Origin of the sequence: Streptosporangium sp. NPDC023615 (assembly GCF_040640155.1) — a bacterium.
Classification (GTDB): domain Bacteria; phylum Actinomycetota; class Actinomycetes; order Streptosporangiales; family Streptosporangiaceae; genus Streptosporangium.
Genome location: NZ_JBFABE010000057.1, coordinates 1 through 52,806 on the forward strand (window position 1 = coordinate 1; position 52,806 = coordinate 52,806).

At 73.0% G+C, this 52,806-nt stretch carries 52 protein-coding genes; 26 read left to right on the top strand and 26 right to left on the bottom strand.

What is annotated here, in order from left to right:
- The coding region (locus tag AB0G16_RS29465; RefSeq protein WP_362812007.1) for a ricin-type beta-trefoil lectin domain protein at positions 1-849 on the top strand (849 nt) is incomplete at its 5' end.
- 160 nt (positions 850-1,009) lie between these two features.
- Here AB0G16_RS29465 and AB0G16_RS29470 read toward each other — a convergent pair.
- Entirely contained in the window at positions 1,010-1,867 is an 858-nt protein-coding gene (locus AB0G16_RS29470) for an SAM-dependent methyltransferase (RefSeq protein WP_362812010.1), read from the bottom strand.
- A 347-nt stretch (positions 1,868-2,214) separates the two neighbouring features.
- Between AB0G16_RS29470 and AB0G16_RS29475 the strand changes: the two genes are divergently transcribed.
- Together AB0G16_RS29475 and AB0G16_RS29480 are read left to right on the top strand one after the other, a co-directional pair.
- The gene (locus tag AB0G16_RS29475; RefSeq protein WP_362812013.1) at positions 2,215-2,928 is read left to right on the top strand and encodes an HAD hydrolase-like protein; all 714 of its coding nucleotides are present in this window, start codon (positions 2,215-2,217) and stop codon (positions 2,926-2,928) included.
- A 288-nt stretch (positions 2,929-3,216) separates the two neighbouring features.
- Entirely contained in the window at positions 3,217-4,596 is a 1,380-nt protein-coding gene (locus tag AB0G16_RS29480; RefSeq protein ID WP_362812016.1) for a xylan 1,4-beta-xylosidase, read from the top strand.
- A 78-nt stretch (positions 4,597-4,674) separates the two neighbouring features.
- Here the strand turns inward: AB0G16_RS29480 and AB0G16_RS29485 are convergent, their stop codons facing one another.
- Positions 4,675-5,490, bottom strand: a complete 816-nt coding sequence (locus AB0G16_RS29485) for an NAD-dependent protein deacetylase (protein WP_362812161.1) — start codon at positions 5,488-5,490, stop codon at positions 4,675-4,677.
- Positions 5,491-5,658: 168 nt separating this feature from the next.
- Positions 5,659-5,943 (bottom strand): hypothetical protein, encoded by a 285-nt coding sequence (locus AB0G16_RS29490; protein WP_362812019.1) that lies wholly within the window; start codon positions 5,941-5,943, stop codon positions 5,659-5,661.
- A gap of 240 nt (positions 5,944-6,183) precedes the next feature.
- On the opposite strand from AB0G16_RS29490, the gene AB0G16_RS29495 reads away from it, so the two are divergent.
- Both AB0G16_RS29495 and AB0G16_RS29500 read left to right on the top strand, forming a co-directional pair.
- On the top strand, positions 6,184-6,588 hold the full coding sequence (locus AB0G16_RS29495; protein ID WP_362812022.1) for a DUF4259 domain-containing protein: 405 nt from the start codon (positions 6,184-6,186) through the stop codon (positions 6,586-6,588).
- A gap of 82 nt (positions 6,589-6,670) precedes the next feature.
- Complete coding sequence (locus AB0G16_RS29500) at positions 6,671-8,065, top strand: alpha/beta fold hydrolase (RefSeq protein ID WP_362812025.1); 1,395 nt, start codon at positions 6,671-6,673, stop codon at positions 8,063-8,065.
- A 197-nt stretch (positions 8,066-8,262) separates the two neighbouring features.
- Here the strand turns inward: AB0G16_RS29500 and AB0G16_RS29505 are convergent, their stop codons facing one another.
- From AB0G16_RS29505 to AB0G16_RS29530, 6 genes are all read right to left on the bottom strand, one after another.
- Positions 8,263-8,970, bottom strand: coding sequence for a hypothetical protein (locus AB0G16_RS29505; protein ID WP_362812028.1), 708 nt, complete (start codon positions 8,968-8,970; stop codon positions 8,263-8,265).
- Between the two features lie 78 nt (positions 8,971-9,048).
- Positions 9,049-9,357: a transcriptional regulator gene (locus tag AB0G16_RS29510; RefSeq protein ID WP_362812031.1), complete on the bottom strand. Its 309-nt coding sequence runs from the start codon at positions 9,355-9,357 to the stop codon at positions 9,049-9,051.
- Positions 9,338-9,826, bottom strand: a complete 489-nt coding sequence (locus AB0G16_RS29515; RefSeq protein ID WP_362812034.1) for a hypothetical protein — start codon at positions 9,824-9,826, stop codon at positions 9,338-9,340. The genes AB0G16_RS29510 and AB0G16_RS29515 overlap by 20 nt, the downstream gene beginning before the upstream one ends.
- Positions 9,827-9,897: 71 nt before the next feature.
- A complete protein-coding gene (locus AB0G16_RS29520; RefSeq protein ID WP_362812037.1) occupies positions 9,898-11,811 on the bottom strand; it encodes an ABC transporter ATP-binding protein in 1,914 nt (637 codons plus the stop codon).
- A gap of 179 nt (positions 11,812-11,990) precedes the next feature.
- Positions 11,991-13,724, bottom strand: a complete 1,734-nt coding sequence (locus tag AB0G16_RS29525; protein WP_362812040.1) for an ABC transporter ATP-binding protein — start codon at positions 13,722-13,724, stop codon at positions 11,991-11,993.
- 155 nt (positions 13,725-13,879) lie between these two features.
- Positions 13,880-14,488: a helix-turn-helix domain-containing protein gene (locus AB0G16_RS29530; protein ID WP_362812042.1), complete on the bottom strand. Its 609-nt coding sequence runs from the start codon at positions 14,486-14,488 to the stop codon at positions 13,880-13,882.
- Positions 14,489-14,760: 272 nt separating this feature from the next.
- Between AB0G16_RS29530 and AB0G16_RS29535 the strand changes: the two genes are divergently transcribed.
- The gene (locus AB0G16_RS29535) at positions 14,761-16,095 is read left to right on the top strand and encodes an aminotransferase class I/II-fold pyridoxal phosphate-dependent enzyme (RefSeq protein ID WP_362812045.1); all 1,335 of its coding nucleotides are present in this window, start codon (positions 14,761-14,763) and stop codon (positions 16,093-16,095) included.
- Positions 16,096-16,108: 13 nt separating this feature from the next.
- Here AB0G16_RS29535 and AB0G16_RS29540 read toward each other — a convergent pair whose 3' ends face one another.
- Positions 16,109-17,083 (bottom strand): NAD-dependent epimerase/dehydratase family protein, encoded by a 975-nt coding sequence (locus AB0G16_RS29540; RefSeq protein WP_362812048.1) that lies wholly within the window; start codon positions 17,081-17,083, stop codon positions 16,109-16,111.
- 147 nt (positions 17,084-17,230) lie between these two features.
- On the opposite strand from AB0G16_RS29540, the gene AB0G16_RS29545 reads away from it, so the two are divergent.
- From AB0G16_RS29545 to AB0G16_RS29560, 4 genes are all read left to right on the top strand, one after another.
- Positions 17,231-17,605: an STAS domain-containing protein gene (locus tag AB0G16_RS29545; protein WP_362812051.1), complete on the top strand. Its 375-nt coding sequence runs from the start codon at positions 17,231-17,233 to the stop codon at positions 17,603-17,605.
- The gene (locus tag AB0G16_RS29550; protein WP_362812054.1) at positions 17,602-18,537 is read left to right on the top strand and encodes a sensor histidine kinase; all 936 of its coding nucleotides are present in this window, start codon (positions 17,602-17,604) and stop codon (positions 18,535-18,537) included. Before AB0G16_RS29545 ends, AB0G16_RS29550 begins: the two co-directional genes overlap by 4 nt.
- 216 nt (positions 18,538-18,753) lie before the next feature.
- Positions 18,754-20,400 (top strand): SpoIIE family protein phosphatase, encoded by a 1,647-nt coding sequence (locus tag AB0G16_RS29555; RefSeq protein ID WP_362812057.1) that lies wholly within the window; start codon positions 18,754-18,756, stop codon positions 20,398-20,400.
- Positions 20,400-20,786, top strand: coding sequence for an STAS domain-containing protein (locus AB0G16_RS29560; RefSeq protein ID WP_362812060.1), 387 nt, complete (start codon positions 20,400-20,402; stop codon positions 20,784-20,786). Before AB0G16_RS29555 ends, AB0G16_RS29560 begins: the two co-directional genes overlap by 1 nt.
- Before the next feature lie 125 nt (positions 20,787-20,911).
- Here the strand turns inward: AB0G16_RS29560 and AB0G16_RS29565 are convergent, their stop codons facing one another.
- Positions 20,912-21,418 (bottom strand): MarR family winged helix-turn-helix transcriptional regulator, encoded by a 507-nt coding sequence (locus AB0G16_RS29565; RefSeq protein ID WP_362812063.1) that lies wholly within the window; start codon positions 21,416-21,418, stop codon positions 20,912-20,914.
- A 178-nt stretch (positions 21,419-21,596) separates the two neighbouring features.
- Positions 21,597-22,052 (bottom strand): hypothetical protein, encoded by a 456-nt coding sequence (locus AB0G16_RS29570; RefSeq protein ID WP_362812066.1) that lies wholly within the window; start codon positions 22,050-22,052, stop codon positions 21,597-21,599.
- A gap of 844 nt (positions 22,053-22,896) precedes the next feature.
- On the opposite strand from AB0G16_RS29570, the gene AB0G16_RS29575 reads away from it, so the two are divergent.
- Positions 22,897-23,865, top strand: coding sequence for an iron-containing redox enzyme family protein (locus tag AB0G16_RS29575; RefSeq protein ID WP_362812069.1), 969 nt, complete (start codon positions 22,897-22,899; stop codon positions 23,863-23,865).
- A 105-nt stretch (positions 23,866-23,970) separates the two neighbouring features.
- Here AB0G16_RS29575 and AB0G16_RS29580 read toward each other — a convergent pair whose 3' ends face one another.
- Complete coding sequence (locus AB0G16_RS29580; protein ID WP_362812072.1) at positions 23,971-24,300, bottom strand: CDGSH iron-sulfur domain-containing protein; 330 nt, start codon at positions 24,298-24,300, stop codon at positions 23,971-23,973.
- 177 nt (positions 24,301-24,477) lie between these two features.
- Positions 24,478-25,062, bottom strand: a complete 585-nt coding sequence (locus AB0G16_RS29585) for a hemerythrin domain-containing protein (protein ID WP_362812075.1) — start codon at positions 25,060-25,062, stop codon at positions 24,478-24,480.
- A gap of 395 nt (positions 25,063-25,457) precedes the next feature.
- Between AB0G16_RS29585 and AB0G16_RS29590 the strand changes: the two genes are divergently transcribed.
- The 4 genes from AB0G16_RS29590 to AB0G16_RS29605 all read left to right on the top strand — a co-directional run bounded on the left by AB0G16_RS29590 (position 25,458) and on the right by AB0G16_RS29605 (position 28,464).
- The gene (locus AB0G16_RS29590) at positions 25,458-26,210 is read left to right on the top strand and encodes a hypothetical protein (protein WP_362812078.1); all 753 of its coding nucleotides are present in this window, start codon (positions 25,458-25,460) and stop codon (positions 26,208-26,210) included.
- The gene (locus AB0G16_RS29595) at positions 26,207-26,608 is read left to right on the top strand and encodes a phage holin family protein (RefSeq protein WP_362812081.1); all 402 of its coding nucleotides are present in this window, start codon (positions 26,207-26,209) and stop codon (positions 26,606-26,608) included. The genes AB0G16_RS29590 and AB0G16_RS29595 overlap by 4 nt, the downstream gene beginning before the upstream one ends.
- Positions 26,584-27,261: a DUF3618 domain-containing protein gene (locus tag AB0G16_RS29600; protein WP_362812084.1), complete on the top strand. Its 678-nt coding sequence runs from the start codon at positions 26,584-26,586 to the stop codon at positions 27,259-27,261. The genes AB0G16_RS29595 and AB0G16_RS29600 overlap by 25 nt, the downstream gene beginning before the upstream one ends.
- Before the next feature lie 291 nt (positions 27,262-27,552).
- The gene (locus tag AB0G16_RS29605; protein ID WP_362812087.1) at positions 27,553-28,464 is read left to right on the top strand and encodes a YihY/virulence factor BrkB family protein; all 912 of its coding nucleotides are present in this window, start codon (positions 27,553-27,555) and stop codon (positions 28,462-28,464) included.
- A 164-nt stretch (positions 28,465-28,628) separates the two neighbouring features.
- Here the strand turns inward: AB0G16_RS29605 and AB0G16_RS29610 are convergent, their stop codons facing one another.
- The 5 genes from AB0G16_RS29610 to AB0G16_RS29630 all read right to left on the bottom strand — a co-directional run bounded on the left by AB0G16_RS29610 (position 28,629) and on the right by AB0G16_RS29630 (position 34,339).
- Positions 28,629-30,113 (bottom strand): glycoside hydrolase family 130 protein, encoded by a 1,485-nt coding sequence (locus AB0G16_RS29610; RefSeq protein ID WP_362812091.1) that lies wholly within the window; start codon positions 30,111-30,113, stop codon positions 28,629-28,631.
- On the bottom strand, positions 30,110-31,558 hold the full coding sequence (locus AB0G16_RS29615; protein WP_362812094.1) for a hypothetical protein: 1,449 nt from the start codon (positions 31,556-31,558) through the stop codon (positions 30,110-30,112). Before AB0G16_RS29615 ends, AB0G16_RS29610 begins: the two co-directional genes overlap by 4 nt.
- On the bottom strand, positions 31,555-32,694 hold the full coding sequence (locus tag AB0G16_RS29620; RefSeq protein WP_362812097.1) for a glycosyltransferase: 1,140 nt from the start codon (positions 32,692-32,694) through the stop codon (positions 31,555-31,557). The genes AB0G16_RS29615 and AB0G16_RS29620 overlap by 4 nt, the downstream gene beginning before the upstream one ends.
- Before the next feature lie 118 nt (positions 32,695-32,812).
- Positions 32,813-33,889 (bottom strand): glycosyltransferase family 4 protein, encoded by a 1,077-nt coding sequence (locus AB0G16_RS29625; protein WP_362812100.1) that lies wholly within the window; start codon positions 33,887-33,889, stop codon positions 32,813-32,815.
- A 198-nt stretch (positions 33,890-34,087) separates the two neighbouring features.
- Positions 34,088-34,339, bottom strand: coding sequence for a hypothetical protein (locus AB0G16_RS29630; protein WP_362812103.1), 252 nt, complete (start codon positions 34,337-34,339; stop codon positions 34,088-34,090).
- 409 nt (positions 34,340-34,748) lie between these two features.
- On the opposite strand from AB0G16_RS29630, the gene AB0G16_RS29635 reads away from it, so the two are divergent.
- Positions 34,749-35,933: an esterase-like activity of phytase family protein gene (locus AB0G16_RS29635; protein WP_362812106.1), complete on the top strand. Its 1,185-nt coding sequence runs from the start codon at positions 34,749-34,751 to the stop codon at positions 35,931-35,933.
- A gap of 222 nt (positions 35,934-36,155) precedes the next feature.
- Positions 36,156-36,929, top strand: a complete 774-nt coding sequence (locus AB0G16_RS29640) for a MerR family transcriptional regulator (RefSeq protein WP_362812109.1) — start codon at positions 36,156-36,158, stop codon at positions 36,927-36,929.
- A 75-nt stretch (positions 36,930-37,004) separates the two neighbouring features.
- Here the strand turns inward: AB0G16_RS29640 and AB0G16_RS29645 are convergent, their stop codons facing one another.
- Positions 37,005-38,159: a hypothetical protein gene (locus AB0G16_RS29645; RefSeq protein ID WP_362812112.1), complete on the bottom strand. Its 1,155-nt coding sequence runs from the start codon at positions 38,157-38,159 to the stop codon at positions 37,005-37,007.
- Positions 38,160-38,416: 257 nt separating this feature from the next.
- On the opposite strand from AB0G16_RS29645, the gene AB0G16_RS29650 reads away from it, so the two are divergent.
- Both AB0G16_RS29650 and AB0G16_RS29655 read left to right on the top strand, forming a co-directional pair.
- The gene (locus tag AB0G16_RS29650; protein WP_362812115.1) at positions 38,417-38,554 is read left to right on the top strand and encodes a hypothetical protein; all 138 of its coding nucleotides are present in this window, start codon (positions 38,417-38,419) and stop codon (positions 38,552-38,554) included.
- Positions 38,541-39,503, top strand: a complete 963-nt coding sequence (locus AB0G16_RS29655) for a tetratricopeptide repeat protein (RefSeq protein WP_362812118.1) — start codon at positions 38,541-38,543, stop codon at positions 39,501-39,503. Before AB0G16_RS29650 ends, AB0G16_RS29655 begins: the two co-directional genes overlap by 14 nt.
- A 45-nt stretch (positions 39,504-39,548) precedes the next feature.
- Here AB0G16_RS29655 and AB0G16_RS29660 read toward each other — a convergent pair whose 3' ends face one another.
- Both AB0G16_RS29660 and AB0G16_RS29665 read right to left on the bottom strand, forming a co-directional pair.
- Entirely contained in the window at positions 39,549-40,166 is a 618-nt protein-coding gene (locus AB0G16_RS29660) for a hypothetical protein (RefSeq protein WP_362812121.1), read from the bottom strand.
- Positions 40,167-40,295: 129 nt separating this feature from the next.
- Complete coding sequence (locus AB0G16_RS29665) at positions 40,296-41,489, bottom strand: transglycosylase SLT domain-containing protein (RefSeq protein WP_362812124.1); 1,194 nt, start codon at positions 41,487-41,489, stop codon at positions 40,296-40,298.
- A gap of 107 nt (positions 41,490-41,596) precedes the next feature.
- On the opposite strand from AB0G16_RS29665, the gene AB0G16_RS29670 reads away from it, so the two are divergent.
- On the top strand, positions 41,597-42,229 hold the full coding sequence (locus AB0G16_RS29670; RefSeq protein WP_362812127.1) for an AAA family ATPase: 633 nt from the start codon (positions 41,597-41,599) through the stop codon (positions 42,227-42,229).
- 100 nt (positions 42,230-42,329) lie between these two features.
- Positions 42,330-42,677 (top strand): VOC family protein, encoded by a 348-nt coding sequence (locus AB0G16_RS29675; RefSeq protein ID WP_362812130.1) that lies wholly within the window; start codon positions 42,330-42,332, stop codon positions 42,675-42,677.
- A 125-nt stretch (positions 42,678-42,802) separates the two neighbouring features.
- On the opposite strand, the gene AB0G16_RS29680 is transcribed toward AB0G16_RS29675, so the two are convergent.
- Together AB0G16_RS29680 and AB0G16_RS29685 are read right to left on the bottom strand one after the other, a co-directional pair.
- Entirely contained in the window at positions 42,803-43,474 is a 672-nt protein-coding gene (locus AB0G16_RS29680) for a response regulator transcription factor (RefSeq protein WP_362812133.1), read from the bottom strand.
- A 31-nt stretch (positions 43,475-43,505) separates the two neighbouring features.
- The gene (locus AB0G16_RS29685) at positions 43,506-44,963 is read right to left on the bottom strand and encodes a histidine kinase (protein WP_362812136.1); all 1,458 of its coding nucleotides are present in this window, start codon (positions 44,961-44,963) and stop codon (positions 43,506-43,508) included.
- A gap of 128 nt (positions 44,964-45,091) precedes the next feature.
- On the opposite strand from AB0G16_RS29685, the gene AB0G16_RS29690 reads away from it, so the two are divergent.
- The 3 genes from AB0G16_RS29690 to AB0G16_RS29700 all read left to right on the top strand — a co-directional run bounded on the left by AB0G16_RS29690 (position 45,092) and on the right by AB0G16_RS29700 (position 48,801).
- Positions 45,092-46,210, top strand: a complete 1,119-nt coding sequence (locus tag AB0G16_RS29690) for a hypothetical protein (RefSeq protein ID WP_362812139.1) — start codon at positions 45,092-45,094, stop codon at positions 46,208-46,210.
- A gap of 4 nt (positions 46,211-46,214) precedes the next feature.
- Positions 46,215-46,961 (top strand): DUF429 domain-containing protein, encoded by a 747-nt coding sequence (locus AB0G16_RS29695; RefSeq protein ID WP_362812142.1) that lies wholly within the window; start codon positions 46,215-46,217, stop codon positions 46,959-46,961.
- Positions 46,962-47,022: 61 nt separating this feature from the next.
- Positions 47,023-48,801 carry a hypothetical protein gene (locus AB0G16_RS29700; RefSeq protein ID WP_362812145.1) on the top strand — a complete coding sequence of 593 codons (1,779 nt, stop codon included), beginning with the start codon at positions 47,023-47,025 and terminating at the stop codon, positions 48,799-48,801.
- Positions 48,802-48,843: 42 nt separating this feature from the next.
- Here the strand turns inward: AB0G16_RS29700 and AB0G16_RS29705 are convergent, their stop codons facing one another.
- Both AB0G16_RS29705 and AB0G16_RS29710 read right to left on the bottom strand, forming a co-directional pair.
- Complete coding sequence (locus AB0G16_RS29705) at positions 48,844-49,953, bottom strand: winged helix DNA-binding domain-containing protein (protein WP_362812149.1); 1,110 nt, start codon at positions 49,951-49,953, stop codon at positions 48,844-48,846.
- 47 nt (positions 49,954-50,000) lie between these two features.
- Positions 50,001-50,429 (bottom strand): nitroreductase family deazaflavin-dependent oxidoreductase, encoded by a 429-nt coding sequence (locus AB0G16_RS29710; protein ID WP_362812152.1) that lies wholly within the window; start codon positions 50,427-50,429, stop codon positions 50,001-50,003.
- Positions 50,430-50,636: 207 nt separating this feature from the next.
- Here AB0G16_RS29710 and AB0G16_RS29715 point away from each other — a divergent pair, with 207 nt between their 5' ends.
- On the top strand, positions 50,637-51,536 hold the full coding sequence (locus AB0G16_RS29715; RefSeq protein WP_362812155.1) for a helix-turn-helix transcriptional regulator: 900 nt from the start codon (positions 50,637-50,639) through the stop codon (positions 51,534-51,536).
- 190 nt (positions 51,537-51,726) lie between these two features.
- Complete coding sequence (locus tag AB0G16_RS29720; protein ID WP_362812158.1) at positions 51,727-52,719, top strand: hypothetical protein; 993 nt, start codon at positions 51,727-51,729, stop codon at positions 52,717-52,719.
- Positions 52,720-52,806 lie beyond the last annotated feature (87 nt).

Below are 52,806 nucleotides of genomic sequence, written 5' to 3' on the forward strand. Positions count from 1 at the left end.
TACAACGACTACAACATCGACAACTGGAACTGGGCCAAGACCCAGGCCGTCTACAACATGGTCCGCGACTTCAAGGCCCGCGGCGTGCCCATCGACTGCGTGGGCCTGCAGTCGCACTTCAACAACAACAGCCCCTACAACAGCAACTACCGCACCACCATCCAGAGCTTCGCCGCCCTGGGCGTGGACGTGCAGATCACCGAACTCGACATCGTGGGCGGCTCGGCCACCACCTACGCCAACGTGGTCAACGACTGCCTGGCCGTCCCCCGCTGCAACGGCATCACCGTCTGGGGGGTGCGCGACAGCGACTCCTGGCTGGGAGCCAACACCACCGCGCTGCTGTTCGACGGCAACGGCAACAAGAAGCCCGCCTACACCGCGGTCCTCAACGCCCTCAACGCCGCGGGCCCCGGCCCCAGCCCCACCCCCACCGTCACCCCCACCGTGACGCCCACCCCGGGTGGTGGCGGACAGATCAGGGGCGTCGCCTCCGGCCGCTGCCTGGACGTGCCCAACGCCGCCACCGCCGACGGCACCCAGCTACAGCTGTGGGACTGCCACACCAACGCCAACCAGCAGTGGGCCTCCACCTCCGCGCAGGAGCTGCGGGTCTACGGCAACAAGTGTCTCGACGCCGCCGGCACCGCCAACGGTGCCAGGATTCAGATCTACTCCTGCTCGGGCGGCAACAACCAGAAGTGGCGCCTGAACTCCGACGGCAGCATCGTCGGCGTGCAGTCGGGCCTGTGCCTGGATGCCGTGGGCACCGGAACCGCCAACGGCACCCGGCTCCAGCTCTACTCCTGCTCGGGCGGCAACAACCAGAAGTGGAACGTCACCCGATAGTCCCACCGCCGCATCGTCCGTGACGGCCTGACGGCCGGGGTGGTCAGGCCGTCATGCGCCCGCACCGTCGCCGCGATCCGCCCGGATCGCGGCGACGGTCCTTTCGACGTCGTGGACGCGGGCGGCCGTTCGACACGGCCGCCCGCGGGACCGTGCGGTCCTACGGCTTCACGGCCAGGCCGCCGTAGGCCCACGCGTGGCCACCGCCGGGAATCGGCTCCTGGTATTCGTCCATGTCCGGCCGCCACGTCACCACCTCGACGAGCCCGGGAGGGACCATCGTCCAGCCCTGGAAGAATTTCTCCACCTGCGCGTGACTTCGCGGGACCATCGGTGCCGAACCCTTTTCGTAGGGCTTGGTGAATTCCTTTTCCCGCACCTGCGGCGCGAAGTCGAGCGTGATGTGCGACAGCAATATCCGGCTGCCCGAGGGAACGGCCGCCTTGTACCGCTCGACCAGCTCGTAGGGGTTTTCCTCGTCGGTGATGAAATGCAGGACGCCGACCAGGACGAGCGCCACCGGCCGGGTGAAGTCGATGACCCCGGTGACCTCCGGATGCGACAGGATCCGGTCCGGATCCCGCAGGTCGGCCTCGATGACCGTGGTCATGCCCTCCTCGCTGCTCGCGAGAAGGGCGCGCCCGTGCGCCAGGACGATGGGGTCGTTGTCCACGTACGCCACGCGAGCGGCTGGATTGACCCGCTGGGCGATCTCGTGGGTGTTCCCCTGCGTGGGGATGCCGGTGCCGATGTCCAGGAACTGGGTCATCTCGGCGTCGTCGGCGAGGTGGCGTACGGCCCGGCCGAGGAACGCCCGATGGGCGCGCACCCCCTCCCGCGTGCCGGGGGAGAGCCTGACGAGGTGTTCCGCCGCCTCGCGGTCGGCGGCGAAGTGGTCCTTGCCACCTAAAAGGTAGTCGTATATGCGTGCCGGGCTGGGAATCGTCGGGTCGATTCGTGTGCCGAACGCGTCGGCGCCGGCCGCCCGCGTGTTCAATCGGTTGACGGGATCGACCACCGGTGCTCCTCGAAGAGATGTCCGTATCGACGTGACGTCCGTACGGAATTGAACGTCATCCCACTGTAGCCTGCCGCCGATCGGTCGATCGCTCACGGACGTCGCTCGAATACCGCCGTTCTCGAAAGGGCATTCCGATCGGGAAGGGAAGGGCCGGTCGTCTTTTGTGGCTCCATCGCGTCGCGCGTCCACGGGGTGCGGGATCCTGCCGATATTATTTTCGTTGTCCGGCGTCCGCCGGAGAAGCTTTTCCGGTTCGTCGCCGGAGACGCGAGAGAGCCGTGGCCGTCCCGGGAGTGATCGCCGGGCACCGCCCGGCCGGCGGCCCGGCTCGTTATGCTCGGGCGGTGAGCGCTCCCGGCACCCTCGTCCTGTGGGACATCGACCACACGCTGATCGACGCCGGCGGGGTCACCGCCGACACCTACGACCACGCGCTGCGCGCCGTCACCGGACGGCGGATGGAGCACGCCGTGGACGTGGCCGGGCGGACCGAGCGGGCGATCGTCACCGAGATCCTGCGAAGGCACGACGCCGAGGTGTCGGACGGGCTCCTCGACTCCTTCTACGCCGCCCTCGCCGAGGCGTTCGTCGTACGCGAGGCCGTCATGCGGGAGCGCGGCCGTGCTCTGGCGGGCGCGCGCGAGGTGCTCGCGGCCCTGGGGCGGCGTCCGGACGTGGTGCAGTCGGTGCTGACCGGCAACACGCGGCCGGTCTCGGTCGGCAAGCTCACGGTCTTCGGGCTGGAGGGTTTCGTGGACTTCGAGGTGGGCGCGTACGGCACCGACCACGAGGACCGGGCCGCGCTGGTGGCACTCGCGCAGGAGCGCGCCGCGAGCAGGTACGGCCGGCCCTTCGGCGCGCGCGACACCGTGCTGGTGGGGGACACGCCCAACGACGTGCGCGCCGGTCACGAGGGCGGGGCGCGGGTGATCGCGGTCGCGACCGGCTTCGTCGACGCCGCCGTCCTCGGCGCGGCCGGCCCGGAACTGGTGCTGGAGGACCTCTCCGACACCGAGGCGGTCGTACGGGCCGTCCTCGGCGCGGAGACGCCGGCGTGACACCCGCGCGGGCGGGACCGGTGCGAACTTCCTCGACACCTCCGGCTTCCCCAAGGTGTGACACCCGCGCGGGCGGGACCGGTGCCGCCACCGCGGGCCGGCCTGACCGGCTGCGGCGGGGACGCCGGAAAGGCGGGGCCCCGCCGCCCCGCGCCCGGGGCGGGGTGTCCAGGAGCAGGTGACGAGCCCGCATAACGCTTGCCTGTGAACCGTGCTCCTGTACGCCTTCCTTACACGGCTCATGGAACCCTCAGGGCACGACGACGGCGAGGATCGGGTGAGGTTCAGGTGGCATCGGGTGGTTGGGGATCGATGTGGCGGCGTCCCGGCCGGAGGATCGTCTCCGGCGCGGGGACGATCGCCGTGGCATTGGTCATGGCGGGCTGCTCGTCGGGGGAGAACGCGGACCGGGCGGCCCCGGCCGAGCGCAAGCCCGCCGACGTGGCGCCGGCCGTGCCCACCGCGAACATCCAGGAGCCCCCGGAGGTCGACCCGGCGTGGCCCCGCTGGGGGCTCACCCACACGGGGGTCAGCGCCAACAACGTCACCCCGGAGTTCGAGCAGACCGTGGCCCAGAGGCTGGCCCAGACCCCGATGGTGCAGAACCAGCACATCATGGGGTTCGGCGCGCTCAACCCCCAGCCCCGCCCGCGGGAGTTCTACTGGGAGGACCTCGACAGCCGGACGAACCTCATGAAGCGCTCCGGCGGGACGCAGGTCATCACGCTGTGCTGCGCCCCCGACTGGATGAAGGGCGGGCCCGAGGGGCCGACCTCGGACGCGGGCTGGGCCGAGCACCTGGAGGACGCCCCCTACCCGAAGCACTTCGGCGACTTCGCCAGGCTGTCGGCGGCCGTCGCCACCAGGTACCGCGACGTCAAGTACTTCATGGTCTGGAACGAGTTCAAGGGCTTCTGGAAGGACCACTCCAAGCCGGCGGACTACAAGGGCTACACCGAGATGTACAACAAGGTCTACGACGCGGTGAAGGCGGCCAGGCCCGACGCGCAGGTCGGCGGCCCCTACCTCGGCTTCGACAGCAACAGGACCGGGAACTCCGAGCTGCGGGGCCCGTGGGGGGTCGTCAACCAGAACGCCCTGGACGCCTTCGAGTACTGGTTCAAGAACAAGAGGGGCGCCGACTTCGTCGTGGTGGACGGCGCCTCGGTGACCGACGCCCACGAGCTGCTGCCCGACGCGTTCGGCGCGCTGGGCAAGTTCAGCGCGGTCACCACCTGGCTGCGCGAGAAGACCGACCTGCCCGTCTGGTGGTCGGAGTGGTACTTCGTCCCCGAGGACAAGACCGTGTGGCCCGAGCCCATGCGGCTCGCCGTCCAGGCCGCCTCGATGATCGAGTTCGCCGAGAGCGGCGCCGCCACGGCGCTGTACTGGAACCCGCAGGTCAAGCAGGGCGCCTGCCCGCCCTGCATGTGGGACCCGCGGACCGGGGCCGAGCAGCCGACCGGCCGGTTGATGGCCGACTTCACCAGGTGGTTCCCGGCCGGAGCCGAGCTGGAGGAGGTCACCTCCTCCGCCCCCGGGGTGCGGGTGCTGGCCCAGCCCCAGCAGATGGTGATGGTCAACACCACCACGGCGCAGGTCACCACGACCGTGGACGGCAAGGACTTCACCCTCCAGCCGTACGAGATCAAGTGGAGCGGTCGCTGATCGGCGCGTGACCGGGCGGGGTGATCGGCGATCCTCCCGGGGGCCGGGGGCCGGGGGCCGGGGGCCGGGGGCCGCGGGTCAGCGGGTGGCCGCGGTCCGGGCGTCGACGAGGGCGGCCACCTCGGAAAGGATCTCGCCCAGGGGGGCGTCGACGGTGAGCGTCGCGTGATCGTCCCCCCGGGTCGGTCCCTGGTTGACGATCGCCACGGGGATGCCGAGCTTCGCGGCACGCAGGACGAACCGGCGGCCGGACATGACCGTCAGCGACGACCCCAGGACCAGCAGCAGGCGCGCCCCCTCCACCAGGGCGAAGCAGTCGCTCACCCGGCCGGCCGGGACGCTCTCCCCGAAGAAGACGACGTCGGGCTTGAGGACGCCCCCCTCACAGGCGCGGCATCCGACCACCTCGAACCCGTCGATCTCCTCGTCGCGCAGCTCGGCGTCGCCGTCGGGGTTGACCGCGACGGCCCGGGCGGCGAACGCGGGATTCGCCCGGGTCAGCCGGGCGTCGAGCTCCTCCCGGGAGCTCAGGGCGCCGCAGTCCAGGCAGATCACGCGGTGCAGGCTGCCGTGCAGCTCGACGACGTCCCGGGCGCCGCCCGCCTGGTGCAGGCCGTCGACGTTCTGGGTCACGACGCCGGTCACCAGGCCCCGCCGCTGGAGGTGGGCGACGGCCCGGTGGCCGCTGTTCGGCCGCGCCTCGGCCATGGCCCGCCACCCGACGTGGCTGCGGGCCCAGTAGCGCCGCCTGGCCGTCACGCCCGAGGTGAACGCCTGGTACGTCATCGGGGTGTGCCGCCTCAGGGCGCCGCTCGGCCCGCGGTAGTCCGGAATCCCCGACTCCGTCGACAACCCGGCGCCGCTCAGCACCACGACGCCGCCCGCGGCCGCCATTCTCGCCAGTATGTTCGTACCGTCGCTCACCCTTCCATGCTGCCTCACCGTACGGACCGGTCGGCACCGGCGTCCCGGAACCCGGTGAGGATCAGGCCCGGACGACGGCGCGTGGGCGGCGCGGCCTCACGGGTGACGCCTCATCGGGGGCACCTCACGGGTAGAGCCTCATCGGGTGGCGCCGGCGATGACGGCCTCGGCCTTGGCGACCCGCGCCCTGAGGATCGGCCTGGCGGCCTCCAGCTTCTCCCTGTTCGCCGCCAGCAGGCGTTCCTCGTAGGCGAAGCGCACGGTCTTGTAGACGCCGACGAGGTTGACCTCCTTGCGGCAGGCCGCGTCGGTGCCGGCCACGCGCCTGGCCTCGTCGCTGACCGGGGTGCCCGCCCTGGGGTTCAACGCGGGATCCGCCTGGAGGATGACCGGATCGGGGTGGCGCAGCCCGCTTCTCTCCATGCAGGATCGCCAGACGGCCAGGGCCGCCCGTACCCGGCTGTCGCGTACGGCGGAGATCCGTGACTGCGCGGCCAGGGCGCGCGCGTCGGCCAGGTGCGCGATGGATCCGCCCCGGGTCCCGGAGGAGGAGTCCGGGGGTGCGCGCGGCCGTGACGGGTCGGAGGGCGGAGCCGGTGCCCGGTCTGTCGGTACGTCCTGCCACGATGTCCGAATATCACGCCACGACGACCTGGAGACATCATGGGCACCTGGGACCTCGGCCCCTTCGACAACGACACGGCGGCCGACTTCTCCGGCAGGCTGGACAAGGCCGCCGACGAGGAGCGGGAGGGGATCATCCGCGAGGCGCTCGCGCGCGCGGCCGGCACCGATGACTTCCTCGACTCCGACGACGCCGCCGAGGCCCTCGCCGCGGCCGCGCTGGTCGCCGCGCAGCGTCCCGGCGGCGAGGCCGTGCTGTCGCCGTACGGCCCCAAGAAACCCCTGCCGGCGCTCCCCGCCGAGCTGGGAGGTCTCGCCGTCCAGGCGCTCGACCGGGTCGTCGCGGAGCCCTCGGAGATGATGAACCTGTGGGCGGCGGAGGGGGCCGGCGACCTGTGGAGGACGGGCGTCCTGCGCCTGCGGAACATCCTCGTCTCGGGATGACATACCCCGGGATGATCCGCCGTCCGGGGAACCAGACCACGGGCCGACGCGGGCGACGGGGCCGTTCGGAGATCGTGGCCCCATGATGACGTCGATCGCGGTCGCCCTGAGCCTGCTGGGTCCCCTGAGCCTGCCGGGGCCGGGCGCGCAGGCACGGCAGGCCGAACCCCTGGACTGGAGCCCCTGCCCGAAGGACACGATCGGGATGGAATGCGCCGACCTGCGCGTCCCGGTCGACTGGAGCAAGCCCGACGGCCGCCGGATCACGCTGAAGCTGGGCCGGCTGAAGGCCACCGGCGTCTCCGAGGGCTCCGCCCTGGTCGCCTACGGAGGGCCGGGCGGGCCGGGGATCGCGATCACCCGTTCCGTGGACCAGTGGTCCGGGCTGCGCAGGCGCATGGACGTCGTCACCTGGGACACCCGGGGCTACGGCGAGCAGTTCGGCGGCCTGAGCACCGGCCTGCCGTGCACCTGGACCCGCGTCCCGCTGCCGGAGTTCCCCCGGGACGACGCCGGCTTCGGGCGGCTCTCCGACACCAACCGCGGCTACGCCGAGGCCTGCCGGAACAAGGACCCGGAGTTCTTCGCGAACATGAGCTCCGCCGACAACGCCAGGGACATGGAGGCGATCAGGAAGGCGCTCGGGAGCGCCGGCCTCAACTACTACGGGGCCTCCTACGCCGGCTTCTACGGGCAGGACTACGCCAGGCTCTTCCCCGGCAAGGTGCGCACGATGGTCCTCGACGGCACCTGGAACCACAGCACCGCCGACTGGGGCGCCGAGATGGAGAAGATGGCCAGGAGCAACGACAGGGCCCTTCGCCGCTTCTTCGACTGGTGCGCGACCAAGGGCGGATGCCGTGACCTGCGCGCCCGGTGGCGCGGGCTGGTCGCCGGGGCCGACCGCCGGCCGATCCCCGTCAAGCGGGCCGGCATCGCCTACGACGGCCGCGACCTGCGGGCCTTCGCGATCAGCGCGGCCCGGGACGGCGACGCGGCGTGGCCGGAGCTGGCCAGGGACATCCGCGGGGCGCTCGCCGGCGACGCCTCCGGCTTCCTCCCCGAGCGCGGCGGCCGCTACCCCGACCTGTCGACCGGCGTCACCGAGTGCCTGGACTGGCCCCGTCCCGCGAACCGGGCCGAGCTCGACGCCACGATCGCCCGGCTGCGCCGTGCCGCACCCGACGCGGGCACGGCCAACACGCTGGCGACCGGGACCCTCGGCTGCATCGGCTGGCCGGTCCCGGTCACCAATCCGCCGGCCCCGCTGCCCAAGGGGCTGCCGCCGCTCCTCGGCGCGGGCGCCTGGGACGAGTCGGACGCCGTCCAGCGGGTGGTGGCCCAGGTGCCGGGGAGCACCGTCGTCCGGCACGAGGGACCGGGACACACGCTCTACATGAACAACGTCTGCGCGCGCGGCCACATCGACCGCTACCTGACCGACCGCGTGCTGCCCGCCGCGGGGACGACGTGCTGACCGCGTGCCGCCACCGCGGGGACGACGCGCCGATCGGGTGAGGGGCGCCGCAGGGAGGACGTGCCGACCGGCGGAGGAACATCGCGGGGAGGATGTGCCGATCGGCGGAGGAACGTCGCGAAAAGGATGTGTCGACCAGGTGAGGGGCGCCCCGTCCGGGGCCGCCGCTCACGTTCGGGGGAGGCTCCCCGCGACCGTCACGTGCCGAGGATCTTCCCCAGGACCAGCAGCACGCAGAAGGGGGCCGCCAGCACGCCCGCCCAGACGGTCATCCTCCTGGAGCCGGTGGCGAGGGCGCTGAGGAACGCGACGAGGGACAGCGCGAACGGGATCGTGTCGTACAGCAGGACGGCCCGCCACATGCCGCGCTCCCCGGTGGGCAGCACCCGGTCCCCCCCCGGGGGCAGCGCGGCGGGGAAGACCTCGCCCACCTCCACGTCCGGGATGGTGCCGACGACGATCGGCTCCCTCGACGGGTCGTCGAACACGAAGCGCGCCCGGCACTCGTGGTGCCCCCGCTTGGGGAACCCCTGCTCGTCGGCGTGCGTGCAGGACCGGACGGCCGCGACACCGGGCGTGCCCGCGCGGCCGAGCGCCACGTCGAGTTCGGGCGTGGTGACGCTGATGACCGTGATCACCAGCAGGGTGAGCAGGGTCGCCGGGACGACCATGAACAACGCCGGTCCCCTGCCCCGCCCGTTCCCGAAGGACCCGGGTGCGTCGACGGGCGCAGCGGTGGGGGCGGCGACGGCCGCGGCTTCCGCCCCCGTTCCCGCGTCGGCACCGGTCCTCGATCCGGTCACGGTCCTGGCGGACGGCCGGCCGGGGGGTGCCTGCTCGGGGATGTACGTCTGCGTCGTGTCGTGCGGCGTGCGGATCACACCGCACACCGTGGTCCGGGGCACTTGGAGATAATCAGTGAACGAATAGGTTCACTGTCCGTGCGTCGAACGGCGTGATGTGGCGGTCGCCCTCCCCGGCGGTCATTCGCCGCCGGTGACGTTCGCCAGATCGCTGAGGCGGTGGAGCTCGGCCAGGTGCCCGGCCAGGGCCCGTCGGCCCTCGGAGGTGAGCGCGACCCAGGTGCTTCTCGCGGCCTTGCCCGACGTCTTGGTCACCTCCACGTACCCCGCCGTCTGCAGGACCTTGAGGTGCTTGCTCAGCACCGAGTCGCTGACGTCGAGGGACTCGCGGAGCACCGAGAACTCCGCCGACTCCACCGCCGAGAGCATCGCGCAGATCTGCAAGCGGTTGGGGGCGTGGATGATCTCGTCAAAGACCGGGGCGGTCACGGCCCGCTCGCACATCCGCCCGCAGGGCCTCGTCCATGCGGTAGCCCATGACGACGGTGAAGACGCCGATCAGCACCCCGGCCACCGCCACGGCCCCGTACACCCCGGCCCCCCACTCCAGGTACATCGCGAACCCCACCACGACCAGAACGGGCAGCATGTAGAGCCCGTAGGCCGATCGGGCCCCGGGGGTGGACGTGTAGCGGTCGATGGACAACCCGGTCGACCGCTTGAGCGCCGCGGTGAGCGCGAACGGCACGAGGATGAGGAACAGCGGCACCCCGTAGGACGCCCAGCGCATGCTGATGGAGATACAGGCGCCGGCCATCGCCACCCCGAGCCCGGCGTGGTACCACCACGGGCTGGTGATGCGCTCCGCCGTATGGGCGCGCATCTCAGCGACGCTGTCCAGGGCCGCGCGGGCGGCGGCCGGGCCGGGGGTCTCCACGTTGGATCGGCTGCTTTCCATGACGGAAAGCATACATCGAGCTTTCCGTCATGGAAAGTACCTTCTCCCGGATCGCCCCGCCCGGCCCGTCCTCAGCTATCGACGAGTTCCTCCCCGGCCTCGACGAGGGCACCGCTGAACTGCGCCGAGTACAGGCGGTGGTAGGCGCCCCGGGTGGCGAGCAGCTCCTCGTGGGTGCCGTGCTCGACGATTCTGCCCTCCTCCATCACCAGGATGAGGTCGGCGTCGCGGATGGTGGAGAGCCGGTGCGCGATGACGAAGCTGGTCCGGTCCGACCGCAGCGCGGCCATCGCGTGCTGCACCAGCACCTCGGTGCGGGTGTCGACCGAGCTGGTCGCCTCGTCGAGGATGAGCAGCGACGGGTCGGCGAGGAAGGCGCGGGCGATGGTCAGCAGCTGCTTCTCCCCGGCGCTGACGTTGCCGCCCTCCTCGTCGATCACGGTGTCGTAGCCGTCGGGGAGCGTCCGGACGAACCGGTCGACGAACGTGGCCCGCGCGGCGGCGAGGATCTGCTCCTCGGTCGCCCGCGGGTTGCCGTAGGCGATGTTCTCGCGGATGGTCCCGCCGAACAGCCAGGTGTCCTGGAGCACCATGCCGATGTGCGAGCGCAGGTCCTGGCGGCGCATGGCGGTGATGTCGACGCCGTCGAGGGTGATCCTGCCCGCGTCCAGCTCGTAGAAGCGCATGACGAGGTTGACCAGGGTGGTCTTGCCCGCCCCGGTGGGGCCGACGATCGCGACCGTGTGCCCGGGCTCGGCCACCAGCGACAGGTCCTCGATGAGGGGCCGCTCCGGGTCGTAGCTGAAGGAGACCCGCTCGAACTCGACGCGGCCCTGCCTGACGGTGGGCGGGACCGGGTCGGCCGGGTCCGGGTCCTGCTCGGCGGCGTCGAGCAGCTCGAAGACCCGCTCGGCCGAGGCGACCCCGGACTGCAGCAGGTTGGCCATCGAGGCGACCTGGGTCAGCGGCTGGGTGAACTGCCGCGAGTACTGGATGAACGCCTGCACGTCGCCCAGGCTCATCGACCCGGTGGCGACCCGCAGGCCGCCGACGACCGCGATCGCGACGTAGTTGAGGTTCCCGATGAACATCATCATCGGCATGATGATCCCGGAGACGAACTGCGCGCCGAAGCTGGCCTTGTACAGCTCCTCGTTGCGCTGCCGGAACACCTCCTCCACCTCGGGGCGGCGGCCGAAGACCTTCACCAGCTCGTGGCCGGTGAACGCCTCCTCGATGTGGGCGTTCAGGGTGCCGGTGTGGGCCCACTGCGCGACGAAGTGCCGCTGCGAGCGCTTGGCGATCATCCCGGTGACGACCATGGAGATCGGGATGGTCACCAGGGCGATCAGGGCGAGCAGCGGCGAGATGACGAACATCATCGCCAGCACGCCGACCACGGTCAGCAGCGAGACCAGGAGCTGGCTCAGCGTCTGCTGCAGGGTCTGCGAGACGTTGTCGATGTCGTTGGTGACCCGGCTGAGCAGCTCACCGCGCGGTTGGCCGTCGAAGAAGCGCAGCGGGAGGCGGTTGATCTTCTCCTCGGCGTCCTCGCGCAGCCGGTAGACGGTGCGCTGCACCACGTCGTTGAGGATGTAGCCCTGCAGCCAGGCGAAGAGCGAGGCCGCGACGTACAGCGCCAGCACCCAGAGCAGGACCGTGCCCAGGGCGCCGAAGTCGATGCCCCGGCCCGGGACGACGTCCATCCGGGCCAGCAGGTCGGCGAAGTTGTCGTTGCCCGCCGCGCGGGCCGCGGCGACGGCCTGCTCGGCGGTCGTCCCCGCCGGGAGCTGCCGGCCGATCACGCCGGTGAAGATCAGGTCGGTCGCGTACCCGAGGATCTTGGGGCCGATGACGGAGAGCACCACGCTGACGACGGCGAGGGCGATCACCAGCAGGAGTTTCGGGCGCTCCGGGCTCAGCCGCCGCATCATCCGCCGGCTGGACGCCCCGAAGTTCATGGCCTTCTCCGCGGGCATCCCCATCCCGCTCATGGGACCGCGCCCGAAGGGCCCGCCGCCCGCCGGTGGCCGTACGGGCGGGGTGGGCGGCGCGGGCGGACCCGCAGTCGCCCCCGCCGGACCCGCCGCCTCCGCCGGGGGCACCGGGGTGTCCGGAGTGTTCGGAGCCGCCGCCGGGGGTGTCGCGGACGTGGGACGGTCGCTCATGCTGCGGTCTCCGCGGCTAGTTGGGACTCGACGATCTCGATGTACGTCGGGCAGGACTCCAGCAGCTCGTCGTGCGTCCCCAGGCCGACGATCATGCCGTCGTCCAGGACGATGATCTGGTCGGCGTCGGCGATGGTGGAGACGCGCTGGCCGACGATGATCACGGCCGCCTCGGCGGTGTGCGGGCGCAGGGCGGCGCGCAGCCGGGCGTCGGTGGCCAGGTCCAGGGCCGAGAACGAGTCGTCGAACAGGTAGATCTCGGGCTTCCTGACCAGCGCCCTGGCGATGGAGAGCCGCTGCCGCTGGCCGCCGGAGACGTTGGTGCCGCCCTGCGCGATGGGCGCCTCCAGACCACCGGGCATCTCCTCGACGAAGTCGCGGGCCTGGGCGACCTCCAGTGCCTCCCACAGCTCCTCGTCGCTCGCGTCCGGGTTGCCGTACCGCAGGTTGCTCGCGACCGTGCCGCTGAACAGGTACGGCTTCTGCGGCACCAGGCCGATGCGCTTCCAGAGCGTCTGGGGCTCCAGGTCGCGCACGTCGACGCCGTCGACCGAGACGGTCCCGGCGGTGGCGTCGAACAGCCGGGGGATCAGTGAGAGCAGCGTCGTCTTGCCCGACCCGGTGCTGCCGATGACGGCGGTGGTCCGCCCGGCGGTCGCGCGGAACGTGATGCCGGACAGCACCGGCGCCGCCGCGCCCGGGTAGCGGAACTCGACGTCGCGCATCTCCAGCTCGCCGTGGCCGGTCACCTCCCGCACCGGGTCCTCGGGCGGGACCACCGACGAGTCGGTGTCGAGCACCTCGGTGATCCGCTCGGCGCAGACCGCGGCGCGCGGGATCATCATCGAGATGAAGGTGGCCATCATCATCGAGGTCAGGATCTGCATCAGGTACATGAGGAACGCGGTGAGGGCGCCGATCTGCATGTCGCCGCCGTCCACCCGCCAGGCGCCGAACCACAGCACGGCGATGCTGGAGGCGTTCAGGATGAGCATCACGACGGGGAAGATGAGCGCGGTGAGCCGTCCCACCCGCAGCGCCGTCCCGGTCAGCGCCTCGTTGGCCTCGGCGAACCTGCGCGTCTCCTCGCGCTCGCGCACGAAGGCGCGCACCACGCGGATGCCGGTGAGCTGCTCGCGCAGAACCTGGTTCACCAGGTCGATGCGGGTCTGCATGGCGCGGAACTGGGGGACCATGCGGGAGATGATCAGGCCGATCGAGATCAGCAGCGCCGGTACGCAGACCAGCATCAGCCACGACAGGCCGAGGTCCTGGCGCAGCGCCATCACGATGCCGCCGATGCCCATGATCGGCGCGGCGACCAGCATGGTGCAGGTCATCACGACGAGCATCTGGACCTGCTGCACGTCGTTGGTGCCCCGGGTGATCAGTGAGGGGGCGCCGAACTGGGAGACCTCACGGGCGGAGAAGCCGCCGACCCGGTGGAAGACGGCGGAGCGGACGTCGCGACCGAATCCCATGGCGGCGTGGGCGCCGTAGTAGACCGCCGCGACCGAGCAGGCGATCTGCACCAGGGAGACGACCAGCATCCAGGCGCCGGCCGACAGGATGTAGCCGGTGTCGCCGACCGCCACGCCGCGGTCGATGATGTCGGCGTTCAGGCTGGGCAGGTAGAGCGAGGCGATGGTGCCGACGAGCTGCAGCACCACCACGGCGGCCAGCGCCCCCGAGTAGGGGCGCAGGTAGGTACGGAGCAGCCGGGTCAGCACGCTGACACCGCGCCGGGGGCGAGGGGACGGAGGACGTCGGGCAGGGTCGCCGCGTGGCGGCCGGTCTGCTCTGGCGCCCCGTTGGCCAGAATCATGGGCGGTCTCTTTCGAGGGGAGATGATGGGATCAGCGTCCGACATGAACCTTTGTTGAGGTCAAGGCCGCGGGCCGGGGTCGGGACGCCGGCGGATTCCGTCGAGCAGCAGGGAGACGATGTCCGCCGGGGACATCGGGTCCTTCTCGTCGAAGGCGGGATGGCCGGAGGCGATGGTCAGCAGCTTCAGCCGCTGCGCCGCGCCGCCGGGTTCGCAGCGCAGCCGGTCGCGGTCGGGGACGATCAGGTCCGCGATCGCCCGGTGGGTGAGCTCGGCGTGCTCCATGCGCTGCCGGTGGGTGCGCTCGGCCTCGGCGGCCCCCGCCGCCCCGAGCGCGTTCATCAGGCCGAAGATGCGCCTGGTGTGGCGCTGCATGATCTCGACCGCCGCGATGAGCCGGTCCTCCAGCGGCGCCGCGCCGTCGACGGCCCTGAGCTCGGCCAGGAGCGGCGCGGGATCGAAGGCGCTGGACACGGCGGCGTTCACCAGCTCGTCCTTGGTGGCGAAGACACGGAAGATCGTTCCTTCGGCGACGCCCGCCGCCCGGGCGATCTGCCGGGTGCTCACGTCGGGTCCGTGGGCGAGCACGAGCGAGAGGGTGGAGGCGATGAGCGCCGCCCGCCGCTCGTCCGGAGGGAGGGGAGGGGCCCGATGCGGGATCGAGGTCACCCGGTCATCGTAGCCAAGTGAGTGAGTGACTCACTCATTTATTCGCCGAGGGCGGATGCCCGGCGGCCCCGGTCGTCTCCGTGGCTCGTGGGACCGGTGTAACCGGAGTTCGATCGTTCATCCGTTTTTTCCTTCAGATGTAGGAAAAGGAGCTTAAAAAGCCCTTCTTTCACCCGATGCGCCTGACGTCACCTTCGACTTACCGTCGTCTCGCAGACGAACCGCCCCGGCGTCACCGACAGTCGTCTGCCTGTCGGCCAGGAGATCACCCCATGTCCCGCACCCTCGCCCAGCGCTCCTGGGTATCCGCCGTCACCGAGGATCGTGTCCGCTCGGTGACGAACGCCGTGACGGACCGGACGCCCTCCTGGGTGCAGGGGGAGATCGAACGGCTGGTGGCCGAGAACCACCGCATCCACGACGTCGAGTCGGTCAACCTGAACCCGGCCACCAACGTGATGAACCCAAGGGCCGAGGCGCTGCTCTCCGCCGGCCTGGGGTCGCGGCCCTCGCTCGGGCACCCCGGGGAGAAGTACGAGATGGGCCTGGAGGCGATCGAGCAGATCGAGATCGTCGCCGCCGCGCTGGCGGCGGAGGTCTTCGGCGCGAGGTACGCCGAGGTCCGCGTCGGCTCCGGGGCGCTGGCGAACCTCTACACGTTCATGGCCGTCTGCGAACCCGGTGACACGATCATCGCCCCGCCGGCCAGCATCGGCGGCCACGTCACCCACCACGGCGCCGGCGCCGCGGGCCTGTACGGCCTGAACACCGTCCCCGCCCCGGTCACGGCGGACGGCTACACCGTGGACGTCGACGCGCTGGCGGAGCTCGCCGGGACGGTACGGCCGAAGCTGATCACGGTCGGCGGCAGCCTCAACCTCTTCCCGCACCCGGTGGCGCGGATCCGCGAGATCGCCGACGCGGTCGGCGCCAAGGTCCTCTTCGACGCCGCGCACCTGTGCGGCATGATCGCCGGAGGCCTCTGGCCGAACCCGCTGGAGGAGGGCGCCCACCTGATCACGATGAGCACCTACAAGAGCCTGGGCGGTCCCGCGGGCGGGCTCATCGTGACCGACGACACCGACCTGGCCGAGCGTCTCGACGCGATCGCCTACCCCGGGCTGACCGCCAACTTCGACGCCGGCAAGACCGCGGCGCTGGCCATGACCATGCTCGACTGGAAGGCGGCCGGGCCCGCCTACGCGCGGGCGATGGCCGCGACCGCGCGGCGCCTGGCCGACGAGCTGCTCGCCCTGGGCGTCCCGGTCTTCGCCGCCGAGCGCGGATGCACCCGCTCCCACCAGTTCGCCGTCCGTGCCCACCGCTACGGCGGGGGGCAGCGGGCCGCCCGGCGGCTGCGCGCGGCGAACCTGCTCGCCTGCGGCATCGGCCTGCCGCTGGAGCCGGTCGAGGGGGACGTCAACGGCCTGCGCCTGGGCACCCCGGAGATCGCCAGGCTCGGCATGACCGAGGCGGACATGCCCGTCCTGGCCTCGTTCGTCGCCCGCGGCCTGGAGGGCGACGACCCGGCCGCCGTGGCGCCGGAGGTCAGCGAGTGGCGCGCCCGCTTCTCCGGCGTGCGCTTCACCGTGGACGACCCGGCCTGACGGGCGGGGACCGTCAGGGGCGCGCCGCCCAGCGGGAGAGCAGCTCGGCCTCCCGGCCGGGCGTGAGGGTGCCCGGCACCGAGAACGACGACTCCGCCTCGCGGATCTCGCGGATCGACCGCCGCAGCGGCCGCGGGTCGAGCCCCGCGGCCAGGGCGGCCGAGGAGTCGGCGGTGTTGACCGCCCTGAACGCGTCCCCCTCCGACCACAGGGGGAGCGAGCGGCCGCTCTCGCCCTCGGCGAGCAGGAAGTCCTGCCCCACCCAGGTCAGGGTGGTCCCGGCGGGCCCGACCTCGGCCGCGACCGTCTCCAGCAGGTCGCCGAAGGAGAACGGCGGGGCCGGGGTGGCCGCGTGGAAGACGCCCCCGCGCTCGCGTTCGAGCATGGAGACGATCCAGGCGGCCAGGTCGCGGGCGTCGACGACCTGGACGGGGTCGGCGGGGTCGCCGGGCGCCAGCACCTCGCCGCCCCGGGCGATCCGGTTGACCCAGTACGTGAAACGGCCGGTGTAGTCGTCCGGGCCGATGACGTAGGTGGGCCGCACCACCAGCGCCGACGCCCCGAACGCGTCCGCCGCGGCCCGCTCGCAGAGCACCTTCAGCGGCCCGTACGTCTCGTTCGTCACGCTCTCGGGGACCGGCCCGTCGAGCTCGGCCAGGGGCGAGTCCTCGGTGAACCCCGGCGCCTCGGGTGCCCGGTAGACCGCGGTGGAGGAGACGAAGGCGTACCGCCCGGTCGACAGCGCGCCGGAGAGCGCGGTGACCTGGGCGGGCAGGTAGGCGCTGACGTCGACGGTCGCGTCCCAGCTCCGGCCGCGCAGGACCGACAGGTCGGCGTCGCGGTCGGCCGTCAGGCGCTCGACGCCGGGGAACAGCTCCGCCCCCGTCCGGCCCCGGTGCAGCAGGGAGACCTCGTGCCCGGCCGCGAGCGCGGCCTCGGTGATGTGCCTGCCGACGAACCGGGTACCGCCGACGATGAGAATTCGCATGCCCGCCATTGTTCCCGCCCCAGGTGGCGGTGCCCACCCCGCGGAAGGGCCCCCGCCGCCGGACGTCCCGGCGGCCCGTTCGGTGCCTGCCGAGAGTGACGGGCAGGTACGTTATGGGAGTCAATCGTCGATTTCAGGACGGACACCGTGTCGACCTCGCCACAGCCCGGGCCCCTCGCCTCCCGCCCCCCTCACGACGGCGACCCGCCCCCCGGGGGCGGCCTCCGCATCGATCCCCTCGGGCCGCCCCCCGGCCTGAAGGTGAGCGGCGAGATCGACCGCACGACCAGGCGGGCGTGGCAGGAGGCACTGGGCGAGCTGGTGACCGGCGGCGGGGACCGCCACCTGTACCTGTCCGGCCTGACGTTCATCGACGTCCGCGGCGCGTGGCTGCTGGAGCAGGCCGCGCGCGCCCTCGTCGGCGGCGGCAGGCTCTTCCTGCACAGCGCCCCCTACTGCCTGAGGTCCGTGCTGGCCCTCATCGGATCGGATTCGGTGTCGATCGAAGTGAAGACCAAGTGAGCGCGACGACCGCCGAGACCGAGCCGTTCGTCCATCCCGCGCTGTTCTACCGCGGCGACCGGGAGTACCTGGACGGCACCGTCCCCTTCATCCGGGAGGGGCTGAAGGCCGAGGAGCCGGTCGCGGTCGCCGTCCCGGCGCGGAACCTCGCGCTGATCCGGGCCGAGCTGGGCGAGGACGCCGCCGGCGTGCACTTCATCGACATGGAGAAGGCCGGCCGCAACCCCGGGCGCATCATCCCCGCCGTGCTGTGGGCCTTCACCGACCTCCACCCGGGCCGCAGGGTCCGCGTCGTCGGCGAGCCCATCTGGCCCGACCGCTCACCGACCGAGTACGTGGCGTGCCTGCAGCACGAGGCGCTCATCAACCTGGCCTTCTCCGGGCGGGACGTCACCATCCTGTGCCCGTACGACGCCGACGGGCTGGACGCCGAGATCATCGCGCACGCCGAGGAGACCCACCCCGTCGTCGTCGACGGCACGGGCACGCGCGCCAGCACCGGGTACGCGCCCGAGCGGGTCATCCGCGACTGCGGCGGGGCGCTGCCCGAGCCGCCGGACGCCGAGGTCCTCGCCTTCGGCGCGGACGACCTGTGGCGGGTACGCGCCTTCGCCGTGCGGTACGCGGACAGGGCCGGCCTGGCGGGGGAACGGCTGGAGGACCTGCGGCTGATCGCCAGCGAGCTGGCCGCCAACAGCCTGGAGCACGGCGGCGGCTCCGGGACCGCGCGGATCTGGACCGAGGGCCCCCGCGTCGTCTTCGACGTCAGCGACACCGGCCACATCGCCGACCCCCTCGCGGGACGGCGCCCGGCCGGCTCCCACCAGCGGGGCTCGCGCGGCCTGCTCGTCACCAACCTGCTCGGCGACCTCGTCCGCGTCCACACCGAGCGGGGAAGGACCACCGTCCGCGTGTACTTCGACGTCTCCTGAGCGCCTCGCCGGCCTCCTCCCACGGGCACCATCGCTCACTTTCGTCCCGGAAAACCTCCCGGTGTGGGACGGCGGCGCCGGAGAGTGTCATTCTGGAGCAAGGACGACCTCGACCCGCCCTCCCCGGCGGGCCCGGGACGCCACGAACGCCGGAGACCTCACGACACCGAGAACACCGAGAACGCAGAGAACGCCGAAAACCTGGAGAAAGCCATCTTGGTCACACCGTTGCCCGAAGAGCACGAGCTCCCCGCGCGAGGAGCCGCCCAGGGGCCGGTGGGTGACATGGTCAGCACGCTGACACTCCCGTCCGGCCTGGAGGATCCGGCCTCCGGCGTCACGGCGGGGGTGCGCGCCATGCTCGACGTGATGCCGGGCGCGGCCACCTGGTCGGTGCCGGTACGCGACGAGACGGGCGCGATCGTGGACTTCCTCGTCCGGGCCGCGAGCCCGGACGCCAGGGACGTGCACGGCCTGCGGGGCGATCAACTGGTCGGTGTCAGCACCCTGGAGCGCTACCCCTCCGTCCGCGGCACCGAGCTGTGGGAGACCTACCTCAGGGTGATGGAGACCGGTGAGCCCGGCCGCGTCGACCTGTACGAGCACGTCGAGGTCGCGGGCGGCGTCCCGCACCGCTCCTGGTACGGCGTGCGCTGCGCCCGCGTCGCCGGCGGCCTGCTCAGCACGTGGGTCAACCACGACGGCGAGCGGCTGATGGCCGCCCGCCTGGAGCGCACCGAGCAGCTCGGCAACCTGGGCTGGGCGCACTGGAACCTGACCTCGGGGGAGACCACCTGGTCACCCCGGCTGTACGCCACGCACGGCCGCGACCCGGCCGAGGGGCCCCTGAGCCTGGAGCAGTACGCCGCCGTCACCGTCGCCGAGGACCGGCCCGTCCTGGAGCGGGCCCTGTCCGCGCTGGCCGAGACCGGCGAGTCCCAGGAGTTCGAGATCCGCGTCGCGCCCGCCGCGGGGGCGGAGGGGGAGGGCGTCCGGCACGTCCGGATCTTCGCCGAGGCCGTCCGTGACGCCGAGGGCGTGTCCCTGGAGATCCACGCGGTCGTCCAGGACATCACCTCCTGGCGCCGGGCCGCCGACGAGCTCGCCAGCGCCAACCGCAGGCTGGAGGAGGAGAACCGCCTCTCGGTCAGCCTGCAGAACGTGATCATGCCGGTCGAGGAGGAGCCCAGGGTGCTGCCCGGGCTGCGGGTGGCCGCGCGCTACGCGCCCGCCGAGAAGGAGGCGTGGCTGGGCGGCGACTGGTACCAGGCGATGGAGCTCGACGACGGCGACGTGCTGCTGGCCGTCGGCGACGTGGCCGGGCACGGGCTGGCCGCCGCCTCCGCGATGGCGAAGCTGCGCCACGCCATCACCGGCCTGGCCTTCGCCCACCACGACCCCGCCCGGATCCTGGCCACGCTCAACCGCATGCTCTGCAGGCTGCGCCCCGACGTGCTGGCCACCGCGATCGTGGCCCGCTACACCCCGGCCGACCGGATGCTGCGCTGGACGCACGCCGGGCACCCGCCGATGCTGCTGGCCAGGGGCGGCAGGGTGGAGCGCCTGCTGCACCCGGGCGTCCTGCTCGGCGTCTTCGACGACGCCTCCTACACCTACGGCAGCGTACGGCTGCGCCAGGACGACCTGCTGGTGATGTTCACCGACGGGCTGATAGAGAAACGCGGCCGGGACCTGTACGAGGGACTGGACCTGGTGAGCGGGACCGTGGCCGAGGTCCTGCGCTCGCACCACGGCGACGACCGGCTGCGGGCGGTCATGGAGGCCATGGTGCCGAGCAGCGACACCGACGACACCTGCGTGCTGGTCATCCAGGTCACGGCGCCCGTCCGGGGGGAGGTCTGATGCCGGAACTCCACCTGAAGACCACGGCCGCGGAGCTGTGGGCGACCGCCGAGGAGGGCACGGGGGTCGTGGTGATCAGCGGCAGCCTCGACTTCTCCATCCACGAGCTCGTCGTCGAGTTCATGGACCGCGCCTTCGACCGGTTCGGGCCGGACCTGATCCTGGACCTCACGCGCCTGGACCTGCTCGACTCCCGGGCGACCGGTCTCATCGTGCTGTGCTGGAAGCGTTCCCTGGAGGAGGGGGGAGAGCTGAGCCTGGTCGCCACCGAGCGCGGCGCGACGCGCATCCTGTGGATCACCGGCCTGACGATGCGCATCCCGGCCTTTCCCGCGCTGCGCGACGCCCTGGACGCCCGCGCGGCGGTCGCGGAGCCCGGCGACTGACGCGGCCGACCGGCGTGCCCGACCGGCGTGCCCGAGCGACGTGCCCGACCGGCGTGCCCGAGCGACGCGGCCGAGCGACGCGGCCGAGCGACGCGGCGGACCGGTGTGGCGGCCGCTCGCGCCGGTCAGTACCCGCCGAACCAGCCCGGGACGTCCAGGCGGAAGACGTCCCGGGGGGTCACGGCCCGCAGGTCGGACTCCAGGGCGCGCAGGCGGTCCTCGCCCAGCGTCCTCGCCCAGCCGGCGCGCAGGTCGTCGAAGATCCGTGCCGACCTGACGAGGCTGTCCGTGCCCCGCCCGGTGAGCCGTACGATCTTGCGCCGGGCGTCGCCCGCGTCGGCGACCCGTTCGACGTAGCCCAGACGTTCCAGGGTGTCGACCGTCTTGCCCGCGGCCTGCTTGGAGACGCCCAGCCGGCGGCCGAGCTCCACCGCGGTGGTGCCCCCGGGACCGATCGCCTGCATCACGAAGCCGTGCATCGGCCGCACGTCGGGGTGCCCCTGACGGGCGAGCTCCGCGTGGAGCTCGTCGATGAGGACCCGGAAACCGAGGAAGAGCCGGAGCGGGAGCTCGAAGCCCGGGGAGTCCTGGGGGTCCTGGGGGTGCGGCGGGCCAGGGGAGTCAGCGGGCACGGGAACCTCCTCCGACGACTCCGGCAATGACGTTGTCGAGTTTAGGCGCGGGCGCCACCCCCGTCACCGGCTCCGCCCCCGTGTCGGCCCCGTCATCGGCCCCGTCATCGACCCGGTTGCCGGCCCGGTTGCCCGCGCCGTCATCGGCGCCGCCCCTCTCATCGGCGTGGCGCGCGGTTCAGCGCGTGCGGCCGTCCGGCCGGCGCTGGCTCTGGAGCCAGGTGTCGGTCTGACGGGTCGCCTTGGGCGCGCTGGGAGTGGCGGGGGAACGGCGGGTGGCGCGGGTCTCGGTCACGGTGAAGTCGGCCACCACGTGCCGGTTGTGCAGCAGGAAGCCCACCACGCCCGCGATCGCCTGCACGCTGCCGCCGGCCCGCGCGTGACCGGTCAGCAGGTAGACCAGCGGCGTGGACGGCTGGTCGAGCGCGAAGTAGCGGCCGTGGTGGTGCGCGTCCTGGAGGGTTCGTATGGGGATCGGCCGCGAGGTGGTGAACCAGGCGGCGACCTCCCAGGAGGGCTGGGACTGGTCGGCGTCGTTCGACTCCTCGTAGCAGGTCGTGCAACCCCGGCGAGCGTCCTGCCCGTGGGGGCACGCCCAGGCGGCGAGGTCGTGCGGCATGCTGTGCTCGGACATGAGCTGACCGTACCTTCCCGTGCCGGAACCCCGCCGCTTCCCCCGCTTCACGCGCCGGGACGCCGCGTTCTCCCGCTCTCCGTCCTTCCCGAGATCCGTGTTCATCCCCAGATTCCGGACCGTCTCCCCGCCCCGCGACGGATCCTCCCCGCTCGGGCCGGTTCCCGGCGGGGCCACCCGGTGTCCGCCGACGGCTGACGACGTATCGCCATATTTCGCTATTCATGCAGTTCAGCGCTGGTAAAGAGCGATCTTGGCGGCGTTTCGGGAACACGGGCGCGGGCATCGCACCGGTCTGGGAGCATCCACGGGGGGACGCATGACGCATGGGGTCGACGCTTCCGATCACCGCGGGCGGAGCGCCGCCGACGTCCACGGTGACGGCACCACGGTGAACGATCCGTCCGGGGGCGCGGGCACGCTCCCGTCGAACCCCGGCCCTCCAGGCCGTCCCGGTGCCGGACCTCCCGGCCCCGCCGGTACTCAAGCCCCCGCCGCCTCCTCCGGACCTTCCGGTCCTCCGGGGACTTCCGGTCCTCCGGGGACTTCCGGATTCTCCGAGCTCTCGGAGCTCTCGAGGACCGCCGGCGCCCACAGGCCGTCGGCTCCGGCGCGGGCCCGGTGCTTCCCGCCCTCCGCGGAACGGCCGAGGTACACCGGCCCAAGGACCACGGACCCGGCCGGCACGAATCCGGCGAGCACGAACGCGTTCAACGCCGGCGCTGCCGACACGGCCGACACGGCCGACGCGGCCCCCGGGGACGCCGACCCCGCCCCGCCGCTCAGGGCGCCGGAACTGCCCGCCGCGCGGGGGCCGATCACCACGCTCCTGTTCGAGCGGCTGGTGCGCCCGCCGCACCGCTTCGGCCTGTTCTCGCTCCCGCTCATGTCGTTCCCGGCGCGCTTCGCAGGCCCGGCCCTGACGGACGAGGACGTGCAGCTCGCGCTCTTCGTCTGCTACGAACTGCACTACCAGGGCTTCCGGGGCGTGGACGAGCGATGGGAGTGGAACCCCTCCCTGCTGGAGGTACGGGAGATCCTGGAGACGCGCTTCGAGGAGGGGCTGGCACAGGCCGTGTCCTGCCCGCCCGCGTCGCGGTTCGGGGACACGCGCCACGCGCTGGCCGAGCTGGTGGCCGCCGCCGAGGGCCCCGAGCTGTCGGTGTTCCTGCAGCGTCAGGCCGATCTCGCCCAGTTCCGCGAGTTCGTCGCGCACCGGTCGATCTACCACCTGAAGGAGGCCGACCCGCACACCTGGGGCATCCCCCGGCTGCGCGGTCGCCCCAAGGCCGCCCTGGTGGAGATCCAGTCGGACGAGTACGGCGGCGGGCGCCCGGGGCGGATGCACTCCGAGCTCTTCAGGACCACCATGCGCGGGCTGGGCATGGACGACTCCTACGGCGCCTACCTCGAACGGGTGCCGGCCATCACGCTCGCGATCTCCAACGCCATGTCGATGTTCGGGCTCCACCGGCGCCATCTCGGCGCGCTGCTCGGTCACCTGGCGGCGTTCGAGATGACCTCCTCGATCCCCAACGGGTGCTACTCCCGGGCGGTGCGGAGGCTGGGCGGCGACGAGGACACCGCGCGCTTCTACGACGAGCACGTGCAGGCCGACGCCGTGCACGAGCAGGTCGCCGCGCACGACCTGTGCGGCGGGTTCGTCGCGCAGTACCCGTCCCGGGCCGGTGACGTCCTGTACGGGGCGGCCTGCGGCCTGGCCCTGGACCGGCTCTTCGCCGAGCACGTCATGGGGAGCTGGGGCAGGGGCGTCTCGTCGCTCCGGGGGGCGGACACCACGATCGGGACGTGAACGCCGCACCCGTCCCGTGAACGCCGCCGCCCGATCCGGCGAACGCCGCTCGCGGCCCGGCGGGCGTCGCCCTCACCCGTTCCCCGGCAGGCCGTTCCCCGGCCGCTACCGTCCCGCGGTCCCGCCGGACGCGTTCTTCTCCCGGTCCGGCGCGTCCCCGGCCCGGTCGCGTGTGTCCTCTGCCCGGTCCGGCGCCTCCCCGGACCCGTCCGGCGCGTCCCCGGTGCGGACGGGTCCGTTCACCGGCTCGTCGGGCTCGCTCGGCGCGCGGAAACCCGTCGCCTTGTGCGAGCCGTCGCAGAAGGGCTTGGAGGCGGATCGGCCGCAGCGGCACAGCGCCACCGTCGCCCTGCCGGGATCGATGGTCCGGCCGTCCTGGGTCAGCAGTTCGAACGGCCCGCGCAGCAGGAGGGGGCCGTCCTCGCACGTGGTCACCGTGACCGAATTGTCCCCTTTATGTGGCATTAGAGAAAACTGCCCGCTGCCGCGGGGGAGAAACGCCGACGCGACGTTCTCCGCCCCGTCGGCGCCTCACGGCCCGGCGGACGCCGGGTGGCGTCCCCTGGTCCGACGGGCGCCGGGCCGGCGCCTCACGGCCCGGTGGACGCCGTGTCAGCGCCCCATGGCCTGGCGGATCACGTCGCGGGTCCGGTCCACGAGCGCCACCGGACCGCCCAGGAGCAGGTTCTTGAGCGCCGACTCGGTCCCGGGGTGCGGATGGGTGGGCGCCAGCGCCTCGGCGGCCTTCACCCCCGCGGCCATGGCCCGCCGCTCGGCCACGCCGGTGTGCTCGCGCAGCCGGGAGAACTCGTGACGCTCCTCGGCACGGGCGTGGGCCAGCACCGCCGCCCGGAGCACCTGCAGTCCCCCGGAGAAGTCCGGATGCCCGGTGCCCAGCCTCTCCAGGTCGGCCAGGAGCTGCTTGGCCTCCCGCTCCTCGGCCAGGCGGTCGTCGACCACCTCGTCGCCGTCGTCGAGCACGAGGCGTACGTAGGGGTGCACGATCTCCTCCTCGGCGGTCTCGTGCACGGCCAGCAACCGCACGAGGCGCTGGAAGGCCTCCTCCGCCCTCCTGCTCCCCGCCGGGCTCTCCTCCACCTCGTCGAACAGATCCCTGATCATCGCGTGCTGGCGCACCAGCAGGTCCACGACGTCGTTCTCCCCCATCAGTTCGGGTGCGATCCGGCGATCACTCATGCGTCCCCCTTCGGCTCACCGGGTCGCTTACCCCTGCTCACGAGGCGAAACCCGAAGGCGTGCCGCGAGGGGCGTGTATGGGGCCGCCGCAACGGGGTAGGCGTCTCAGCCAAAGGCATTTTTTTGACATTTACGCTAAATGTTCTTTTCGTTGCTTCTTTGGAAGATCAACTTCTCCCCCGGGGCTCTGACCTTGGACGTGTCCGGCGCGCGCCTCTGCGGCGAGCCACCCCGAGGGATCGAAAAAATCATCGAGCCGCTCAGCAGCAGCTCACATGGTAAAAACCTTATGCGGCATATAGATCTTTCCGTGAAATTCAGATGTTCGATGAATGAGAAGGGGTCGGGAGGGTAACCGGAGTCTCAGTCGAGATGCACAACCTTTGGAGGGCATCGTGAGTGAATTTCCGACCGGGGCGGGGGAGCGCCCAGGCTATGGCCAGGACTCCCCGAGCACGGCTCAGCACGCCAAGTCCGCCGTCGGGGAGGTCGCCGAGACCGCCAAGGGGCAGACGCAGGTGGTGGCCGGCGAGGCCAAGCAGCAGGCTCGCCAGGTGGTCCATCAGCTGAAGGGCCGCGTGGGTGACCAGGCGCACCAGCAGAGCCAGCGCGCCGCCCAGGGCATTCGCCAGTGGGCCGACGACCTGGCCGCGATGGGCGAGGGCGCCAAGCCCGACTCACCGGTGTCCGGAGTGGTCCAGCAGGTCGCCGACCAGGGACGGCGAGCGGCCGACTACCTCGACCAGCACGGCCTGGCCGGAGCGGTCGACGACCTTCAGACCTTCGCGCGCCGCCGCCCCGGGGCGTTCCTGCTCGGCGCCGTCGCCGCGGGCTTCCTGATCGGCAGGGTCGCCAAGGCGTCGGGCGGCGCCACCTCCGGCGGCCCCTCCACCACCGGATCCGGGGCCGGGACGGGCACGTCCTACACGCCGCCCGCCTACCCCACCGGTCAGAGCGGCGCCTACACGACCGGCCAGAGCACCGCCTACCCGGCCGCCACGCCGCCGGTGTCGGCGGAGCCGCTGGCCGAGCCGATGATCCGGCCGCCGGCCGACCCGTACCGCACCGAGCCGACGACGCCCCGCGAGGGCTTCGGCAACCCGGGCACCACCCCTCCGAACACCGGTCTGGGTGGTGACGTCCGATGAGCTATCCCGGCCCCGAGCCGAGTGAACCGTCACTGGGGCAACTGGTCGGGGAGATCGGGGAGGACCTGTCCAGGCTGGTCCGCCAGGAACTGCAGCTGGCCAAGGCCGAGCTCCGCGAGGAGGCCGGCAAGGCCGGCAAGGCGGCCGGTCTGCTCGGTGGAGCCGGATTCGCCGGCTACATGGTCGCCCTTCTGCTGACGCTGGCCGTCGTGTTCGGCCTGGGCAATGTCATGGACCTGGGATGGGCCGCGCTGATCGTCGCCGTCATCTGGGCGATCGCGGGAGCGGTGCTCTACACGACCGGGCGCGCCCGGTTGCGTGAGGTGCAGCCCAAGCCGGAACGTACCGTTGAAACGCTCAAGGAGGATGCCCAATGGGCACGGGACCTGACGAAATAAGGGCAGAGATCAACGCCACGCGCGCCGAGCTGGCCGCGGACGTGGAGCGTCTCGCCGACCGGACGAGCCCGAAGCGGATCGTCCGCCGCCGTACCGACACCGTGCGCCGGCGCATCCAGACGGTGCGCGAGCGCGTCATGGGAACGCCGTCCCACGCCGCCCACAAGGTGAGCAACCAGGCGTCGTACGCGGCGGCCGGGGTTCGCGACGCCGCCAGCGGCACCGCGGAGACCGTCCGTGACGCCGCCTCCAGCACCGCCGAGACCGTCAAGCACGGTGCCCAGCAGGCGGCCGAGGTGGTCCAGAACGCGCCTCAGCAGGCGATGCGGACCACCCAGGGCAACCCGCTGGCCGCCGGCGTGATCGCGTTCGGCGCCGGGCTGCTGGCCGCGACCCTGATCCCGCGGACCCAGGCCGAGGAGCGCGCCGCCGGGCAGATCATGGAGCAGGCCGAAGGCGTGATCGAGCCGGTCAAGCAGGCGGTGCAGGAGTCGGCGCAGGCCCTCGGCCAGGAGGCCAAGGAGGCCGCGCAGCAGGCCGCCCAGCAGGTCAAGGAGACCGCCACCGGGGCCGCCCAGGCCACCGGCGAGCACGCCCGCGACCAGGCCCAGCAGGTGGCCGAGCACGTCCGGCCGGGCAACGGCCACCAGTAACCGGCAGACCGGCCACCAGTAACCGGCAGACCGGCCGCCGGTGACCGGCCGCCGGTCGCCGGTCCGGCCCGCCGGCCGACCCATCAGGCGATCCGAGCGCCGCCGCCCTCACCGCAGAGGGCGGCGGCCTCGGCAGAGTTCGGCAGAATTCGGCAGAGTTCGACAGAGGCGGTGTGACCCCCCATGTCAGGTCAGGACACCGGACGTCCGGCGACGGGCTCCGGCCGCGCGGCGGACGACCGATCGGCTCCGGACAGCCCCACAGAGCTGCCCAAGGAGTCCTGGTGGGCGGTGCTCAAACGCACCTTCAAGGAGTTCCAGCAGGACAACCTGACCGACTGGGCCGCCGGCCTGACCTACTACGCGGTGCTGTCCATCTTCCCCGCGCTGCTGGCCGTGGTCTCGCTGCTCGGCCTGTTCGGGCAGTCGGCCACCCAGTCGCTCGTCGACAACCTCGGCGCCATCGCCCCCGGCCCCGCCAAGCAGACCCTCGACACCGTGCTCCAGGGCCTGCAGAGCAGCCCGCGGGCGGCCGGCATCAGCACCGTCATCGGTATCGCCGTGGCGCTCTGGTCCGCCTCGGGATACGTCGGCGCCTTCATGCGCGCCGCCAACGTCATGTACGAGATGCCCGAGGGCAGGCCCGTCTGGAAGACCCTCCCGCTCCGCCTGGCCATCACCACCGTCCTGGTGATCCTGATGGCCGTCGGCTCGGTCGCGGTCGTGTTCACCGGCGGCCTCGCCGACCAGGCCGGGAAGCTCCTGGGGATCGGCGAGACGGCGCTGACCGTCTGGAGCATCGCCAAGTGGCCCGTCCTGATCCTCATCGTCATGGCCATCCTGGCGCTGCTGTACTGGGCCGCGCCCAACGTCCGGCACCCGGGCTTCCGCTGGCTCACCCCGGGCAGCGCCCTCGCGGTGGTGCTCTGGATCATCGCCTCGGCCGCCTTCGCCTTCTACGTGGCCAACTTCGGCGCGTACAACAAGACCTACGCCGCCCTGTCCGGCGTCATCGTCTTCCTGATCTGGCTGTGGATCTCCAACGTCGCGGTGCTCCTCGGCGTGGAGTTCGACGCGGAACTCGCCCGCGGGCGGGCGATGCAGGCGGGCCGGCCCGAGGACCGGGAGCCCTACGTCGAGCCCCGCGACACCCGCAAGTTCGACGAGGAGCAGCGGGAGCAGGTCCGCGACATCCCCGGCTGACCGGCCGGGACCGCGCCCGCCCCGATCCGGGCGGGCCCCTGAGGGCGCCTACCGGCCCCTCGGGAACCCTCAGGGGCCGGGGCCGCGAAGGCCCCCGCGGGCCCCCGCAGGGCCCTGGTGAGCCCGGGAGAACCCGCGTGGCCCGGCCGGACGGCCGGGCCACGCTAGTGTCCTCCGGGCAGCGGGCGCATCGCCTCCAGGAGCGTGGACACCGGGACGTGGGCGAACCCGATCCGGGCGTCGCTCGCCCCGTACGGCAACCACAGGGCGCCGTCGTGCAGCAGGCCGCCGCAGGAGTAGACCACGTTGGGCACGTACCCCTCCCGCTCGTTCTCGCCGGGGGTGAGGAGCGTGCCCGGCAGCTCGGCGATCACGCGGTGCGGCTCGTCCAGGTCGAGCAGGAGCGCGCCGATGGCGTAGCGGCGCATCGGGCCGACCCCGTGGGTGAGGACCAGCCAGCCGGTCCCGGTCTCCAGCGGGGAACCGCAGTTGCCCACCTGGATCAGCTCCCAGCTCTGGCGGGGGGAGTGCAGCGGGATCGGGCGTCGCCACCTGCCCTGCTCGTCGAGGGAGGTCAGGCCGATGGTCTCGCCGTCGGAACGGCACAGCGCCAGCCGCTGCCCGCCCACGGGGCGCGGGAAGAGCGCCATCCCCTTGTTGGCGGCGCCGGGCCCGCGCAGCGGGGTCACCTCGAAGCTGCGCAGGTCGTCGCTGACCAGGAGCTGCGAGCGGATGTGCCGCCCGTCGTAGGCGGTGTAGGTGGCCCGGTACGAGGTCGTGCCGTCCTCGTCGACGACCCTGACGAAACGGGCGTCCTCCATCCCGTTGCTCTCGGCGGAACTGGCCGGCCAGAGCACCCGCCGCTCGACGGGCACCTCCTCGGGGAAGGTGACCGCGTAGTCGGAGGCGGTCGCCCGGCGCATCTCCTCCAGCGTCCCGTGGGTGGTGGTGCGGGCCAGCAGGTCGGCGGGGAGCCGCATGATCGCCCGTTCGAAGTCGTCGTCGCCGAAGAGCTCCGGCAGGGACCCCAGGACGGTCGCGGACACCTCGTTGTCCCGGTCCTCGTCGGCGAGGGCCGCGGCGAGCAGGTCGCGCCGGTGCGGGGTGGGGCGCCGGGGGCCGACGGTCAGCGGCCCCGAGCGGTCGGCGACGGCCAGGACCTCGCCGGGGCCGAGCAGCACCGTGGCGAAGCCGATGGACGACAGGTGGCCCTCGCCGATCTGCCGCGTGCTGATCACCGCGCGCAACTGCCCGGGGAGCAGGCCCGACTGGTCGGGGTGGGCCACCATCGAGGGATTGCACAGCGCGGCGCCCTCCACGGCGTACTCGTGGCTGAAGTAGGCGCCGACGAGCAGGCGGGTGGTCGGTCCCAGCTCGACGTCGACGGGGACGCGGTGACGGACCAGGTCGTAGTGGTGCAGGAAGGTCGCCTCCAGGTCGCGGTGCCGGTCGCCGAACCGCCGCAGCGTCTCCCCGAGCAGCGCGGAGGTCTCCTCGGGGCTCAGCAGCGCGACGCGGTCGATCAGGGTCGCGGCCCTGCTGCGCACCAGGGCGGCGTCCTCGCCGGGGACGAACAGCTTGACGACGACCCTGCGAGGGTCGGGCGCGAGGGTCGGGCCGAGCCGGGTGGCCAGGTCCCGGACGGTCACGAGGCCCCGGCCCGTCCGAGAGGCGGCTCGTCGGCGAGTTCGACGCGCCCGGCGCGTCCGGCGGCCCCCGGGCGCCCCGGGGGTCCCGGGGGGTCGGTGCCCGGCGCGGGCTCGCCGTGCCGGGGCCGCCCGCCCTGCCGGGGGAGCCCGGCCTCGGGCCGGTCGGTCCGGGGCCGGTCGGTCCGGGGGGAGTACCCGGCCTCGCGCAGGCGTTCGGCCTGCTGCATCGTGGAGATCAGCGCGATGGTCGACTCCGCGCCCTGGTTCAGGTTGGGACCGTACGGGGTCAGGCCGTCGTAGCCGCCGCCGGTCGCGGCGTCCCACATCACCGCGCCGCGGTCGTTGGCGCCGCCGAACCACGCCGCGGCCCGCCACACGCCCGTCCGCCAGGAGGGATCGCCGGTGACGGCGCCCGCCGTGGCGAAGGCGTCGGCGAGCGCGGCGAGCTCGATCGGCTGCTGATCGTAGCGGTCCCTGGGGCCGTGCCGCCGCCACCCGGTCACCGGGACCACCGAGAAGCGGCCCGCCGTGGTCTGCGTCTCGCCGAGCCAGGTGAGCATCCGCAGGCCGGCGGCGAGCGTCCGGCCGTCGCCCAGGAGGTGGCCGGCGCTGATGAGCACCTCGGCGAGGGCCGCGTTGGCGTAGGTCAGCTCCGGCTGGGGCCACGGCCAGGCCGAGACGCCGGTGCCGGTGGCGTTGTCGGTGTCGGTGTCGGTGTCGGTGGCGTTGCCGGTGGTGTCGGGGGTGCCGGCGGCGTCGGGGGGGAGGCCGACCGCGAGGGCGGCGTCGGCCAGCAGGGCCGTGGCCGGGCCGTCGCCGGGCCGGGCGCGCAGCACCTCGGCCGCGCCCAGCCCGGCGAACACCATGGCCCGCGGGTGCGAGGACCGCCTGGACGCGCCGAGGGTGAAGGCGACCATGGCCTCGTCGCGGATCCACCCGGCGGGGTTGCGGGCGGCGGCGGTGCCCAGGCCCCACAGCGCCCGCCCCCACCAGTCGCCCAGTCCGGGCTCGTCACTCCAGCGCCGGTCGTGCGAGAGCCGGTTGCGGAACGCGCCGGTGTCGTCCTGCGCGTGGGTGAGGAAGGCCAGGTAGCACTCGGCGAGCCGGTGCACCCGGGGGGACGGCGCGGGTTCGCGGCTGGTGACGACGAGCCCGCGGGCGACGTCGTCGGTGCAGTAGCCGTGCTGGCGGCGGACGACGGCGTTCCGGGCGTGCTCGAACAGGCCGGTGTCGTCGCTGAGCCGCTCCAGGTGCCGGAAGTCGGGGCCGACGGGCAGGGAAGGTGGCGCCACCGAGGACGCCGAGGACGCCGAGGACGCCGAGGACGCCGGGGACGCCGAGGACGCCGCCGGGTACCCCGAGGAGGGCGTGACGGGACGTCCGGCGGCGTCCGGGGCGAGGGGTGCCTCGGAGGTGCCGGGGGGCACGGGGGGAGCGGGGGTCACGGCAGCGCCACCGCCGCGGCGGCCGGTCGCTCGGCCAGCAGGCTCCGGGCGAGGTTCTCGTACCGGGCCGCCACGGCCGGCCAGAGCAGGGTCGGCGCCAGGACGCGCGCCCGGTTCCGCAGCTCGTCGGCCAGGCCCGGTTCGGTCAGGATCCGGCGCACCGCCGCGGCGAGCGCCACCGGGTCCTCGTGCGGCACGAGCAGGCCGGGGCCGTCGGTGAGCAGCTCCACCGCGTGCGGGAAGGACGTGGCGACGATCGGCACGCCGGCCGCCACCGCCTCGATGAGCACCCCGGAGGTGACCTGCTCCTGCGAGTCGTACGGAAGCACGATCACGTCGGCCGAGCGGATCAGCCGGATCAGCGTGGTCTGGTCGCGGTAGACCGGGTCGTAGCGCACGGCCTCCGACACGCCCAGCCGCTCGCCCAGTCGCTCCAGCCCGTCGCGGTAGGCCTCGCCGTGCTGCTCCAGCACCTTGGGATGGGTCCTGCCCGCCACCGTGTACGTCGGCGAGGGCGACAGGTCGCCCAGCAGCGACAGCGCCTGCAGCGCCCACTCGATGCCCTTGCCCGGGCCGATCAGGCCCCAGGTGAGCAGGTGCGGGCGTGGCTGCCGCACGGCCAGGACGTGCATGTGCTCGGCGGCCCCGTGCGGGATGACCGAGACCTTGCGCGCGTCCACGTGGTAGCCGGCGAGCAGCCGGTCGCGGGCGGTGCCGGTCATCGTGACCACCGCGCCCGCGGCGTCCACGATCTCCTCCAGCAGGATTCGCTGCCGCGGGGTCGGGCGGGTCAGCACGGTGTGCAGGACCACGATGCTGGGCACGGACAGGGCGCGCAGCAGCGGCAGGACGTCCTGGCCGTCCGGGCCCGGGTAGATGCCGTACTCGTGCTGGACGACCGCGACGTCGAACCGCTCCAGGGCCGAGGTCGCCATCCGCCGGCCCCCGTCGTCGCCGGGTCTCCAGGTGTGCACGACCCCGGGCGCGGGGCGCGCGTCGTCGGAGTCGGTGACGACGCGGACGATCCCGCCACGGGAGCCGTTCCCGCCCAGGTGGGCGGCCAGCGCCGAGTTGAAGGTGGCCAGCCCACACTGCGTGGGCGGATGGGTGCTGAGAAAACCATAGGTGCGGACCAACTGTCATACCTCCGGTCATCGGCCGCTCCGGATCACGGACGCGGCCTCACGCGGTGGAGACGTCCATCGGCCGGCGTGATGACGGATGGAGTTCGAAGCCCGATGCCGAGGGCCGTCCTCACGGGGCCCGGCTGCCGCGACCCCGCGTCGATGGCGGGCCCTGCGTCACTTCGACTGTATCCATGCCCTGTTTACGGCCCAGCATGCTGCGATATACCTGTAAATAGTCCTCCACCATCCGGTCAACGCCGAACCTGCGTTCGGCCTGGGCCCGGCAATTCGCTCGGTCGATCGCGCCGACGCGCGCCACCGCGGCGACCGCCTCCTCGACGCCTTCGACGAGCAGGCCCGTCACCCCGGGGTCCACCACCTCCGGCATCGACCCGCGGCGGTAGGCGATGACGGGGGTGCCGCAGGCCATCGACTCGACCACCGACAGGCCGAAGGGCTCGTCGAACGCGATGGGGTGCAGCAGCGCCGCGCTCGCGCCCAGGATCTCCGCCCGCCGCCCGGGGCCGACCGAACCGAGGTACCTGACCCGCTCGCCGTCGACGTGCGGGGCGACCTCCTCGTCGAAGTACCGCCGGTCCTGGACGATCCCGCAGATGGTCAGCGGCAGGCCGGCCCGGCGGGCGATCTCGATGGCGGCGGCGGTGCCCTTGTCGGGGTGGACGCGGCCGAAGACGACCAGGCCGGGGCCGCCGCGCGGGTCGAACGGCAGCAGCGTGAGGTCCACGCCGTGGTACACGGTGGCGACGTAGTCCAGCTCGCCGGAGCGGTCGGAGTCGGAGATGGAGACGTACGCCGACCGGGCACGGGCGTAGGCGGGCAGGATGCCCGCCCCGGAGAAGCCGTGGACGGTGGTGACCATCGGGGCGCGGCAGTGCTCGGCGAAGGCCAGCGGCAGCCAGTCGAGGTGGTTGTGCACGAGGTCGAACTCGCCGGAGCGGCCCAGCGCGTGCGCCACGTGCATGGCCTCCCACACCCGCCCGTCCATCGACGGGTCCTCGGCGTACCCGGTCGGGCAGACCCCGTCGAGCGACGCCGCGGTGATCGAGTCCAGGGTGGCGAAGAGCGTCACGTCGACGCCCCGGGCCGCCAGCCCCTCGGCGAGCAGGCCGGTTACCAGCTCCCAGGGCCCGTAGTGCCGGGGCGGCGTGCGCCAGGCGACCGGGCCGAGCAGGGCCACCCTCACGAGGCGCCCGTCCCGCCCGGGAGCGGGTGGCCGCGCGCTTCCTTCGGTGTCACGTGTTCACTCCTTGACCCGGTCGGCAGGGAGATGCCGGATATTTGTCCCTGATTTGGCCGGGAGGATGCGTCGGCGATCCGTTCTCCGGCCGGGCCGATATGAACATGTCGCACATTTGCCTCTCGGTCCCCTTGATGTGACATGTCATAAATTCATCCCTCGGCCGGACTGGTAGGGGCAGAGCCAGGCGAAGATCACGCTGCCGAAGTTCACCAGCATGGTGTGGGGGGAGCGGCCGGCCGTCTCGGTCACCTGGAGCCGGGTCACCGCGCCGTCCCGCATCCAGCCCGCCACCTCGTCCTCGGTGGGCCGGTGGCCGTGCAGGCGCAGCATCAGGTCGTGGGACTGCCCGGCGATCCGCAGGTGCAGTTCGCATACGGGTTCGGTGTCCGCCATGATTCGCCGTCCAAGTGGAGTTGACCCGGCGGAGTTGTCGGCGTCCCTTCCGAGGGTACTCCCCGCCCGCCCGGCGCCCGGGAACCTCGCCACGCGCCCCTCGCGTCCCGCACCCGCACCCGCACCCGCACCCCCGCCCCCGCCCCCGCCCCCTCGTCCCCGTCCCCGTCCTTCGCCCGAGGCGGTCGTCCGCGGGGTCTCACCCCGGCCGTCCGTAGCGACACGTTTCAAAGGTCATTGTCGTGATCCACGATTCATGCCGGAAAAAGTATAAAAATTCCTGGCGTCGCGGTGGCATTAAGTGGACAACGCCATTCCGAATACCGATTCCGGTGGATGTTTACCGTGATCCGCGGTCTCATGTTCCAGCCAGCCCTCCGGGGATGTTTTCTGGGATGAGGAAAGTCATATGGCCAATTCGCGCAGAATGACGGCGATCGCCGTCGCGCTCATGACGACGGTCGGCTTCGCGGCCGTCGGTACGCAGTCGTCGACGGCCGCGACGGCCGCTTCCACGGAGACCGCGGCGGCGGCGCCGGTCAGGGAGTTCAGGATCACCCGCTTCCTCGGTGAGCGGCGCCTGCCGCACAAGATGCGGTTCGCCGGGACCACCGTCGGGGGCCTGTCCGGGATCGACCGCGACCCGCGCACCGGGAACTGGTACTTCATCTCCGACGACCGGTGGCGCTACAACCCGGCCCGCTTCTACACCGGGCGCCTGGCCATCGACCCGGCCACCGGCGCGTTCACCGGGGTGAACCTCACCGGGGTCACCACCCTGCAGCGCCCCGGCGGGAGCACCTACCCGGCCTACGGCCGTCCCCGCTCCGCCGACCCCGAGACGATCCGCTTCGACCGGTGGAGCCGCCGGTTGATCTGGGCCAACGAGGGCGACCGGCCGGACGAGGCGAACCCCACCGTTCCGGTCTCCGATCTGTCCGTCCGCTGGACCGACCCCCGGGGCCGCCACCGCGGTGAGCTGACCGTGCCCGGCAACCTGAAGATGACCGCCACCGCCAGCGGCCCCCGGCGGAACTTCGGGTTCGAGGGCCTGACCACCACCGAGCACTCCATCGTCGCCGTCGCCGAGGGGCCGCGCTTCGAGGACGGCCCGCTGCCCACCGTCCAGCGCGGGGCCACGACCCGTATCACCGTGTGGAGCCGTGACGGCCGTCCGCGCGCGCAGTACGCCTACCCGATCGACCGGCTGCCCGCGGCACCGGTCCCGGCGACCGGCAAGTCCGACAGCGGTGTGTCGGAGATCCTGGCGATCGACGACCGCCGCTACCTCGCCCTGGAACGCTCCTGGATCGAGGGCGTCGGCTACAAGGTCAAGCTGTACGAGGTCGACCTGGGCGGCGCCACGAACGTGCTGAACAGGGACAGCCTGGTCGGCGGCCGCCCGTACCGTCCGGTCGTCAAGCGCCTGGTCTCCGACCTCAGCACGGTACGGCCGCCCGTGCAGAACCTGGAGAGCATCGCCTGGGGCCCGCGCCTGCGCACCGGCGAGTGCACGCTGGTGATCGGCGCCGACGACAACTTCGACCGGCGGGAGACCAACCAGTTCATGGCCTTCGCCGCGCGAGGCTGCTGAGCCGTCCCGCCTCCGCAGGTCCGGCGCGCCCGGTCCCCGTCGCACGGGGGCCGGGCGCGCCGGCGTGTGAGCCGGGCATGACGGTACGGGAGCGGAGCGCGTCGGAGCGGGAATCGGGCATGCCGGTGTGGGTGCCGGTGCGCCGGTCGCTCCCACGGGCACGTGAGGAGATCCCGGGATCCGGCTGGACCCTCCCACCGTGGGAGCGTCCATGCTGGTGCCGTGAACGAGGGACACCTGCCGATCGGGCGCTTCGCCCGGCTGTGCCGGCTCAGCGTCAAGCAACTGCGGCACTACGACGAACTGGGGCTTCTGACCCCCGACCGGATCGATCCGGACACCGGCTACCGCTACTACCTGCCCGGCCAGGCACGCGCCGCGATGCTGATCGGGCTGCTCCGCTCCCTGGACGTGCCCCTGGCGTCGATCGGGCGGGTGCTGGACGGTGAGTCCGGCGTGCTGGACGGGGTGCGCGACCGGATGAGGGACGACCTGGCGCGCCGCGAGCGCAACGTCGTCGCGCTGCAGCGCATCCTCTCCGACGGCCTGCCCCGGCCGGAGGTCACCGTCGTCCGCGAGCCCGCCCGCCGGGTGGTCCTCGTCCGCGACGTCGCGTCCCCGGAGCGGATCGGCGCCGTCACCTCGGCGTGCATGGCCCGGCTGATGGCGGCCGTGGGCACGCCCGAGGGGCTGCTGGCCGGGCTGTTCCCGCTCGACCTCACGGGGGAGGTCCCCGTGACCGTCGCGGCCGAGACGTCCCGGGACGTCCCGGGGACGTCCGAGGACGTCCTGCCCGGCGGGCCGTTCGCCTCGGCCACCCACGTCGGACCGTACGACCAGATCTCCCTCACCGCGCACGCGCTGCTCGCCTGGATCGGTGAGCGCGGGCACACCCCCCGCGGCCCGCTGCGCGAGGTGTACGTCTCCGACCCCGCGACCACGCCGCCGGACCGGCTGGTCACCCATCTGATGATCGGGCTGGAGGACGAGGGATGAACCCGCGCACCACGACCGGCGACCCGCAGGGAGCGCGGACCGTCGTGCCCGTCCGCGCGGCCTGACGCGGCGATGTCAGGCGGGCTTGGCCGGCTTCCCGGGGCGTGCCCGCTTCCGCCCCGCCGCCTTCCGGGGCCGTGAGGGCGACGGGACCGGCAGCGCCGGCGGAGTCGGCGGGGGAGCCGGGGCCGGCGGAGGAACCGGGGCCGGCACGGCCGAGGGGGGCGGGGGCGGCGGGGCCGAGGGGCCCGCCGCCCCCGGCCGTCCGGCCTCCGGCGGTCTCGGACCCGGCCGTTCCCCCTCTCCGGGCGCCCCGCTCTGGAAACGGGGGGTCGTGTGAACGAGCGCGATGAGCGTCGGGGCGGGCAGGAGCAGCGAGAACGCGGCGGTGACGATCGCCAGCTCCTCGGGTGCCGATCTCCAGAGCCCCATGGGCAGGTCCATCGCCAGCCCGACCACCGCGGTCCCTGTGGTGGCGTACGCGATCGCCCCGTACACGCCGACCGTGAAGACCCGGTCGGACGACCGCAGGACGCCGCCGGGCGACGGGGCGGGGCGTGGCGGGCGGGTCCGCGCCCTCACCCTGAGCAGGACGACGCCCGACAGGATCGCGATCGGGTACGGGACGAGGATCCACGCCGGCGTGCTCCGCGACGTGAGCCCGTACATCACGTCCAGATAGCCGCGCGCCGTCATGAACAGGAGCAGGACCGTGACCCCCGCCACGCAGTACGTGGCCGCCCGCGCGAGCCGCTGGACGCCGGTGAAGTCGGCGGGCCCGGGACACGGGCCGTTCCCGGGGTCGTCGGTGCCGCGCCCGGCGCGGGCCAGCCGGTCGGCCTCGACGTGGGCCGCGAGCAGCCAGCCGGCCGCGCTCACCACCGCGATGCCGCCGACCCCCAGCATGCCCCCGGCGAACATGAACTGTGTCCATGTGCGCGAGCACACCTCGGCCACCGTCGCCCCGGAGACGCTCTGGCCGTTCCCGGTGATGAAACCGAAGTTGAAGCTGTCCATCGAGAGCAGGACGAAGGCCGTGATGAGCATGCTCATGGCCCTGGCCCGTAATGTGCCGGACCCCCGCTGGCTCAGCAGGAGGACGAGACCGGAGAACGCGAAGCCGGCCAGCACCCCCGCCAGCTGGGAGTACGCCGACGCGCTCTCCGCCGCGCTCCAGTCGATTCTCGGACACAGGATCTGCTCGGCATCGCCAGGATCGATGATTCCCATGGAACAACTGTGAATGTCCCATGGGACGCATGTCGGAAGTTCATGTGAATTGGCCTGTTGCGAACTCGTTGGCCTTTCGAGAACATCTCGATAAGCCATTTATCGGAAAAATCCATATTTTGTGGGAAACGAGCGACTGTCTGGAACGTCCCCGGTGACGTACGCCCACCGGCCCCCTGCCACGGCAGTCGTTTCCAAGCGATCCGCAAGACCGCGAGGCCATGATCACGCATGAGACCACGACAGAAGGAGTGTTCATGCGCATGATGAGACGCCTGGGGGCCATGGCGACGGCGCTGGCCGTCCCGTTCCTCGTCGTTCTGATGAGCGACACGGCGATGGCGGAGTCCATCCGCATCGCCAACCACTGCGAGCCGCCCCTTGACGCCGACTGAGCGGCTCACGCGGCTCGTCGGGCACCGCCGGATCAGGGTGATCCGGCGGTGCCTGCTCCGCGGGGCCTACTGCCGCGAACGCGGCTGGTACGCCGAGGGGGAGCGGTGGGCGCGGCGGGCGGACGAGACGGTCCGGCGGACGGACCCCGCCGGACGGGTCCCGCTCCTGGTCGAGCTGGCGACACTGTGGCACGGGCTCACCCGCTACGAGGAGGCGTACCGGTGCGCCCGGCGGGCGGTGGAGTCGCTGACGCCGGCCCCCGCCGAGGCGCGACGCGACCGCGCGCTCGCCGACGCGCTCGTCCTGATGGGCGACGTCGCGCGCAGGAGGGCACGGTACGACGAGGCCGAGACCCGCCTGTGCGACGCGCTCGCCCTGCTGGAGGAGGCCGACCACCTCCGGCAGGCGACCGTCCGGCTGGGCCTGGGGGTGCTGGGCAAGGAGACCGGCCGCCACGAGGAGGCCGCCGTCTGGTACCGGCAGGCCCTGTCCCGCCTGAAGCGCCACGGCGGGAGTCCGCTGATGGAGGCGGACGCCCTGCACAACCTCGCGGGGCTCGCGCACGCCCGGGGCGCCGTGGGAGGGGAGGAGCACGCCAGGGCCGCGATCGAGATCCGGCGCGGGGTGCTCGGCCCGGCCCACCCGCAGGTCGCCGGGGACCTGGCGGTGCTCGGCTCGGTGCTCGCGGCCGAGGGCAGGCACGCCGAGGCCGAGGACGCGCTGCGCCGTGCCCTGGACATCTTCCGCGACCGCCTGGGGGCCGGCCACTACGAGGTCGCGGTGTGCCAGGTGAACCTCGCGCGCCTGGACGCGCTCCAGGGAAGGGCCGAGGAGGCCGAACGGCGCTACCGGGAGGCGCTGGCCATCAAGCGCCGCGTGCTCGGCGACGACCATCCGGAGGTGGAACGCCTGGCCGCGGCGGTGGGGGCGACGCCCGAGGGCACCTGAGCGCGGCTCCGGCGCCCGCCCGGTGTCCCCTCCCCGCCGGGGGCGTCAGCCGCGCGGGCGCCAGGACCGGGGCATCAGACCGGCGGACCGGGCGGCGCGGTCCTCCTCGGGGGTGCCCCGGGCACCGCCGGGCTTGGCGCGGACGACGTAGCGGAAGGGCAGGCCGCCGGGCATCGCGAGCATCCCGCCGAACCGGGTGTCACCGGCGAACCAGACCTCCCCGTCCGGCCGCCTCCCCTCGTCGGGAGGGAGGAACGCGCACTGGGCCTGGCCGTCCGGCCGCAGCAGCACGACCCGGGTCTGCCGCGCCCACCGCCGCCCCCGGTTCCGCTGCCCCTCCGCGGCGACCACCTTCACGCTCTCGGTGGCACACGGCCACACCTGCCAGCCGTACGTGGCCATGACCGCACGCTCCAGGCGCCGGGCCCGGCGCCACAGCAGGAGCGGGGCGGCGGTCAGCAGAAAGACGATCACGAGGACCACGACGGCGGCCGACCCCGGCTCCCACCCCGCGACCGCGACCACCAGCAGCAGCGCCTCGACGGCGAGCAGGGCGGCCCCCAGGCGCAGCGGCCGCTCCCGGCCCCGCAGGATCTCCTGTACGCCTGGGGTGTCGAGGGCCACCCCCGGCATCACCCGGTACCCGAACTGCTCGGCCAGCATCCGTCCTCCCAGCCTTCCGCGGCGCCGAGGCTCCCGCCTCCGATCAGGACGTCCGGGGTGGTTCCTCCCCGGCAGGGTTTCACACGGCGGGCGGTGCGGTCAGGTGCGGTCAGGTGCGGTCAGGTGCGGTCAGGGACCGGTGAGGCGGCGGTCGCCGCGGGTGGTGACCACGAACACCTGCCAGTTGTAGTAGGCGTAGTAGTTCCTGATGTCCCGCTTGATCTGGCGCGCGTACAACTGCACCGCGTCGACGTAGGCGTAGGAGTGGTTGTACGCGTACAGGGCGCGCCGGTAGTCGCGCGGCGCCCCCGAGGCGCGCAGGTAGTTGGCCGCGGCGAGCAGGGCGTCCCGGGTGTCCTGGATGTTCCCGCCCATCCCGTACGCGTCCCAGGTGCGCGGCATGAACTGCATCGGCCCCTTGGCGCCGGTGTGGCTCGGCGACCGCACGCGGCCGAACTTGGTCTCGACGAACATGACCGCCGCCAGCACCTCCCAGTCCACCTTGAACCGGCGCTCGGCGTGCTTGAACCGGGCGAGCAGGAAATCGGCGGGCTCGGCCGGCTGCACGCGGAACTTCGCCGCGCCGCTGATCGGCTTCACCAGGGAGAGCAGGTTCCGCCCCGCCGTCACGTTGTCCCTCGCCGTCGCGGCCAGGGCCTTGGGCAACCTGGCATAGGTACGGGTGGCGACCTCCCGGTTGCGCACCAGGTAGCGGTAGATGCGCTGCTCGTGCAGGGCCAGCAGCACCACCTGCTCGGGAGGGTTCCCCTTGCCGGGGTCGCCCTGGCGCACCCACGCGTCGACGGCGGTCCGGAGGCGCGCGGTGGTGGTGGTCAGGGAACGGGCCAGGCGCGCCGGGTCGGTGGGGATCGCCGCGTCCGGCGCGGGCGGGGCCGGTGCCTGCCCGGCGGCCTGCTCCGCCGGAGGCGTCGCCGCCCCGTCCCCGGCCGGCGTGGTCGCGGACGGTTCCGCCGCTTCCGCTGGCTTCGCCTGCTCCGCCGGCTCTGTCCGGGACGGTTCCGAGGCCGGGCCCGCCGCCCGGTCGTCGGCGGCCGGTGCGGTGGCGCCCTGCGACGCGGTGCAGCCGGAGAGCGCGGTGGTCAGGGCGACGGTGAGGGCGACGAGCGAGGTGACCGCCGGCGTGTTCCGCGACCGGCCCGTCCGCGTCCACGACGTCCCGCGCTCCGGAGGGTTCTGCCGCGTTCCGTGCTTAAGGTCCTGCCACGTCCCGTGCTTCGGAGGGTTCTGCCGCGCGGGTGCGACCCGCCCGCCCGGCCCGTGGTCGCGTTCCGCCGGTGCGATCTCCGCGTGCTGATCCTTCATTCGGCTCAACGTACCCGAGTGGGGGCGGGGCCCGCCCCCGCCGAGGACCAAGGGAACGGATCCCTGATCCCGGGACGTGCCGGGTCCGTTCTCCGTAGCATCGTCGGATGCTTCTGTGGATCAACGGCCCCTTCGGGGGCGGCAAGACACAGACCGCGCACGAGATCCGGCGGCGGCTCCCGGGCAGCGTCGTCTGCGACCCCGAGCACGTGGGCTTCGGCCTGCACCGGATGACGCCCCCGCGTCTGCGCGGTGACTTCCAGGATCTCCCGGCCTGGCGGCAGGGCGTGTACGAGGTTCTGGACCTGGCCCTCGGCGGGCACGACGGCACGGTGATCGCGCCGATGACGGTCGTGGAACCGGCGTACTTCGAGGAGACCGTCGGCCGGCTCCGCGAACGCGGCCACGACGTCCGGCACTTCGCGCTGCTGGCCGACCGCGAGACGGTGCTGCGGCGACTGCGCGAGCGCGTCTTCGGGCGCGCCGCACAGCTCGTCATCGGCAAGGGGGGCGCGTTGCGCCGGGAGAGTTTCGCCGTGTCCAGGCTCGACCTCTGCCTGGAGCGCCTGCGCGAGAAGGAGTTCGCCGAGCAGGTCTGGACCGACCGCCTCACGATCCCGCGGACCGCCGACCACATCGCCGCCTCGGCCGGGCTGACCCTGACCCCGAACACCGACGGCGCCCTGCGGGGCCGCCTGCGCCGCACCTGGACCGGGATCGGGCACATCCGGCTCGGCTGAACGGCCTCTCCGCCGGCGATCGACGGCTGATTCCGAAGCGCGTGGGCCATCCCGGTTGAAAGGATCGTGCAGTGTTCGTCCCCCACCCCAGGAGCCGAAGATGACCGCCCGCCGCATCGTTCCCAACGTCCGGTCCGACGCCATGCAGGAGAGCGCGGAGTTCTACGGCCTCCTGGGCCTGGAGGAGGTCATGAACCACGGCTGGATCATGACCCTCGCCTCCCCGTCCACTCCCGCGGCGCAGCTCAGCATCATGACCGAGGACAGGACGGCACCCGTCGTCCCGGACATGAGCATCGAGGTGGAGGACGTGGACGCCGCCTACGCGGTCATGCGCGAGCGCGGCGCCGAGATCGTGCACCCGCTGCAGGACGAGGAGTGGGGTGTCCGCCGGTTCTTCGTCCGCGACCCGAACGGCCGCGTGGTCAACGTCCTGGGACACCGGTGACCCGTCCGGTGGCGGGACGGCCGGCATGAGGCCCGCCGGTTCCGTGCGGCGAGGACCTCGGTGGCGTGGACCCGCCGGCGCCGGCCCCGGTGGCGTGGATCCGCCGGCGGCGGCCCGGCGGCGGCTCAGCCTCCCGGACGGCCGTAGCCGGTCTCCCACGCCCAGGCGGCGATGCCGACCCGGTTGCGGACGCCCAGCTTGCGCTGGATGTGGGCCAGGTGGGTCTTGACGGTGCCCGGGGTGATGTAGAGCTCGGCGCCGATCTCCGGGTTGGTCCGGCCGTCGGCGACCAGAGACACGATGTCGAGCTCCCGGTCGGTGAGCGGTGACACGGTCTCCGGCGCGTCCCGCACGCCGGAGAGCCGCCGCAGCAGCCGTACCGTCACCGACGGGCTGATCAGCGAGTCGCCCAGCATCGCGGCGCGGACGGCCTCGATCAGCAGCGCGGTCCCCGAGTGCTTGAGCAGGAAACCGCACGCGCCGTTGCGCAGCGCGGTGTGCACGTAGGCGTCCAGGTCGAAGGTGGTGACCACGACGACCCGCGTCACGACGGGCGCGTCGGGCGCGCACAGGACGCGGGTCAGCTCCAGCCCGTCCATCCGCGGCATCCGGATGTCGGCGATCACCACGTCCGGCCGCAGCCTCCTGGCCAGCTCCAGCGCCTCGACGCCGTCGGCGGCCTGCCCGACGACGTCGATGTCCGGCGCCGAGTTCAGGATCGTGCGGAACCCGAACCTGACGCGTTCCTCATCGTCGGCGACGAGCACCCGGATGGTCCCGGCGACGTCCTCCTTCACGGCGTCGTCCTCGTTGACGTCGGTGTCCCCGTCACGGCGTCGTCCTTGTTCGCGTTTGTGTCCTCGTCAAGGCGTCGTCCTCGCTCGCGTTGGTGTCTCCGTCACGGCGCCGGTCCGTCACCCTGTTGTGGAACCCCGCGACACCGGCGGGGAACCACGCCCGCACCCGCCAGCCGTCCGGCGGCAGGGGACCGGCGGTGAACGTGCCGCCGAGCGCCTCGACCCGCTCCGCCAGCCCGGCCAGCCCGATCCCGCTGTGCCTGCGAGCGGCGGGCTCGCGAGCGTCCGGCGGCCCACCGGATCCGCGCCACCCCCGCTCCGTGCTCGGGACTCCCTCAGCGTCCGGGACTCTCTCCGCGTCCGGGACTCTCTCCGCGTCCGGGACTCGCCCCGAGTCCGGAACCTCCTCCGCGTCCGGGACCCGGTCGACGACCGTCAGCGAGACCCCCTCGGACGACCGGCGGAGCGTCACGGTGACGGCCGCGCCCGGGACGGCGTGGCGGCGCACGTTGGTCAGCGACTCGACCACCACCCGGTACACGGTCGTGCCGACCTGACGGTTCAGGGCCGCGTCGAGCCCCGGGTCCGTCTCCAGCTCGATCGGGCCCGTGCCCGAACCGGCGTACCGCCGCACCAGCTCCGGCAGCTCCGCCACACCGGGCGACGTCGTACGGGACCCCGCGCCCCTCTCCTCGCCGTCCTTCTCGTCCTCCAGCTCGCGCAGCACCCGGATCGTGCCGTCCATGGAGGCCAGCGCGTGGGTGCCGTCGGCCTCGATGCGCTGCAGCATCCGGGCGGCCTCCTCGGGATCGGTGCGCAGCAGCACCTGCGCGGCCTGCGCCTGGATGACCATGGCGCTGACGTCGTGGGCGACGAAGTCGTGCAGGTCGGTGGCCAGCCGCAGGCGCTGTGCCCGCCGCGCGTGACGCACCGCCAGGACCCGGTGGGCGTCGAGCCAGCGCAGGTAGCCGCCCGCCCCCGCTCCGACGAACGCGGCCAGCGACCAGAACGCGCAGATCGCGACGAGCTCCCACCGGCTCGCCGTCGCCAGGCCGGTGATCGGGATGCCCAGGAGCGCCATGGCGAGCACCGTGAGCGTGCCCGCGACCACGGCGTGCGCGACGGGAGCCCACCGGCAGACCAGCGCGACGAGGACCATCAGCGCCAGGGTGTGCAGCAGGGGCCAGGGGCCGCCACCCGTCCTGGACGGGCCCGCGAGCCAGATCGCGGTGGCGGCCAGCGAGACCAGCGACACCGCGACGGAGGCGGCGGCGGCGAACCTTCTGGTACGGGGCCGGCCGGCCGCGATCGCGCCCAGCGTGACCAGCGCCAGCGTGGAGGGCAGCACGTGCGGCCACCCGGCGTCCGGGCGCAGCATCGCAGCCGTCACCAGGGCCGCCGCCACCAGGCCGGAGGTCGCCCCCGCCCGTACGGCGAGGTGGCCGGTACCCCGCCGTACCCGGTCGGTGGTCGTCGGGGCGGTCGGCACGAGCCTCACCCTAGGCCACGCGCGGCGCTCGCCGCGTCTGCCGATCGGGGGATGTCCACGGGCCCGCACCGGTCGCGATGCTCGACCCGTGACCGCCCCGCCGGGGCGGGCGGAACCGAGGAGCCGTGATGTCCCACCCGACACCGTCCACACCGCACCGGACGTTGAGACTCGCCGCCTGGGCGGCGTTGCTGTGGTGCCTCGTCTACGGGTTCCTGGGCGCGTACTGGGCGTCCGGCGGAGCGGGCTTCCCGTTCGGCGCCTCCGACGTCAACGGCGGGGACATGGGGAGCTGGCTGGCCGCCGCGACGCCGGGCCCCACCGGCGCCGTCATCACCGCCGGATGCGCGGCGGGGCTCGCGGCCACGCTGGCGGCGGTCATGCCGTGGGGACGGCGCCTGCCGCGCCGTCCGCTCGCCGCCGTGCTGTTCGGCCTCGCGACGCCCCTGCTGCTGGTGGCCCCGGACGTCCGCATCCTGCAGAACCTCGCCTACGCGCTGTTCGGGAACGTGAGACTGGTCGACTGGCCGGTGCTCAACCAGGCGCTGTGCGTGGCCGGGGGCCTCCTGCTCGCCGCCACCGCGGCACAGCTGCTGCGCCGCCCGTCGTGCGCCGCCTGCGGACGCCCGCCGGCCGACCCCGGCGAGCGGCGGCGCTGGACGCGGATCGGCCGGTGGGCCACCGCCGTGGCGGTGCTGGCACCGCTGCCGTACGCGCTGCAGCGGGCGGCCTGGAACCTGGGCATCCCGCTCGGGGTGGACGAGGCGTTCGTCCGGGCGCTGGCCGCCGATTTCCAGTTCAAGGGGGTCAACCCGATCCTGGCGTACAGCCTGACGATCGGCGCGGTCGGCGGCGCGCTGCTGACGACCGGCCTGGCGATGAGCTGGGGCGAGACCTTCCCGCGATGGGTGCCCTACCTCGGTGGACGCCGGGTGCCGGTGACGATGGCCGTGATCCCGGCCACGGTGGTGACGGTCGCGGTGACGGTGGCTGGGCTGGCGGTGTGGCGGTGGGCGATCCTCGACGGAGCGATCAACGGCTCCGCAGCGCCCGGCCTGCTGTGGGTGCCGTGGGGGGTCGCGCTGGGCGTGGCCACCCTCGCCTACCGCCGGCGCCGCCGGAACACCTGCCCCGGCCGCCCCGACTGCGCCGACCTTCCTGCCCGCTCTGATCTTCCCACCCGGTTCGGTCTTCTTGCTCCCTCCGCGCTCCTGGGCAACCCCGGCGAGCGGACCGATCTATCGTGAGGGGATGCTCACGGTCGGAGTGGATCTCGCGGCGGAGGCGGTCAGGACGGCCGTGGCCTGGCTCGACTGGTCCGCGGACGGTGCCCGCGTCACCCGGATCGAGATCCAGGCGGACGACGACATGATCGTCGAGGCGATCATGGACGCCGACAAGGCCGGTGTCGACTGTCCCGTCGGCTGGCCGGACGCGTTCGTCGACTTCGTCGTCGCCCACCGCGCCGGGCACGTCCGGGTGCCCGGCGGCGTCGCCGGACGGGACTGGCGCAGGAACCTCGCCCTCCGGGTGACCGACCGGGTGGTCCACGACCTGACCGGCCTCACCCCGCTGAGCGTCTCCGCCGACCGCATCGGCCACACCGCCATGCGCTGCGCGGCCCTGCTTGCCGAACTCGCCCGCCGGGGCCGCCCGGCCGACCGCCGGGGCGACGGCGTCGTGGTGGAGGTCTACCCCGCGGCGTCGCTCAAACGGTGGGGGCTTCCCTTCCGCGGGTACAAGCGCTCCGCCAACCTCGCGGCGCTCGGGGACCTGGTGGACGGGCTGTGGGCGGCGGCGCCCTGGCTCGACCTCGGCCCGTACGAGCGCGTCTGCCGCGTCTCCGACGACGCGACCGACGCCGTCATCGCAGCCCTCACCGCCCGCGCGGCGCTCCTGGGGCTGGTGACCGTCCCGGCGGGGGAGCAGGCCGGCCCCGCACGCACCGAGGGCTGGATCGCCCTGCCCACCACGCCCCTGCGTGAGCTCCACGGGTGAGGGCATCGCCCGTCGATCATGGCTCCGCCCGCAGGGCGGTGTCGCACTAAGATCACTTCCCGTGCCTTCTGATGGTTTATGGCGAATTGTCAGGATCGGATCGGTAGGTCTGCTCCTTGCGGCGGCGGCCGCGGGCCTGGTGCTCGGCGACGCCTGGCTCTGGGTGGCCGTCGAATGGTCGCCGTCGTTCCAGATGGAGTTCTACGCGCCCGGCGGGTTCGGCACCCCGGTGATCGGGGCGCTGCTGGTGGCCGCCCTGGTGAAGGCCGCGTTCCTGTGGCTGATCCTCCGCACCCCCGTGCCGGGACCGCTGAACCGCCGGGAGAAGGTTCTGCGCCGGCTGCTGTATGCGGTGGTGGCGTACAGCCTCGTGCCGTGGTACCTGATCGCGATGCTGCCCGTCGCGGTCGGCCCGGCATTGTCGCTCGTGCTGTGGACCGCGATCGACGTCCTCTACCTGCTCGTCATCCGCTGGCGCTCCCGCGCGCTGCGCGCGGCGGCCGGGACGGTGTTCGCGGTCCAGCTGGCCGGGACGGTCAGCGCACTGCTCGACGAACTCGACCTCCTGGAGCTCGGATCGGGCACCGTCATCGAACCGGGCCTGACGTTGTGCGCCGTGGCGGCGACCGTCCTCACGGTCGTCGGGCAGCGGCGCGACGGCCGGTGGAGCCGCGGCACGCAGGCCGCCGGGTGGTCGTGGGCCGGCTTCCTCGCGCTGACGATCCCGCTCAACACCCTCTCCGGAGAGATCTCCGACGGCAATCTGGCACTGCAGATCGCGATGGACGCGATGTGGCTCCTCAGCCCCGTGTGGATCGCGGCGACCGCCCGTGAGATGCCCACCTCCGCCGAAGGACGCCCGGCGGACCTACCGCCCGCGCGGCGCCGCGCGATCCGCGTCGCGACGGCGGCCGTGGTCGTACTGCCGATCATCGCGTCGATCCCCCCGGAGCAGACCCCGCACCTCACCTACACCGGCTGGTCGACGGACTGCTACGACCGGCCCGCCTTCGGCGACCTGAAACCCGCGGAACGCGACGCCACGTTCCTGTGCCGGGCGCGGAGCAGGGACGGCGGGGTCCCGCCCATGTTCCCGGACAGCCTGTCGGACCAGCAGATCCTCGCGTCCGGGCGGGCGCTGTGCCGTGCGAAGGACCGCGAAGAGCAGACGGCGATCCTGACGCGGGCCGGGAGCGAGCGGCCCGCCTGGGGCGCGGACCCGTGGGAGCTCGTCTACGTCTGCCCGGAGATCGTCGGCGCGACCCAGCCCGACCTGCTGCGGTCGACCAGGGAGGCGGAGGCGGCGGAAACCGCCTTCATCGCCGAGAAGAACGCGGAGTGCCGCGACCCGTGGCCCCGGACGAAGGGCGTCGCCCAGGCCACGGCCAAGTACTTCCTGTTCGCCGACGGCGATCACGGCTACCTGGTCCACGACCCCAAGGACACAGCGGCCGAGAAGGCGGCGGAGCGGGCGATCGACAGGCTCTACGACGACAGAACCCTCATCGGGACGGCCGGCAGCGCGGTGCTCGTCGGGCACCATGAGGACGTCATCGATCTGTGCCTCACCGTGAAGGCCCTGCGCACCGCGCCGCCACGGCGGACGGCCGGGTGGGATCAGGTCACCGAGGTGCCGGTCGTCAGCCGCAGCGGCCTGCTCACCGTGCCGGAGATGGGTGGCGGAGACGTGGGCGCGGGCGCCCCGATGCCGGACCTGGCGATCGCGGGGAAGGGGCGCTACCGGCTCCGCGTCCACGTGGGTGCCGACGCGGGGGAGGAACGGCACCTGGTCGTCGTGTTCCCGGGGACGTCGAGGAAGAGGATCACACTGAAGCCGTGAGCGCCGACGGGGACCGCACGAGGGCAGGACGGTGAGGTCCGCTCACCAGGGGGCGGCTACGCGGACGACGTGGGTGTCGGCGGGGGCGAGGAAGCGCAGCAGACGCTCGCCCTCCGCCTCGACCTCGTCGCGGTCGCGGGCGGCGAGCGGGGCGAACGGGGCGAACGGGGTGACGGTGAGGGTCGTGGTGCCGCGTTCGCGGGCGGTCGCCCAGGTGGCCGCGACGGTCCCGTCGACGAGGACCGGGCCCGGGACCGGCCCGTGCTCGGGCCAGGCGCGCGTGACCTGCTCCGGATCGAGGGTGCCCATGCGGGTGCGGTCGGCGAAGGAGAGCAGCGCGTTGTCGTAGTCGTACAGGAACCTGACCGGCGCCGGGGTGTCCTCGTCGGGCCGCGGCGCGTCCGGCAGGTCGTACAGCTCCCCGCCCTCCTCGGTGCGGAAGGTCCGCAGGTCCATCGGCTCCATCACCTCGCGCAGCCGGGTGAGCCCGCAGTGGGCCTGCACGTCCTTGACGCTGGCGGGCCTGAACGCGGCCAGGTAGCGGGTCACGAAGTCCTCGACGGAGGGGGCCGCCTCCTGGGGCGCGCCGAGCCAGTGTTCGGCGCTGGTGTGGGCGATCGGGCCGCTCCGGCCCCACATGCCGCGGGGCGGGACCTGGACCAGGGCGACCCTGGCCCGTACGACCTGGGCGAGGGCCGCGGCGTCGCGGCCGGGGAACAGCGCGGCGAGCTCCTTGCCGAGCGCGCCGAAGGTCAGCGGCCGCTCCTCCACGAGCGCGCGGCCCGCGGCGGCGACCGCGTCGAGGTCGAGGTCCCGCAGGTGCCTGCCGAACGCGCCCTTGGTGACGCGCCCGATGACCGGTTCGACCAGCGGACGCCACCGCAGGCAGTCGCGCGCGGTGACCAGGTGGATGGTCGACCGCATCAGGGCGATCCTCACCAGCGTCCGGTCCTCCAGCAGACCGGCGGCCTGCTCGGGGTCGAAGTCCAGGATCCGGGACCACAGGCCGACGTACCACGTGTGCGGTGTCTGCGCCTGGAGCCCGGCGACGCGCTCGACCATCTCCGGCACCGGCGACGCCGACCGTTCCAGCAGCGACTGCCGCGCCAGGGTCGCCCGGTTGAGCGCGCGCCGGGTCAGCACCTCAGGCATGGTCGAGGATCACCACCGGGATGTCGGGCGCACGCCGGGTCGGCACCTCAGGCATGCGTGAGGATCACCACCGGGATGTCGCGCGCGGTCTTGCGCCGGTAGTCGGCGTACTCGCCGTGGATCCCCACCATCCGATCCCACAGGGCGGGCTTCTCCGCGGCGGTCGCGGTCCGCGCGACGGCGGCGAACACCTCGGCCTCCACCTGCACCTCGACCCGCGGATGGGCCAAGATGTTGTGGTACCACAGCGGGTGGTCGTCGGCCCCGCCGTTGGAGGCGACGACCACGTAGGCGTCGCCGTCGCGACCGTAGATCAGCGGGGTTCGCCGCTTCAGCCCGGATCTGCGCCCGACGGTGGTCAGCAGCAGCGTGGGCCTGCCGTGGTAGAGATGGCCCTTCGCGCCGTTCGACTCGACGTAGGTGCGGAGGTGCTTGGCGACCCAGCCCGTGGGGGAATCGATGATCTCGTCGCTCATGCCGCTCACGCTACCGGCGTCCGGGGACATTTCCGATCTTTCCTCCGCGCTTCCGGTCCTCCTGGCGTGCGCGCCGATGTCGGCGGTTCGCGCGGTGGCGCTCGACCAGGTCGTCCCCAAGATCCATCGAAGGACGTTTCACCCCCCGCCGATCCCTACCCCGACGGGGTGAGGCACGGATCGCCGGCCGTGCACATACTGGGACCCATGAACGAGCACGGGCGACTCGCCGACTTCCTCCAGGCACGCCGGGGCCTCCTGCGGCCGGAGGACGTCGGGCTGCCGACCTACGGCGAGCGGCGCCGGGTGCCCGGGCTGCGGCGCGAGGAGCTCGCGATGCTCGCGGGCATCAGCGCGCCGTACTACACCCGCCTGGAACAGGGCCAGTCACGCAACGCCTCGCGCGAGGTGCTCGACGCCATAGCGAACGCCCTGCGCCTGGACGGGTCCGAGCGTGCCCACCTGCACGCCCTGGCCCGCACGCCGAGACGCGGTGGATCCTCCGCGAAGAGGCCGCCCGCCGAACGTGTCGGCCCGGCGACCAGGGCACTGCTGGCGGCCTTCGAGAACGCACCCGCCATCGTGCTCGGCCGCCGCACCGACGTCCTGGCCTGGAACCGCCAGGGCCACGGGCTGTTCGCCGGTCACCTCGACCCGGAGGCCCCGGACGTCCCGGCGCGACGGCCGAACATGGCCAGGCTGGTGTTCCTCGACGCCCACACCCGCGAGCTGTACGCCGACTGGCCCGCCAAGGCCAGGGCGGTGGTGGGCAACCTGCGCCTGACGGCCGGGCACCACCCGGACGATCCGCTGCTGGCCGGACTGATCGGCGAGCTGACCATGAACAGCCCGGAGTTCGCCGCGATGTGGGCCGACCACCGGGTCCTGGCCTGCGACGTCGCCGACTACGAGATGCGCCACCCCACGGTCGGAACGCTGACGGTCACCCAGCAGACGCTGCGGAGCCCGGAGGGAGACGGCCCGGTCCTGGTGGTGGCCACGGCGGATCCGGGGTCTCCGTCCGCGACGGCCCTGACCCTCCTCTCCCACGTCACCACGGGGCCGGAAACCACCCGGCCGCGCCACGACACCGACACCCGCACCTAACCGACACGCGCATCTGACCGACACCCGCACCTGACGCGCGCACCTCCATCGGCAGGCCTTGCCACGCCACGACGCCTGCCCTCCCCCCCTGTCCGGGACGCCCCCTCGGCTACCGCGTCCTCGACCACGACACCTCCCGATCCCGGCGCCGCGCCGCGGCCGCCGCATGCCAGAAAACAGTGAAGGAACCATGTCCAAGCGAAGCATCAAGATCACGACCTCTGCCGTTCTGATGGCCGCCGCCACCCTGACGGCGACCGCCCCGGCGGGTGCGACGTCCACCCCGGCCGGCGCGACGTCCACCGACAGGCCGCTGACGAACGTGCGGGTCGCCACCCACTTCGATTTCTCCGCGGGCCAGATGCCGGAGAACATCGCCCTGCTGCCCGACGGAACGGCCAACGTCACCTTCGCCGCCAGCCGCCAGGTGGCCCAGGTCACCCCCCGGGGCACGACGCGCATCCTGGCGACGCTGCCCGCGCCCGCCGACGGCGGAACCGCCACGCCGGTCCTCGGTTTCCCCCTGGCCACGGGCATCGTCCGTACCTCCGACGGCACGGTGTACGTGCTGTACGCGACCGGCACGGCCGACCTGACGGGCCTGTGGCGGATGCGCCCCGGCCGGGCCCCCAAGCGCATCGCCGCGCTGCCCGCGAACGGCCTGCCCAACGGGCTTGCCCTGGACGGGCGCGGCGAACGCCTCTACGTCACCGACTCGGTGCTCGGCACCGTGTGGACCGTCCCCGTCACCGGCGGCACGCCCACCGCGTGGTCCACCGCCCCCGAGCTCTCCTCGACCGGCTTCCTCGGAGCCAACGGCGCGAAGGTCCACCGCGGCGCGCTGTGGGTGAGCAACCTCGACCGCGGCACCCTCCTGCGCATCCCGATCCGCTCCGGGAACCGGGCGGGAACGCCGCAGGTCAAGGCGTCGGGCATGACCGGCATCGACGACTTCGCCTTCACCGGCCGCGGCGACGAGGTCCTCGCCGCCCTCAACGCCCCCAACACGGTCGTCCGCGTCCGCGCCGACGGCACCGTCACCACCGTCCTGGACGCCGGCGACGGTCTGCAGAACCCCACCTCGGTCGCGCTGCGCGGGAAGGACGTGTACGTGCTCAGCGCCGCCTACACCACGGCCACCGACCCCAACCTGCTCCGCGCCCGCCTGCACGACCACCGGTGAGCCCCGGGCTCCCGCGAACCGGGCCGGGCGGATCCGGCAGCGCCGACCACTCCATCCGGGCCCCGGAGCGGATCATCGCCTGGGTCC

What these genes read in the sequence shown, in the direction of transcription:
- AB0G16_RS29535 (WP_362812045.1), top strand. Translation starts at nt 14,761, where the DNA reads ATGTCCCGCACCCTCGCCCAGCGCTCCTGGGTATCCGCCGTCACCGAG.
- AB0G16_RS29665 (WP_362812124.1), bottom strand. Translation starts at nt 41,489, where the DNA reads ATGAAGGATCAGCACGCGGAGATCGCACCGGCGGAACGCGACCACGGG.
- AB0G16_RS29595 (WP_362812081.1), top strand. Translation starts at nt 26,207, where the DNA reads ATGAGCTATCCCGGCCCCGAGCCGAGTGAACCGTCACTGGGGCAACTG.
- AB0G16_RS29690 (WP_362812139.1), top strand. Translation starts at nt 45,092, where the DNA reads ATGTCCCACCCGACACCGTCCACACCGCACCGGACGTTGAGACTCGCC.
- AB0G16_RS29635 (WP_362812106.1), top strand. Translation starts at nt 34,749, where the DNA reads ATGGCCAATTCGCGCAGAATGACGGCGATCGCCGTCGCGCTCATGACG.
- AB0G16_RS29650 (WP_362812115.1), top strand. Translation starts at nt 38,417, where the DNA reads ATGCGCATGATGAGACGCCTGGGGGCCATGGCGACGGCGCTGGCCGTC.
- AB0G16_RS29645 (WP_362812112.1), bottom strand. Translation starts at nt 38,159, where the DNA reads ATGGGAATCATCGATCCTGGCGATGCCGAGCAGATCCTGTGTCCGAGA.
- AB0G16_RS29490 (WP_362812019.1), bottom strand. Translation starts at nt 5,943, where the DNA reads ATGGAGAGAAGCGGGCTGCGCCACCCCGATCCGGTCATCCTCCAGGCG.
- AB0G16_RS29485 (WP_362812161.1), bottom strand. Translation starts at nt 5,490, where the DNA reads ATGGCGGCCGCGGGCGGCGTCGTGGTGCTGAGCGGCGCCGGGTTGTCG.
- AB0G16_RS29585 (WP_362812075.1), bottom strand. Translation starts at nt 25,062, where the DNA reads ATGAGTGATCGCCGGATCGCACCCGAACTGATGGGGGAGAACGACGTC.
- AB0G16_RS29710 (WP_362812152.1), bottom strand. Translation starts at nt 50,429, where the DNA reads ATGAGCGACGAGATCATCGATTCCCCCACGGGCTGGGTCGCCAAGCAC.
- AB0G16_RS29520 (WP_362812037.1), bottom strand. Translation starts at nt 11,811, where the DNA reads ATGGGGATGCCCGCGGAGAAGGCCATGAACTTCGGGGCGTCCAGCCGG.
- AB0G16_RS29675 (WP_362812130.1), top strand. Translation starts at nt 42,330, where the DNA reads ATGACCGCCCGCCGCATCGTTCCCAACGTCCGGTCCGACGCCATGCAG.
- AB0G16_RS29600 (WP_362812084.1), top strand. Translation starts at nt 26,584, where the DNA reads ATGGGCACGGGACCTGACGAAATAAGGGCAGAGATCAACGCCACGCGC.
- AB0G16_RS29560 (WP_362812060.1), top strand. Translation starts at nt 20,400, where the DNA reads ATGCCGGAACTCCACCTGAAGACCACGGCCGCGGAGCTGTGGGCGACC.
- AB0G16_RS29630 (WP_362812103.1), bottom strand. Translation starts at nt 34,339, where the DNA reads ATGGCGGACACCGAACCCGTATGCGAACTGCACCTGCGGATCGCCGGG.
- AB0G16_RS29500 (WP_362812025.1), top strand. Translation starts at nt 6,671, where the DNA reads ATGATGACGTCGATCGCGGTCGCCCTGAGCCTGCTGGGTCCCCTGAGC.
- AB0G16_RS29495 (WP_362812022.1), top strand. Translation starts at nt 6,184, where the DNA reads ATGGGCACCTGGGACCTCGGCCCCTTCGACAACGACACGGCGGCCGAC.
- AB0G16_RS29660 (WP_362812121.1), bottom strand. Translation starts at nt 40,166, where the DNA reads ATGCTGGCCGAGCAGTTCGGGTACCGGGTGATGCCGGGGGTGGCCCTC.
- AB0G16_RS29515 (WP_362812034.1), bottom strand. Translation starts at nt 9,826, where the DNA reads ATGGAAAGCAGCCGATCCAACGTGGAGACCCCCGGCCCGGCCGCCGCC.
- AB0G16_RS29670 (WP_362812127.1), top strand. Translation starts at nt 41,597, where the DNA reads ATGCTTCTGTGGATCAACGGCCCCTTCGGGGGCGGCAAGACACAGACC.
- AB0G16_RS29570 (WP_362812066.1), bottom strand. Translation starts at nt 22,052, where the DNA reads ATGTCCGAGCACAGCATGCCGCACGACCTCGCCGCCTGGGCGTGCCCC.
- AB0G16_RS29540 (WP_362812048.1), bottom strand. Translation starts at nt 17,083, where the DNA reads ATGCGAATTCTCATCGTCGGCGGTACCCGGTTCGTCGGCAGGCACATC.
- AB0G16_RS29705 (WP_362812149.1), bottom strand. Translation starts at nt 49,953, where the DNA reads ATGCCTGAGGTGCTGACCCGGCGCGCGCTCAACCGGGCGACCCTGGCG.
- AB0G16_RS29695 (WP_362812142.1), top strand. Translation starts at nt 46,215, where the DNA reads ATGCTCACGGTCGGAGTGGATCTCGCGGCGGAGGCGGTCAGGACGGCC.
- AB0G16_RS29715 (WP_362812155.1), top strand. Translation starts at nt 50,637, where the DNA reads ATGAACGAGCACGGGCGACTCGCCGACTTCCTCCAGGCACGCCGGGGC.
- AB0G16_RS29720 (WP_362812158.1), top strand. Translation starts at nt 51,727, where the DNA reads ATGTCCAAGCGAAGCATCAAGATCACGACCTCTGCCGTTCTGATGGCC.